At 67.6% G+C, this 56,182-nt stretch carries 55 protein-coding genes, 1 tRNA gene and 1 pseudogene (1 of these 57 cut by a window edge); 36 read left to right on the plus strand and 21 right to left on the minus strand.

Annotated features, from left to right (window positions below; translation table 11 throughout):
- Positions 1 to 232 precede the first annotated feature (232 nt).
- The 8 genes from CXY82_RS03800 to CXY82_RS18360 form a co-directional block, all read right to left on the minus strand.
- The gene (locus CXY82_RS03800; protein WP_104169753.1) at positions 233 to 1,075 is read right to left on the minus strand and encodes an SDR family NAD(P)-dependent oxidoreductase; all 843 of its coding nucleotides are present in this window, start codon (positions 1,073 to 1,075) and stop codon (positions 233 to 235) included.
- Between the two features lie 15 nt (positions 1,076 to 1,090).
- Positions 1,091 to 1,474: a Fe-S oxidoreductase gene (locus CXY82_RS03805; protein ID WP_104169754.1), complete on the minus strand. Its 384-nt coding sequence runs from the start codon at positions 1,472 to 1,474 to the stop codon at positions 1,091 to 1,093.
- 125 nt (positions 1,475 to 1,599) lie between these two features.
- Positions 1,600 to 3,072, minus strand: a complete 1,473-nt coding sequence (locus CXY82_RS03810; RefSeq protein WP_104169755.1) for an NAD(P)/FAD-dependent oxidoreductase — start codon at positions 3,070 to 3,072, stop codon at positions 1,600 to 1,602.
- Between the two features lie 67 nt (positions 3,073 to 3,139).
- The gene (locus CXY82_RS03815; protein ID WP_233191189.1) at positions 3,140 to 3,946 is read right to left on the minus strand and encodes a crotonase/enoyl-CoA hydratase family protein; all 807 of its coding nucleotides are present in this window, start codon (positions 3,944 to 3,946) and stop codon (positions 3,140 to 3,142) included.
- Positions 3,947 to 3,990: 44 nt separating this feature from the next.
- On the minus strand, positions 3,991 to 4,836 hold the full coding sequence (locus tag CXY82_RS03820) for an arginase family protein (RefSeq protein WP_104169756.1): 846 nt from the start codon (positions 4,834 to 4,836) through the stop codon (positions 3,991 to 3,993).
- 73 nt (positions 4,837 to 4,909) lie between these two features.
- A complete protein-coding gene (locus CXY82_RS03825; RefSeq protein WP_104169757.1) occupies positions 4,910 to 5,557 on the minus strand; it encodes an NADPH-dependent F420 reductase in 648 nt (215 codons plus the stop codon).
- Between the two features lie 67 nt (positions 5,558 to 5,624).
- Positions 5,625 to 6,356, minus strand: a complete 732-nt coding sequence (locus CXY82_RS03830) for a PspA/IM30 family protein (RefSeq protein WP_104169758.1) — start codon at positions 6,354 to 6,356, stop codon at positions 5,625 to 5,627.
- Between the two features lie 151 nt (positions 6,357 to 6,507).
- A complete protein-coding gene (locus CXY82_RS18360) occupies positions 6,508 to 8,577 on the minus strand; it encodes a TPM domain-containing protein (RefSeq protein WP_104169799.1) in 2,070 nt (689 codons plus the stop codon).
- Between the two features lie 328 nt (positions 8,578 to 8,905).
- Between CXY82_RS18360 and CXY82_RS03845 the strand changes: the two genes are divergently transcribed.
- From CXY82_RS03845 to CXY82_RS03865, 6 genes are all read left to right on the plus strand, one after another.
- Positions 8,906 to 9,754, plus strand: coding sequence for an aldo/keto reductase (locus tag CXY82_RS03845; RefSeq protein ID WP_104169760.1), 849 nt, complete (start codon positions 8,906 to 8,908; stop codon positions 9,752 to 9,754).
- Positions 9,755 to 9,789: 35 nt separating this feature from the next.
- Positions 9,790 to 10,362 (plus strand): GNAT family N-acetyltransferase, encoded by a 573-nt coding sequence (locus CXY82_RS03850; protein WP_104169761.1) that lies wholly within the window; start codon positions 9,790 to 9,792, stop codon positions 10,360 to 10,362.
- A gap of 76 nt (positions 10,363 to 10,438) precedes the next feature.
- The gene (locus tag CXY82_RS03855) at positions 10,439 to 11,770 is read left to right on the plus strand and encodes a M20/M25/M40 family metallo-hydrolase (RefSeq protein WP_104169762.1); all 1,332 of its coding nucleotides are present in this window, start codon (positions 10,439 to 10,441) and stop codon (positions 11,768 to 11,770) included.
- Positions 11,771 to 11,793: 23 nt separating this feature from the next.
- Entirely contained in the window at positions 11,794 to 12,237 is a 444-nt protein-coding gene (locus tag CXY82_RS03860; protein ID WP_104169763.1) for a DUF1294 domain-containing protein, read from the plus strand.
- Positions 12,238 to 12,375: 138 nt separating this feature from the next.
- A complete protein-coding gene (locus CXY82_RS17240) occupies positions 12,376 to 12,534 on the plus strand; it encodes a hypothetical protein (protein WP_158251997.1) in 159 nt (52 codons plus the stop codon).
- Entirely contained in the window at positions 12,531 to 12,887 is a 357-nt protein-coding gene (locus tag CXY82_RS03865; RefSeq protein WP_166786635.1) for a GntR family transcriptional regulator, read from the plus strand. Before CXY82_RS17240 ends, CXY82_RS03865 begins: the two co-directional genes overlap by 4 nt.
- A 60-nt stretch (positions 12,888 to 12,947) precedes the next feature.
- Here CXY82_RS03865 and CXY82_RS03870 read toward each other — a convergent pair whose 3' ends face one another.
- Positions 12,948 to 13,301 carry an AAA family ATPase gene (locus tag CXY82_RS03870; protein WP_174843669.1) on the minus strand — a complete coding sequence of 118 codons (354 nt, stop codon included), beginning with the start codon at positions 13,299 to 13,301 and terminating at the stop codon, positions 12,948 to 12,950.
- 149 nt (positions 13,302 to 13,450) lie between these two features.
- On the opposite strand from CXY82_RS03870, the pseudogene CXY82_RS03875 reads away from it, so the two are divergent.
- Positions 13,451 to 13,618, plus strand: a pseudogene (locus tag CXY82_RS03875) (alpha/beta hydrolase); the annotation flags it as partial.
- A gap of 94 nt (positions 13,619 to 13,712) precedes the next feature.
- Here the strand turns inward: CXY82_RS03875 and CXY82_RS03880 are convergent.
- Positions 13,713 to 14,621: a hypothetical protein gene (locus CXY82_RS03880; RefSeq protein WP_104169764.1), complete on the minus strand. Its 909-nt coding sequence runs from the start codon at positions 14,619 to 14,621 to the stop codon at positions 13,713 to 13,715.
- 499 nt (positions 14,622 to 15,120) lie between these two features.
- Positions 15,121 to 15,354: a GYD domain-containing protein gene (locus CXY82_RS03890; RefSeq protein ID WP_104169766.1), complete on the minus strand. Its 234-nt coding sequence runs from the start codon at positions 15,352 to 15,354 to the stop codon at positions 15,121 to 15,123.
- Positions 15,355 to 15,673: 319 nt separating this feature from the next.
- Between CXY82_RS03890 and CXY82_RS03895 the strand changes: the two genes are divergently transcribed.
- Entirely contained in the window at positions 15,674 to 17,242 is a 1,569-nt protein-coding gene (locus CXY82_RS03895; RefSeq protein WP_158252123.1) for a DUF222 domain-containing protein, read from the plus strand.
- 767 nt (positions 17,243 to 18,009) lie between these two features.
- Here the strand turns inward: CXY82_RS03895 and CXY82_RS03900 are convergent.
- Both CXY82_RS03900 and CXY82_RS16985 read right to left on the minus strand, forming a co-directional pair.
- Positions 18,010 to 18,081, minus strand: a tRNA-Arg gene (locus CXY82_RS03900).
- Positions 18,082 to 18,249: 168 nt separating this feature from the next.
- Complete coding sequence (locus CXY82_RS16985; RefSeq protein ID WP_146067613.1) at positions 18,250 to 18,903, minus strand: iron ABC transporter ATP-binding protein; 654 nt, start codon at positions 18,901 to 18,903, stop codon at positions 18,250 to 18,252.
- Between the two features lie 53 nt (positions 18,904 to 18,956).
- On the opposite strand from CXY82_RS16985, the gene argS reads away from it, so the two are divergent.
- The 10 genes from argS (at position 18,957) to pdxH (ending at position 31,817) form a co-directional block, all read left to right on the plus strand.
- Entirely contained in the window at positions 18,957 to 20,633 is a 1,677-nt protein-coding gene (gene argS, locus CXY82_RS03910; RefSeq protein WP_104169769.1) for an arginine--tRNA ligase, read from the plus strand.
- Between the two features lie 2 nt (positions 20,634 to 20,635).
- Entirely contained in the window at positions 20,636 to 21,415 is a 780-nt protein-coding gene (locus CXY82_RS03915) for a DUF2993 domain-containing protein (protein ID WP_104169770.1), read from the plus strand.
- A gap of 131 nt (positions 21,416 to 21,546) precedes the next feature.
- Positions 21,547 to 21,834: a hypothetical protein gene (locus CXY82_RS03920; protein WP_104169771.1), complete on the plus strand. Its 288-nt coding sequence runs from the start codon at positions 21,547 to 21,549 to the stop codon at positions 21,832 to 21,834.
- 207 nt (positions 21,835 to 22,041) lie between these two features.
- Positions 22,042 to 23,502, plus strand: coding sequence for a diaminopimelate decarboxylase (gene lysA / locus CXY82_RS03925; RefSeq protein ID WP_104169772.1), 1,461 nt, complete (start codon positions 22,042 to 22,044; stop codon positions 23,500 to 23,502).
- Positions 23,499 to 24,836, plus strand: coding sequence for a homoserine dehydrogenase (locus CXY82_RS03930; protein ID WP_104169773.1), 1,338 nt, complete (start codon positions 23,499 to 23,501; stop codon positions 24,834 to 24,836). Before lysA ends, CXY82_RS03930 begins: the two co-directional genes overlap by 4 nt.
- Complete coding sequence (gene thrC, locus CXY82_RS03935) at positions 24,836 to 25,957, plus strand: threonine synthase (protein ID WP_104169774.1); 1,122 nt, start codon at positions 24,836 to 24,838, stop codon at positions 25,955 to 25,957. Before CXY82_RS03930 ends, thrC begins: the two co-directional genes overlap by 1 nt.
- Positions 25,954 to 26,907 carry a homoserine kinase gene (gene thrB, locus CXY82_RS03940; protein WP_104169775.1) on the plus strand — a complete coding sequence of 318 codons (954 nt, stop codon included), beginning with the start codon at positions 25,954 to 25,956 and terminating at the stop codon, positions 26,905 to 26,907. The genes thrC and thrB overlap by 4 nt, the downstream gene beginning before the upstream one ends.
- A gap of 545 nt (positions 26,908 to 27,452) precedes the next feature.
- Entirely contained in the window at positions 27,453 to 29,990 is a 2,538-nt protein-coding gene (gene rho / locus CXY82_RS03945; protein ID WP_370443677.1) for a transcription termination factor Rho, read from the plus strand.
- The gene (prfA, locus tag CXY82_RS03950; protein WP_104169777.1) at positions 29,990 to 31,069 is read left to right on the plus strand and encodes a peptide chain release factor 1; all 1,080 of its coding nucleotides are present in this window, start codon (positions 29,990 to 29,992) and stop codon (positions 31,067 to 31,069) included. The genes rho and prfA overlap by 1 nt, the downstream gene beginning before the upstream one ends.
- A 106-nt stretch (positions 31,070 to 31,175) precedes the next feature.
- Positions 31,176 to 31,817, plus strand: coding sequence for a pyridoxamine 5'-phosphate oxidase (pdxH, locus tag CXY82_RS03955; protein WP_233199191.1), 642 nt, complete (start codon positions 31,176 to 31,178; stop codon positions 31,815 to 31,817).
- Between the two features lie 49 nt (positions 31,818 to 31,866).
- Here pdxH and CXY82_RS03960 read toward each other — a convergent pair whose 3' ends face one another.
- The 3 genes from CXY82_RS03960 to cysK are packed head-to-tail and all read right to left on the minus strand — an operon-like array spanning position 31,867 to position 34,437.
- The gene (locus tag CXY82_RS03960; protein ID WP_104169778.1) at positions 31,867 to 32,877 is read right to left on the minus strand and encodes an isopenicillin N synthase family oxygenase; all 1,011 of its coding nucleotides are present in this window, start codon (positions 32,875 to 32,877) and stop codon (positions 31,867 to 31,869) included.
- 13 nt (positions 32,878 to 32,890) lie between these two features.
- A complete protein-coding gene (gene epsC / locus CXY82_RS03965; protein ID WP_104169779.1) occupies positions 32,891 to 33,469 on the minus strand; it encodes a serine O-acetyltransferase EpsC in 579 nt (192 codons plus the stop codon).
- Between the two features lie 29 nt (positions 33,470 to 33,498).
- Positions 33,499 to 34,437: a cysteine synthase A gene (cysK, locus tag CXY82_RS03970; RefSeq protein ID WP_104169780.1), complete on the minus strand. Its 939-nt coding sequence runs from the start codon at positions 34,435 to 34,437 to the stop codon at positions 33,499 to 33,501.
- Between the two features lie 140 nt (positions 34,438 to 34,577).
- On the opposite strand from cysK, the gene prmC reads away from it, so the two are divergent.
- The 14 genes from prmC (at position 34,578) to CXY82_RS04040 (ending at position 46,887) form a co-directional block, all read left to right on the plus strand.
- Positions 34,578 to 35,459 (plus strand): peptide chain release factor N(5)-glutamine methyltransferase, encoded by an 882-nt coding sequence (gene prmC, locus CXY82_RS03975; protein ID WP_233199192.1) that lies wholly within the window; start codon positions 34,578 to 34,580, stop codon positions 35,457 to 35,459.
- Positions 35,460 to 35,499: 40 nt separating this feature from the next.
- Positions 35,500 to 36,303, plus strand: coding sequence for an L-threonylcarbamoyladenylate synthase (locus CXY82_RS03980; protein WP_104169781.1), 804 nt, complete (start codon positions 35,500 to 35,502; stop codon positions 36,301 to 36,303).
- A 2-nt stretch (positions 36,304 to 36,305) separates the two neighbouring features.
- The gene (locus CXY82_RS03985) at positions 36,306 to 37,529 is read left to right on the plus strand and encodes an MraY family glycosyltransferase (protein WP_104169782.1); all 1,224 of its coding nucleotides are present in this window, start codon (positions 36,306 to 36,308) and stop codon (positions 37,527 to 37,529) included.
- Positions 37,526 to 38,011: a hypothetical protein gene (locus CXY82_RS03990; protein WP_104169783.1), complete on the plus strand. Its 486-nt coding sequence runs from the start codon at positions 37,526 to 37,528 to the stop codon at positions 38,009 to 38,011. Before CXY82_RS03985 ends, CXY82_RS03990 begins: the two co-directional genes overlap by 4 nt.
- Positions 38,012 to 38,190: 179 nt before the next feature.
- Positions 38,191 to 38,973 carry a F0F1 ATP synthase subunit A gene (gene atpB / locus CXY82_RS03995; protein WP_104169784.1) on the plus strand — a complete coding sequence of 261 codons (783 nt, stop codon included), beginning with the start codon at positions 38,191 to 38,193 and terminating at the stop codon, positions 38,971 to 38,973.
- 51 nt (positions 38,974 to 39,024) lie between these two features.
- Positions 39,025 to 39,255: an ATP synthase F0 subunit C gene (gene atpE / locus CXY82_RS04000; protein WP_174720104.1), complete on the plus strand. Its 231-nt coding sequence runs from the start codon at positions 39,025 to 39,027 to the stop codon at positions 39,253 to 39,255.
- A gap of 11 nt (positions 39,256 to 39,266) precedes the next feature.
- Positions 39,267 to 39,809: a F0F1 ATP synthase subunit B gene (locus tag CXY82_RS04005; RefSeq protein WP_104169785.1), complete on the plus strand. Its 543-nt coding sequence runs from the start codon at positions 39,267 to 39,269 to the stop codon at positions 39,807 to 39,809.
- Complete coding sequence (locus tag CXY82_RS04010; RefSeq protein ID WP_104169786.1) at positions 39,809 to 40,606, plus strand: F0F1 ATP synthase subunit delta; 798 nt, start codon at positions 39,809 to 39,811, stop codon at positions 40,604 to 40,606. The genes CXY82_RS04005 and CXY82_RS04010 overlap by 1 nt, the downstream gene beginning before the upstream one ends.
- A gap of 86 nt (positions 40,607 to 40,692) precedes the next feature.
- Positions 40,693 to 42,330, plus strand: coding sequence for a F0F1 ATP synthase subunit alpha (atpA, locus tag CXY82_RS04015; RefSeq protein WP_104099721.1), 1,638 nt, complete (start codon positions 40,693 to 40,695; stop codon positions 42,328 to 42,330).
- A gap of 102 nt (positions 42,331 to 42,432) precedes the next feature.
- Positions 42,433 to 43,335: a F0F1 ATP synthase subunit gamma gene (locus CXY82_RS04020; RefSeq protein WP_104169787.1), complete on the plus strand. Its 903-nt coding sequence runs from the start codon at positions 42,433 to 42,435 to the stop codon at positions 43,333 to 43,335.
- Between the two features lie 18 nt (positions 43,336 to 43,353).
- Positions 43,354 to 44,817: a F0F1 ATP synthase subunit beta gene (gene atpD / locus CXY82_RS04025; RefSeq protein ID WP_104099706.1), complete on the plus strand. Its 1,464-nt coding sequence runs from the start codon at positions 43,354 to 43,356 to the stop codon at positions 44,815 to 44,817.
- A 2-nt stretch (positions 44,818 to 44,819) separates the two neighbouring features.
- Entirely contained in the window at positions 44,820 to 45,086 is a 267-nt protein-coding gene (locus tag CXY82_RS04030; protein WP_104169788.1) for a F0F1 ATP synthase subunit epsilon, read from the plus strand.
- A 5-nt stretch (positions 45,087 to 45,091) separates the two neighbouring features.
- On the plus strand, positions 45,092 to 45,862 hold the full coding sequence (locus CXY82_RS04035) for a YaaA family protein (RefSeq protein ID WP_104169789.1): 771 nt from the start codon (positions 45,092 to 45,094) through the stop codon (positions 45,860 to 45,862).
- A gap of 44 nt (positions 45,863 to 45,906) precedes the next feature.
- Positions 45,907 to 46,887, plus strand: a complete 981-nt coding sequence (locus tag CXY82_RS04040; protein WP_104169790.1) for a malate dehydrogenase — start codon at positions 45,907 to 45,909, stop codon at positions 46,885 to 46,887.
- A gap of 484 nt (positions 46,888 to 47,371) precedes the next feature.
- On the opposite strand, the gene CXY82_RS04045 is transcribed toward CXY82_RS04040, so the two are convergent.
- The 3 genes from CXY82_RS04045 to CXY82_RS04055 form a co-directional block, all read right to left on the minus strand.
- Positions 47,372 to 47,992 carry a DNA-3-methyladenine glycosylase I gene (locus CXY82_RS04045; RefSeq protein ID WP_104169791.1) on the minus strand — a complete coding sequence of 207 codons (621 nt, stop codon included), beginning with the start codon at positions 47,990 to 47,992 and terminating at the stop codon, positions 47,372 to 47,374.
- A complete protein-coding gene (locus CXY82_RS04050; RefSeq protein WP_104169792.1) occupies positions 47,989 to 48,489 on the minus strand; it encodes a methylated-DNA--[protein]-cysteine S-methyltransferase in 501 nt (166 codons plus the stop codon). The genes CXY82_RS04045 and CXY82_RS04050 overlap by 4 nt, the downstream gene beginning before the upstream one ends.
- A 96-nt stretch (positions 48,490 to 48,585) precedes the next feature.
- Positions 48,586 to 49,704, minus strand: a complete 1,119-nt coding sequence (locus CXY82_RS04055) for a N(5)-(carboxyethyl)ornithine synthase (RefSeq protein ID WP_199180878.1) — start codon at positions 49,702 to 49,704, stop codon at positions 48,586 to 48,588.
- 83 nt (positions 49,705 to 49,787) lie between these two features.
- Here CXY82_RS04055 and CXY82_RS04060 point away from each other — a divergent pair, with 83 nt between their 5' ends.
- The 4 genes from CXY82_RS04060 (at position 49,788) to CXY82_RS04075 (ending at position 55,114) form a co-directional block, all read left to right on the plus strand.
- Positions 49,788 to 50,750, plus strand: coding sequence for an aldo/keto reductase (locus tag CXY82_RS04060; RefSeq protein ID WP_104169794.1), 963 nt, complete (start codon positions 49,788 to 49,790; stop codon positions 50,748 to 50,750).
- A gap of 70 nt (positions 50,751 to 50,820) precedes the next feature.
- Entirely contained in the window at positions 50,821 to 51,411 is a 591-nt protein-coding gene (locus CXY82_RS04065) for a TetR/AcrR family transcriptional regulator (RefSeq protein ID WP_104169795.1), read from the plus strand.
- An 8-nt stretch (positions 51,412 to 51,419) separates the two neighbouring features.
- Entirely contained in the window at positions 51,420 to 53,153 is a 1,734-nt protein-coding gene (locus CXY82_RS04070; RefSeq protein WP_104169796.1) for an ABC transporter ATP-binding protein, read from the plus strand.
- Positions 53,150 to 55,114, plus strand: coding sequence for an ABC transporter ATP-binding protein (locus CXY82_RS04075; protein ID WP_104169797.1), 1,965 nt, complete (start codon positions 53,150 to 53,152; stop codon positions 55,112 to 55,114). The genes CXY82_RS04070 and CXY82_RS04075 overlap by 4 nt, the downstream gene beginning before the upstream one ends.
- Positions 55,115 to 55,241: 127 nt before the next feature.
- On the opposite strand, the gene CXY82_RS04080 is transcribed toward CXY82_RS04075, so the two are convergent.
- Both CXY82_RS04080 and CXY82_RS04085 read right to left on the minus strand, forming a co-directional pair.
- Positions 55,242 to 55,634 carry a TraR/DksA C4-type zinc finger protein gene (locus CXY82_RS04080; protein WP_104169798.1) on the minus strand — a complete coding sequence of 131 codons (393 nt, stop codon included), beginning with the start codon at positions 55,632 to 55,634 and terminating at the stop codon, positions 55,242 to 55,244.
- Between the two features lie 183 nt (positions 55,635 to 55,817).
- On the minus strand, positions 55,818 to 56,182 hold part of the coding region annotated (locus CXY82_RS04085; RefSeq protein ID WP_104169803.1) for a molybdopterin-dependent oxidoreductase (this coding region is incomplete at its 5' end). The annotated region continues 1,134 nt past the right edge of the window; 365 of 1,499 annotated nt are visible.

The following is a 56,182-nucleotide window of genomic DNA, read 5'->3' on the forward strand; positions in this document are numbered from 1 at the left end:
GTCAGAAACCTAGACAGGAAGCGGCGTGCGGCCGTTAAGGCGCTCCGAAACACCCACGGATAGAGCAGGGGAGCCAAAATTTTGGCCGAATCGGCCCAAAACAGCGCGAGAACCGTTTCGAAGCAAAATCTCCGTCGAATTCGTTCGACACCGGAAGCCTCGCCCAAAAACCCTCGCCCCGGAAGCCTCGTGCAGAAGTCTCGTCCAGGAGGCTCCGGCCAGGAGGATCCGGCTAGGAGGCCAGAGGCGCCGAGTGCGCGGCGACCAGCGCGGAACTCTGCTCCCAGAGGGCGGCGGCCAGCTGGGAGTCGTAGGCCTGCTTGTTCGCCTTCTGGATGCGGCGTTTCTCGTAGTACTCGCCCGATGCCCAGTCGGTGCCCGGCGTCGCGGTGGCCAGCCAGACCAGGGTGTCGGCTCCCTGTTCAGCGCCGAGCAGCAGGCGTTTGAGCGGAGTCTGGTAAATGAGGCGCATGAGGGTCGTCGACCCGGTGGAGAAGCTCGTTGCCACCACGCCGGGGTGGAAGGCTGCAGTGGCGAGTCCCTCGTCGCTGTAGCGGCGGTGGAGTTCCCTGGTGAAGAGGATGTTCGCAAGCTTGCCGTCGCCGTACGCCTTGTTCGCGGAATACTTCGTCTCGCCCTGCAGATCGTCGAGGTCGATCTTGCCGAAGAGCTGGTTGGCGGCGCTGGACGTGTTGATCACCCGGGCCCGACTGGCGACGAGTCGGTCCATCAACAGCGTGGTGAGCAGAAAGGGAGCCAGGTGGTTGACCTGGAAGGTCTTCTCATAGCCGTCAACGGTGGTTACGCGGTCGCCCATGATGCCGCCGGCGTTGTTGGCGAGCACGTCGATGCGCGGATAGTGTTCCTGCAGCTCGGCGGCAAGGGTGCGCACCTCGTCGAGGCAGGCGAAGTCGGCCACGAGGAATTCGGCACCCAGTGCCTCGGCGACCGCGGCGGTCTTGGCTGGCGAGCGGCCCACGATCACGACTCGGTCGCCGGACTGGCTGAGGGCGCGGGCGGCGGCGGCGCCGATCCCGTCGCTGGCGCCGGTGATCACGATGGTGCGTGCGGTCATTCTGGGTCCTCCGGGTTATTTGACATAGCCGCCCTTTTTGAGGCCGGCCTCGATCTCGAAGCGGTTCTGCAGCGGATTGCGGCCGGCCGCCAGGTAGAGCAGCGGGAAAACCATCCCGAAGCGCTGCCACTGGTGTTTGTGCACGGCCTCGTGTTCGAGGATGGCCATCGACACGTTCTGGTTGGTCAGGTAGCAGCCCCCGACACAGGCTCCGCCGCGTCCGAATGCCCAGGCGGGCATCCCGCGAAAAACGATGAGGCCGCCTCGGCGCTCGACCTTGCCCGTGCTCCAGATGGAACCCCAGATCACGCCGACCGTGGTGGCGTAGAGGTAGCCGGCCCGGCTGATGGGGGAGTCGAAGAAGATGCGGCGCACTCCTCCAGCGTAGGTGGCCCCCACGATGGAAGCCTGGGTTTCCCTTGATCGATTCACGGCGGAGGTGGCGCGGGGCAGGTGGTGGAAGGTGGCGCGGGTTGGAAAGTGCGCCAGCCTCCACCGGGTGCGCCGCGAGGGCGAAAGCGCGGCTACGGGCGACCGTACTCCTCGAGCAGCCGCAGCCAGACCTCGCTCAGGGTGGGGTAGCTCGGCACCGCGTGCCACAGCCTGCGGATCGGCACCTCGCCGACCACGGCGATGGTCGCCGCGTGCAGCAGCTCCGCGACATCCGGCCCCACGAAGGTGACCCCGATCAGAACCTCACGGTCGAGGTCCACGATCGCGCGCGCCGACCCGGTGTAGCCGTCGGCGTGCACGGATGCCCCGGCCACCTGGCCCAAGTTGTAGTCCAGTACCCGGGTGCGGAACCCGGCCTTCTCGGCAGCAGCCTGGGTCAGTCCCACAGATGCCACTTCGGGGTCGGTGAAGGTGACCTGCGGCACGGCGGCATGGTCGGCTGTGGCGACGTGCGATCCCCACGGGGCGTCGTCGACGGGCCTGCCGGCGGCCCGGGCCACGATCACGTCACCGGCCGCGCGGGCCTGGTACTTGCCCTGGTGGGTGAGGAGGACCCGGTGGTTGATGTCGCCGACGGCATACAGCCAGTCCCCGGTCAGGTCCGGCGCGGTGCCCCGCACTAGCAGGGTGTCGTCGACCTCGAGCCAGTCGCCCGGTGTGAGGCCCACGGTCTCGAGCCCGACATCCGCGCTGCGGGGAACCCGACCGGTGGCCACGAGTACCTCGGTCGCGGTGACCCCGCTGCCGTTGGAGAGGGTGAGGGTCACGTCGCCGTCGGCGGTGCGGGCCGCCCCGGTGGTCGACACCCCGGTCAGCACGGTGACGCCCGCCCCCCGGAGGGCCGCGAGCACGAGTTCACCGGCGAAGGGCTCCTGACCGCCGAGCAAATCGCTCCGAACGATCATCGTGACCTCGGCGCCGAGCCCGGCGTAGGCGGTGGCCATCTCGGCGGCGACCACGCCGCCGCCGATGATCGCCAGACTGTCCGGGATTCCGGGGGCGCTGGTGGCCTCGCGGCTGGTCCACGGCGACACGGCTGCCAAACCGGGAATATCGGGCAGCAGCGCCGCCGACCCGGTGCTGACGACCACGGCGTGCGCCGCGACCAGCACGGTCGTGGTGCCGTCGTCAGCGGTCACGGTCACCTCCCGCACGCCGGTGAGGCGGGCGTGGCCGCGCACCAGGGTGATCCCGGTCTTCTCCAGCCAGCGCACCTGGCCCTCGTCGGACCAATTGCTCGTGAAGGAGTCGCGGCGGCGCAGAACGGCCGCGATGTCCAGGTCGCCGGTCACGGCCTCGGCCGCACCGCCGACGCGCCGGGCTGCGGCGAGGGCCGCTCCGCTGCGCAGGAGCGCCTTCGACGGCATGCAGGCCCAGTAGGAGCACTCGCCGCCGACCAGCTCGGCCTCGACGATCACGGTGCGGAGGCCTGCCTGCGTCGTGCGGTCGGCGGCGTTCTCACCCGCCGAGCCGGCGCCGATCACGATGACGTCGTAGCTCTTGGCGGAAGGGTCAGGTGGGGTGGTGCTGGCGGCGGCAGACATCCGTCTCTCCTTAGGTCAGTGGTGCAGATGAGTGGTGCTGTAGTTCCGATGAGGTGGTGCTGCCAGCCTAACGACCCACGAAAGTAGCCGGCCGGCGGCTGACGAATGCCTCCATGCCGATGCGGGAATCTTCGGTCGCGGCCAGGCGGGCCAGGGCCGGCTGTAGCCCCGCCTCGGCGGCCGCGGCACCCTCCCGCGCGGCCGTGCGGGCGTTGGCCAGCGTGGCCTGCACGGCCAGCGGGGCCTGGGCGGCGATCCGCTCGGCCAATTCCAGCGCGCGCTCGAACTGGGTGCCGTCCGGCACGACTTCCTGCACGAGCCCGATGCGGTGGGCCTCGCGGGCGTCGAACATGTCGCCGGTGAGCATCCAGCGCATGGCGTTGCCCCAGCCGGCCGCGCGCGGGAAGCGGATGGTCGCGCCGCCGAACGGCAGGATGCCGCGCGCCACCTCGATCTGGCCGAAGCGGGTGGACTCTGACGCCACGGAGATGTCGCTCGCGAGCATCAGCTCGATGCCGAGGGTGAGGCAGGTGCCCTGCACGGCCATCACCACGGGCTTGGACACGCTTGGCCCGTCGACCTGCCACGGATGGATGCCGCCGGGCGGCACCATGTCGAGGCCGTCGGGGCCAAGCCGGGGGCCGATGTCGGCCAGGTCGAGGCCGGCGGTGAAGTGGTCGCCGACCGCGTAGACGAGGCCGACCCGCAGCTCAGGGTCGCGGTCGAGTTCACCGTAGGCGAGGGCCAACTGCGTCAGCAGCGCCAGATCGGCGGCGTTGCGCTTCTCCGGGCGGTTGAACCCGATCAGCAGCACGTGCCCGCGCCTCTCGGTGATGATCCTCGACGGATCGGAAACGGAGTGCTGCTCGTTCACGGATGCCTCCCTTGGCCTCGTGACGCTGGCGCGTCGGTCCCATGCTATGGCTGAGCAGGGCGGGTCAGCGCGCCGATGATGCGCAGGATGCTCGGCAGGTCGTCGGTGGCGGCCTCCGGCGAGGCCGGGGCGAAGCCGGCGATGGTGGCGCCGGCCAGTTCGAATTCGGCGCGCAGGGCGGTGATCAGCCGGTTCAGGGTGTCGACGCTCAGCCCGAACGGGTAGAGGTCGGCCAGGCCGGCCAGCGCCGACGGGTCGAGCACGTCCAGGTCGAGGTGTAGGTAGAAGGTGCCCACGCCCGTGGCGCGCAGGGCCGCGACGAGCGCGTCGGGAGGGTCGAGGTCCTCGACCGGGAGACTCACTATTCCGCGGTCCTGGATCAGGGCGTCCTCGGCCGGGTCGATGGCGCGCGCGCCGCCGATCACGACGCGTTCCAGAGGAACGCGCTCACCCGGGTCGAGGGTCAGGCCGTCGGCACCCTCGCCGGTGATGGCGCGCAGCACCATCCCCGTGAAACCTCCGGACGGTGAGGTGTCGGGGGTGTGCAGGTCGGGGTGGGCGTCGAGCCAGACCACGGCCAGGTCATCAGGATGCTGCCGCGACGCATGCTCGACGGCCGCCAGGGACACCCCGTTGTCGCCGCCGATCGTGATTACCGGGCCAGCGCCGCCGCGCAGTGCAGCCGTGAGGCGTTCGCGCACCATCATCAGGGTGGAGAAGCGGTCGATGCCGGTGTCGAGAGAATCGCCGGCCTCGACCGGCACCGGCACTTCACGGGTGACGGAGGAGGGAAGATCACCTCGGATCGCCTCCGCCCCGTCACTCAGGCGCATCGCGCGCGGAGAAACCGAACCCTGCCACTGTGGCACGACAACGAAGGAGGGAGCCATACTTCAGTATGCTCCCAGAGCTTCCCCGCGCGCGGGATTTTCGTGCTGGATCGGGCCGATCTACGCGCAGCGCTTATTGGTCGCGGTAGCGCGCAGCGGCGTCCGTCGCGCCCCGCAACTCGGCCGCGTTCAAGCGCGGGCCGTAGCCGGGGGTGTCCCGCTGGATGCGCCAGCCCTCGCTGAGCGCGCCGACGTTGACGGTGTCGTAGCCGAAGCGGTCCAGCAGCGCGGTCACGGTAGCGGCGGCGGAGGCGTCGTCGCTGGCGATGACCAGGGCGCGCCGGTTGACGGACCCGGCCGGCTGACCGTGCTCGGTGAGATCGGCGGCATAGATGTGGTTGAACGCCTTTACGATCGTGGACTCCGGCAGGCGATCGCGGAGCAGCTCGGCCGTGGTGGTGCTCTCGTCGTCGAGTGCGGCGATGTCGCCGTCGCGCTGCGGGTAGTAGTTGTTCGTATCGATCACGAGCTTGCCGGCCAGCTCCGTCGTGGGCAGGGTGTGGATCTGGTTCAGCGGGATGGTCACGACCACGAGGTCGCCGGCCGCGGCGGCCTCGGCGGGAGTCGCGGCGCGGGAGTGCGGGCCGAGCTCGTCGATCAGGTCAGTGAGGGTTTCGGGGCCGCGCGAATTGCTCACGACCACGTCGTATCCGTTGGCCACGCCGAGTCGTGCGAGCTGACTGCCGATGTTGCCGGCGCCGATGATTCCAAGAGTTGTCATGCTAGGAACAACGCCGGGCGCCGACGGGATGTTCCCGTCGGCGCCCGGTTGCGCTGGAGGCTGAAGGCTACTGCGTGATGGAGCCGGCGCCGCCGGATTTGAGCGCGGCGAGGCGGGCGTCGACCTCGGTGAGCTCGCCGAGGTCCTCGAGGCTCTCGAACTGGGCGTCCAGGCTCGACTCGGCCAGCTCGCTGGCGCCCCGAACGCGGGCCTCCTCGCGGCGGATCTTGTCCTCGAAGCGGCTGACCTCGCTGGTGGGGTCCATCAGGTCGATGCTCTTGACGGCATCCATCACCTTGGTCTGCGCCTCGGCGGTCTTCGACCGGGCGATCAGTTCGCTGCGCTTGGCGGAGAGCTGGTTCAGCTTCTCCTTCATCTTGTTGAGGCCGTCCTTGAGCTGGGCCACGACGGCCGTCTGCGAGGCAATCTGAGGCTCGGCCAGCTTCGCCTCTTTCTCCGACTGCATCTGACGGCCGAGGGCGACCTTGGCGAGGTTGTCGAAACGGTCGGCATCGGCCGCGTTTCCGGCGGTGCGCAGCTGGTCGGCCTTGCGGCTCGCGGCCAGGGCCTTGCCACCCCACTCGGTCGCGGCCTCGACGTCTTCCCGGTAGTCGTCCTCGAGCAGGCGCAGATTGCCGATCGTCTCGGCGATCGCGCTCTCCGCGTCGGCGATGCTGTTGGTGTAGTCGCGAACCATCTGGTCGAGCATCTTCTGCGGGTCCTCGGCGGAGTCCAGAAGCGCGTTGATGTTCGCTTTCGCCAACTGGGAGATACGGCCAAAGATGGACTGTTTCGTCATTGTGCGGTGTCCTTTCGAGTTCCGGAGCATCGGCTGACCTCCAGTGTGTCGGTTTGTGCTGGTCAAGACGTGTGGGCCGCCGTGCGGGCTGCGACGGCTGCGACGGCTGAAACGGCTGAAACGGCTGAAACGGCTGCGACGGCGCCGGTTTCTAGAACCGCCCGCCCCCGCCCCGGCGTGAGCGGGAACCGGCACCGCCGAAGCCGCCGGGTATGCCGAAGCCGCCGCCGCGCCGGCCGCCGCCACCGAACATGCCACCCCCGCCACCCCCGCCGCCGGAGAGGATTGTGTTGATCAGGATGCCGCCGAGCACGGCCCCCATGACCCCGTTCCCGCCGCTGCCGCCGGCTCGGTAGCCGGGACCGTGGCCGCCCGGAACCTGGCCGGCGAACCCGTCGACGTCGTTCCGGGCGCCGACGATGGCGGCCGCGGCCAGGGAGTTGGCCCGTTGCGAGGCGGCGAGAGCGGCACCCGGGTCGGTGGCAGCCAGCGATTCGGCCTCCACGAGAACCCTGCCGGCCTCGGCGACCCGGGTGCGCGCCTCCGCGCCCACCGCCCCGCGCCGGGCGCTGATGAAGTCTTCCGCGGCCGACACCTGCCCGCGCGCGGCGAGCAGGTTCTGGTTGAGGGCGGCCCTGGCGCGCTGGACCTGCGCCTCGGCGTCCCGCACGCCCTGCAGCGCGGCATCCATCGCGGTGCTGGCGGCGTCGAGCATCGCCATCACCTCGAGCGGGTTGATCCGGCCGGCCGCGGAGCGAGCGCGCACCTCGGCGAGGGTCTGTTCGGTCTGGCTGATCACTCCCGGCAGCGCGGCGGCGGCCTCGGTCGACGTGGACAGGCCGCGCGCGGTCACCAGATCGGTCTGCAGCTCGGCGACCGTGGCCGCCATCTGCCGGGTCGCGCCGGCGAGGTCGGTGCCCAGGCGGTCCACGGCGTCCAGGAGCAACCGCGCCTGGTCGACCGATACCTCGGCCGCACGGATGTCCACGGCCGCGGCCGCCGTATCGCCGGCACCCAGCCGGGTGGTGGCCCGGGCCAGAGCGGTCTCCGTGAAGGCGAGACGCTCGCGGGCCTCGGCCGGGTTGTCGGCAACCGTGCCGAGCGCCACGTCGGTGTACCGGGCGGCCAGGGCCGCCAGGCTCTCCTCGCTGCCGGCGAGCCGGGCCCGCACGGCCTCGGCGCCCTGGGACACGGCAGCGGCGACCTCCGGCGCGTTCTTCTCCAGCTGGCGCAGTTCGTCGAAGTCGTCGGCCTGCGCATCGAGGGTGAGGTTGGCCTGGCTGCAGAGGTCGATGATCGCGGCGTACCAGGCGCGGGCCTGCTCTTCGGAGTCGGGCTCGGCGTCGTCGAGCTTCTGCTGCAGGGTGAACGCCTGGCTGAGCTGCTTCTGCGCCGTTTCGAGCGCGGCCCGGAAGGCGGTGGTGACCTCCGTGCCATACTGGGCGATCGCGAAGCCGAGCTCCTGCTCACTGGAACGGATCGCGTCGTCGGTCTGCACGAGGGTGCTCGAGGCTCGCCGCTTGAGCTCGGGCGTCGGCAGGGCCTGCAGCCCGGTCGGCGCTCCGGCTCCGGCTGGCAGGGCACGCCCCCGCCCGCGTCGGGCGAGCAGGATGACCGCTCCGGCGACCAGAAGCACCAGCACGGCGATGACCACGAACACGACGATGAGGAACCCGCCGGCACCGCCGCCGGGGCTTTCGTCCCCGGGGGTGATCTCGCCGGCCGAGACCGGCTCGCCCCGCAGAGCCGCGGAGAAACCCTCGGCTGCGGCGATCGCGGCGCCGGCCCAGTCGTTTTGGCGCAGAGCCGGCTCGATGGCGACGGTCTCGATCTCCTGGAGCTGGGCATCCGTCAGGGCGGAGTCGGGGGCCACGGAAAGTTGGTACTGGCGGTCATCCGTCGCTACGGCCAGCAGCACGTCGTTGGTGCCGAAGCCGTTGTTGTCAGCCGTCTGGTCGGCCCACTGCTCGCGGTCCTCGACCCCGGTGAAACTGTCGACATAGGCCACGAAGAGGTCGGCCCCGGTCTCGGAATAGAGCTCGTCGAACGCGGCCGTGACCTCGTCGGCGCGGGCGGTGACGGCGTCGACCGTGTCGACGATGTGGCTGGCGCCGAAGTCGACCGGGTTTTGCGCCCAAGCCGCCGTGGGCGCCGACGCGCTGGACATCGCAAAGCTCAGAACCGCCGCAACCGCGACCGGAATCAACCACCGTGACCGCATGGACCCCATCCTCACACCACCATCGACACTCGGGCGTTCCCAGATTGAGCATAGGACGGCGACACAGGCCCGTCCACCGCCCAGGCAGGAGTATCACTGTTGCCCACTGTCACGGCGGCCGGCTGGCTGGGCATCTGCCGCGGGCTGCAGATCATCGACGACCCCCCGATGGTCAGGTCGAGGTCGTCGAGCACCTCGCCGGCGCCCGCCGGGTCTCGAGCCTGTCGATCGGCCCTGAACGGGAATTCGCTTCACCGTGCGCCGTTTAGGTCAGGGTGGGGCGCGCAGTCTTCTCCGTGCGCCTCGTCGACAGAAGGAGCTCTACGACATGACCGCAGCACCGACGACATCCATTCCCCGCATCATTCTCAACAACGGAGAGACGATCCCGCAGCTCGGGTTCGGCGTGTACCAAATTGAGCCGGCCGACACCAGGCGGTCGACGCTCGCCGCCCTCGAGGTGGGCTACCGCCACATCGACACCGCCGAGATGTACGGCAACGAGCAGGGCGTCGGCGAGGCCGTGCGCGAATCCGGCCTGGATCGGACTGACGTCTTCGTCACGAGCAAGCTCAACAACGGCTTCCATTCCCGAACTGATGCCCTGGCCGCCTTCGAGCAGACGCTCGAGACCCTCGGCTTCGACTACCTCGACCTCTTCCTGATCCACTGGCCGCTGCCGGCCGTCGGCGACTTCGTCGAGACCTGGAAGGCGTTGGAGGAGATGCACGCCTCCGGGCGGGTGAAGACCATCGGCGTCTCCAACTTCCAGCCGCAGCACCTGCGGCGCCTCCTCGACGAGACCGGCACAGTGCCGGCCGTCAACCAGATCGAGGTGCACCCGTACCTGACCCAGGACAACGTGCGCGCGTTCAACACGCAGCACGGCATCGTGACCGAAGCGTGGTCGCCCATCGCACAGGGCAGGGTGCTCGGCGACCCCGTGATCACGGCCATCGCCGGCCGCCTGGGCCGCTCTGCCGCTCAGGTTACCCTGCGCTGGCACCTGCAGCGTGGCGACATCGTGTTCCCGAAGTCCGTCACCCGCAGCCGGGTCGAGGAGAACTTCGCGCTCTTCGACTTCGAATTGACTGCCGACGACCTGGCTGCGATCACAGCGTTGAACCGCGACGAGCGCACCGGCCCCGACCCGGACGAGTTCAACTGGATTCCCTGACCACCCGCAGGGGTCCGGGTCACTAGTCTGGACGGATGCCGCTCGAGACCCGCACCGCCCGCCTCCTGCTGCGCCGTTGGCGTGAGTCAGACCTGGCGCCGTTCGCCGCGATGGGGGAGGACCCGGAGGTGATGCGGTACTTCCCGTCTCGGCTGACCCGGACCCAGAGCGACGCGCTCGCCGGCCGGGCCGACCGGCTCTTCGAGACGCACGGCTACGGGCTCTGGGCGCTCGAGAAACAGTCGACGGGTGACTTCATCGGCTTCACCGGGCTCGCTCCCGTGCCCGCGTTCATCCCCGGACCCGGCGGGCTCGAGGTCGGCTGGCGGCTGGCCCGCTCCTTCTGGGGCCAGGGCTACGCCACCGAAGCCGCCCGGGCGGCCCTCGATGTCGCTTTTGGGCGGCTCGAGCTCGAACAGGTGCAGGCGATCACGGCGGTCATCAACGAACCGTCGCGGGCCGTGATGGAACGACTCGGGATGACCGCGACCGCCGAGTTCCAGCATCCGAAGATTCCCGTCGGCTCACCGCTCCGGGTGCACATCCGCTACGCGGTTTCCCGGGCGGCCGCCGCCCAGGCGTGCGCCGCGGCCGATCTCACCCGGTAGAGTTCAGGCACTTTACAAAAGGACTGGCCGCCACCATGGAATCGACTGTCGCGCACCATATCCGTCCAGCGTGCGCATGAGCGACCATGAAGCCCTGACCCGCCAGACGGTGGACCTGCTGCGCGACCTCATCCGCAACGCCTGCGTCAACGACGGCACTCCCGATTCGGGCGGCGAGATTCGCAGCGTGCGTACGCTCGAGGGGTTCTTCTCCGGGTCGGGACTCGACCTCGAGGTGGTCGAACCGCATCCGGGCCGCGCCTCCCTGATCGCTCGCATCCGGGGCACCGATCCCACGGCGCCCACGCTCGCCCTGGTCGGCCACCTCGACGTGGTGCCGGTCGACGACGGCGGCTGGAGCCGCGACCCCTTCGGCGCCGAGATCATCGACGGCGAGATCTGGGGACGCGGCGCCCTCGACATGCTCTACCTGACCGCCAGTTACGCGGTCGTCACCCGGGCCATTGCGACCGGACCGTTCCGGCCGCGCGGCGACCTCATCTTCGCCGCGGTTGCCGACGAGGAAGACGGCAGCCACTTCGGCGTGGAATGGCTCACCGAGCACCGGCTCGATCTGATCGACGCGGACGCCGTGCTCACCGAGTCCGGCGGGGCCATGATCGGGCCGCGGCCGCTGATCTCGACGGCCGTCGGCGAAAAAGGTATCGCCGGTCGGCGCCTTTCCGTGCGCGGCACCCCCGGCCATGGGTCGGCCCCGTGGGGCGCGCGCAACGCCGCGGTGATCGCGGCGGATGCCGTGGGGCGCCTGGCCCGCTACCGCGCTCCGGTGCAGATCACCGCCGACTGGCGCCGATATGTGCAGGCCCTCGAACTGGAACCCGACCTTGCCGCCCGCCTGCTCGACCCGCACCGCATCGACGGCGCCCTGAACGAGCTCGGCAGCCTGGCCGGGTTCGCGCACGCATCCACCCACACCACCATCTCGCCCAACATCGTGCGGGCCGGGGTGAAGGACAACGTCATCCCCGCGCTCGCCACGATCACCCTCGATATCCGGGTGCTGCCCGACCTGTCAGCCGCCGACGTCGACGCCTACCTGCGGGAGGCGCTCGGCGACCTGGCCGACGAGGTCACGATCGAGGGCGACGAATTCGCCGCGGCCACCCGGTCCGCGGTCGACACGCCGCTGTTCCACTCGCTCGGCAAGGCCGTGCGCCGGGCCTACCCCGACGCCGACCTGCTCCCGGTGCTCAGCGTCGGCGGCTCCGATGCGCGGTTCTACCGCCGCCGCGGCGTCCCTGCCTACGGTTTCGCGCTGCTCGGCCGGCACTGGGACTACGGCACCTTCCGGCAGCTGTTCCACGGCAACGACGAGCGCATCGACATCGGCTCGATCGCGTTGACGGTCGCGGCCCTCGACACCGTCGTTCGCGACTTCCTCGACTGAGCTGCTGCCGCGAGGAGACACAGATGAGACAGACCAGGCCCAGGCGGCAGTCCCCACGCACGAGGCAGACCGGCACGCGGCGACGGATGCCCGCCCGCACCGGTTCGGGAGCCGTCGCCTACCTCGCCATCGTCACCTTCACGTCGATCTACCTCGTCGTCGACGCCTACCGACCGGTCTCGATCTGGGTGGCCGCGTTCTACCTGGCCGTCAGCCTCGCCTGCTTCGTCGCCTACGCCGTGGACAAGTCCGCAGCGGTCGCCGCGCGCTGGCGGGTGCCGGAGAACACCCTGCTGCTGCTCGGATTCGCCGGCGGCTGGCCGGGCGCGATCGTGGCGCAGCAGGTGCTGCGGCACAAAACCAAGAAGGCCGGTTTTCGGCAGGCGTTCTGGGGCACGGTGGCCCTGAATGTGCTGGCTTTCGTCGTGATCTTCTCGCCGCTACTGCCGGACATGCTGGCCCGCTGAACCGAGCCGAGCCGGGGCGAACTCGACCGGACGGGGTGAATTCGGCGGTCAACCGTGTATCCGACGTCGGGATCCCTGTTGTGTGCTTATGATTGTATTGATAGGCTGACACAAAACGAAGAACATAACGGGGTTTCGATGCTCGGTGACGTGTGGTCCGACATGATCTTCGATTCGCTTCGCTCGGCCGCGATCCTGGATCTGGTCGCCGCCGCATCCGTTCTCACCTCGTCACGGCGGCACTTTCGGCGAACCCTCCACGCGGATGCCGGTTCGCGCCCGGTCGGCCCGCAGTGATTCTCCGCATCGACCCGCGTTCGGCGACGCCGCCGTTCGACCAGCTGCGCGTGCAGGTCATTGCGCACATCCGGAGCGGGGACATGGTCGCGGGAACACGCCTGCCCACGGTGCGCAGGCTCGCCGCTGACCTGGTGCTCGCGCCGAACACCGTGGCGCGTGCCTACAAGGAACTCGAGGCTGGGGGGTTCATCGAGACCCGCGGCAGGGCCGGTTCCTTCGTCAAGGCCGCACCGGACTCGGTCGAACAGCAGGCGCTCGGCGCGGCAAAGACCTATGTCGAACGGCTGCGGGAGCTGGGGGTCAGCCCGGCCGACACGGTGGCGTACGTCACCACGTTCCTGCAGAACTGAGGCCCGGCCGATGGTGAGAGCGGGTGCCGGTCGCGGCCGGTGGCCATCGGTTGCCCCGGGTCAGAACAGGTGCCGCAGGTAGCGCTCCGGGGCCTCCAGGAAAGAGCGCCAGTCGCGCACCAGGTCAAGGTCTTCCCAGGCGCACGGGCGGTAACCCCAGGGCCCGACCTCGTAGATGGCGGCGCCCGGGAGCGACGCCAGGATCGGGGAGTGCGTCGAGAGGATGACCTGGGATCCGCCCGCGTCCAGGATGTCCTGCAGGTGGCGGATCAGGGCGAGAGAACCGGTGAAGGAGAGGGCCGACTCCGGCTCGTCGAGGATCCACAAGCCCGGGTAGCGGGACCGTGCCGCGACGAGGTGGAGGAAGGATTCGCCGTGCGAGCGCTCGTGGAACACGGGCTCGCTGACAGGCATCCGTCGTCACGTAATCGCGGAGATTTTCGGGAAACGCCGGTTCGGGGGCCAGCCTGAGCGGCGTGTCGCGAAAATCTCCGAGGTTAGTGCTGCGGGCGCACCGGATGTCCCCCGGCAGCCCATGCCTCCGCACCGCTCCTGCGAGATCGTCCGCGCTGCTCACCGAGTGGATCGCCGCCGGGTATCCGTTTGTGGCGGAGCTGGCCCGCCTGCACGACGTCGAGTACGTGGACCTGCCCACCGGGCACTGGCTCCAGTTCACCGGGCCGGCAGAGCTCGGCACCGCGATTCTGGCGGGGGTAGAGCGCACCGCCTGATCGCGCGGAGCGGGCGGCCAAGACGGAAAGTCCAGCTCATCAAACCGAAGGTCCATGCATCCGAGAAATCGCGCTCCCGACCGGGCCGGTGCCGTCAGCCGCCAATCCAGGCGTCCACGCTGATGTCGAACCCGGCAGCGCTGCAGGCCGCGCTGACACGGGCCAGAGCCTGCCCCCACTCTGTCGACAGCGGATCGATTTGCTCGCTGGCCGACGACGGCAGCAGGCCCTTCAGGGCCTCCACCTGGTCCGCCACCGCGGAGCCGGGCACGGTGTCCACGCGGGCGCTCAGCCGCGCAACGAGCCGTGCGGCTCCCTCGAACTCCTGCTGGGTTGAGGGCACTGCGAGCAGCGAACCGTACGCATTGTGCATCAGCGTCACAACGTCACTCACTTGGCCGCAGGTGTCCTCCGCGTTCACGGGATCCGCAGAAAGCGATGCGGTGACGAGCGAGGCATTCGTTAGAGTGCCGACGACGAAACCGACACCCAGTGCGACAAGGATGCCGAGAACCAGGAGAGCGTTGCGGTCGCGTCCCCTGGCGGGCAGCGCAGTCTCGTCGAGTACCTCCTCGAAAAACGGTTGAAGCGAACCCTCGGACGTCCCCTCGTGCATCGTCCGGGGACCAGTCTTCCTCGGTGCCGTCGACTCACCGGGGGAGCGGGGCGGCTGGGTGTTGACCGCGAATTCGGCCGCACGGATCGCGGCGGCGATCGCGGCACGGGCGGCGGCCACCGTGGCCTGCAGCTCCCGCAGTGCGGCGGTGGCCTTCGGATCGCCGACGGAGTCGCCGTTCGCCGAGAAGACGCGCTTCTGGAGGTCGCGCAGCTGGTTTGCCGGGGACGGTGAGCCATCCGGTGCCGCCTCGGCGGGGTGAGTCGCCCACCACAGGGCGTTGAGCACGTTCTTCTCTCCCGAGTAAGCGACCCGAACCGCCGCGAGGTAGGCCGGATCGCGCTGGGCCAGCGAGTACGCGTCTTTGGAGCCGTGGTCACGCACCACTGAGAGCCCCCGATCGTCGATTCGGTCAGCATGGCACAGAGCCCGGTCGTTCCCGCACTGTTTCCCTTTCCGCTTCGCGTGCCGATTCCCTTTCCGCGTCGCGTACCGATTCCCTTTCCGCGTCGCCGCCAGTCGGCGTCGCGCCGGAGCTGCGCCGCTGCGCGCCTTGCGTGCCACGCGCGCAACGGCGCACGATGCGCGCGAGACGGTTGCCGCGGCACCGGCCCGCACGGACGCCGCAGACTGGAGTAATGGAAGAGTTCGCCCTCGACGGTGACGGCCCGGTGTGTCCGGCGTGCGGGGCCGAAATGACCCCCGACGGTGTGGACACCGCTCAGGGGCTCGCGTCCTGTCACCGATGTCCGCGCTGCAGACTGGTCGTCGTCGTTCCGGGCAACTGGGCGGAGTAAGTGTCAGCCGATGGCCATCCGGCTCGGGGCGTCACCGCATCCGAGTGCCCATGGATGCTGCGCTAGAGCGGGAGAACGCCGCTGCAGACCTACTGGCCGGGAGCCCGATACGCCGGCGTTTTCTTGGCGGCGTCGGACGGCTCCGGAACCTCGATGACCCCCAGAACGTCGGTCTCCCCGAAGGCGTAGTAGAAACTCTCGACCGACCCACCCACCGATTTGAGGGCTGCGACCAGCGCCTCCCGACGGCCGGTGCCGCCTTCGCGCATGAGGCCCCTGATACCTTCGCCCACGTAGTTCGCTTCAAACAGATACGTGCTCATGGTCAGTCCCGTCCTGTGATGTGCAGGACGCGGACATCCGGAGCAATGCCCGAGACCTGTGTGCGGCAACCCGCCGAGGCACGGCAACGACGCTCGGTCCCCGAAGTGGGGCTGCGACACATGGTAGGCCCGGCTTTTCCCGGGGACAACGGGGCGGCCGCCCAGCCTCAGAGAGCTCCCGACCCGGTGGTCGAGCTGGGCGAGACCCGAAGCGATACCTCCAAGATCGATGAACAGGACTTCGAATCTCAACCTCCAAAAATCCTCAACCATCCGACAAACTCTCGACTATGTGTACGCAATGAGGTATCCTCGTAACATGACCAACCTCGCGGAAGACCTCAGGCAGGCGGCCGATGCCGTGGCCCTGCTGGGCTCGTCATGCGCTGACTTCTCGGCCCTTCCTGATGCCGAGGTGTTGGCCGGTCAGAAGCGAATCGCTTCGATCCGCCGTCTCGTCGATACCTATGCCGCCTGGATGGCGGCGACCATCGCCGAGCGTTCCCGACCGGAGCTCGGGCACTCGGGCCTGGCGGCGCAGCAGGGGTACCTCTCGCCGGAGGCCCTGATCCAGAACTCGACCGGCTCGTCCAAGGGCGACGCCTACAAGCTGGTCGCAGTCGGCACCATGATGGCCGATGCCGAGGCGGCCGACAAGCTCGTCGAGGCGGCGCTCTCCTCGCCCGACAGGGATGCCGCCGAGGTCGCCGAATTCGAGGCGAAGGTGCCGTGGCAGGCACCGATCGCCCGGGCCGTCACCGCCGGAACCCTCTCCGTCGACGCGGCCGAGTCGATCCGCGCGGGGCTGGGCCAGATCGACGCCTCGGTCACCGCCGAGAAGCTCGCGGTGGCGCTGGAGGCGCTCCTGGCGGAGGCGTCGTCACTGAATGCCGATCAGGTGTTCAAATGGGCGAGACGGATGCGCGACCGGCTTGACGAGGCCGGCATCGCCGCCCGGGAGAAGCAGGCCTCCGACGACCGCTACCTGCGGGTCTACCGGCTGGGCAACGGCAACGTACGACTCAGCGGGCTGTTTGCCCCCGAAGACGGCGAGTTCGTGCTCTCCACGTTCGACTCGATCACGGGCCCGCGCCGCGGCGGGGTGCGATTCGTGGATGCAGAGCGGGCGGCCTGGGCCAAGAAGATGCAAGACGACCCCCGCACGACCGAACAGATCGCCGCTGACTCCATGGTGCAGCTGCTCAAAATCGCCGGCGAGGCCGACCCGGGCCGGGTCTTCGGCGGGCGCCGACCCTCGGTGCGCGTGATCGTGACCGAGAAGGCGCTCAAGCCGGAAGCAGACGCGCAGGAAGCAGAGGCGCGGCAGTCGGCCGCACCGGCCGGCCACGGGCAGATCGAGGGCAACCCGGTCCCGATCTCGCAGGAGACCATCGACCGGCTGCTCTGCGACACCGGGACCCGCGGCATCAAATTCGACGACAACGGCCAGATCATCAGCGTCGGCCGCGACGAACGACTCTTCACCGAGAAACAGCGCGCCGCAATGGCAGTCCGTGACGGCGGATGTCTCTGGGTCGACTGTGAGAAACCGCCAGCGTGGGCAGAAGCGCACNACGATCAGCCGCACCGGAACGCAGTACTGGCTTGGGCCACCGGTCGAGGTAGATCCGGAGCAGACGCTGGTGGCACTGCCGAGCAAGCGGGCAGCGCTGTAGCTCTTGGTCTCGACGGGCTCGACCCGCGTCGCGGGAATCTCCGGACGGGCCGTCACCGGGTTTCGAGGGAGGGGCGGGGCAGTTGCTCCCAAACCGGCACAGGCGATCGACCGCGACGCGGGATGAGCGTGGGTTCCGCGACTTCTGAGGGAGCGGTCCGTGGTTCCCGAGCGAGCGTTCCGGGACTCCCGTGTCTTCTCGTCACAGGCTGAGCAGCAACTCTCTCCCGAACGAATTCGACGAAGATTCTGCCCGAAACTGCCCCAGGAAACCCAAAAATGTGGTTTCAGACCAGAATCTCCGTCGAACCGGTCCACCACCGGGCCCGGAGCTTCAGAGGCGGTAGCGGTATTCTCCGCGTTGCACGCGATTCCGGAGGGGCCGGGGCACAGCAACCTCGCTGCCTCCGGATTCGAACGGGGGGAAGGTCTTGGTGGCAGCCCTTCCCCGGCCATCGTCTGTAAGTACCGCGGTCTCGAGTCGTTGCGGTGGGGCTCCGACGACGTGCTCCCAGACCCGACCGACCGCCGCGGGCGCCGACGTCCACGTGATCCCGTCGCGCTCCTCAGCTGATCTGCGTACCCATCGGATGGCGGCGGTCCCGCCCCGGTGTGGCTCAATGGTCATCGCTGACCTGTCGGTAGCGCGGGTGACCGGTGCGACCACGGCATAGCGACGCCGAGCCTCGTCGGCGAGGGCTTCATGCCGCACACCTACCGGGTCACGCATCCGCGCCCTGTTGAGTTCCCCGGTCCGCGCATCGAGTTCGCCTTGCGCGATGGTTTCCGCACTGAGCCGGTAGGCACTGAGCCGGTAGGCCGGCAGCGGGGTGCCGGGATCCGGGCGTAGCCGAGCGGCAGGGCATCAGAGTCGGCGGCGAGGAACTGTGGGCCAGTGTGGGCAAACGGCGTAACAAAGCCTTCAGATCTTGTCACCGATTAGCCCGCGACCCGAGTGTTCGCACGAACTCTGACTGTTGTGCCCCCAGGCAGATTCGAACTGCCGCCCCTGCCTCCGGAGGGCAGTGCTCTATCCCCTGAGCTATGGGGGCCAGGGAAAACACTAGGTTATCAGCATCCGGGCAGGCGATGTTCCGCATCGAGTTCGACGGATGCGGTCGAGCCCGCCCGGCACACCACCCGAACTCGACCGGAAAGGCCGAATTCGGCAGGTTCGGGCAGGTTCAGGTGGGTTCCGCCGCGCGGTCCGCCCGGGCGTGTTACTGCAGGTTCGCGATCGCCGCGGAAACGAGTGACTCGGCGTCGCCCGGCTCGACGAACTCGCTCGAGCCCACCGTGATCCAGTAGGTGGAGGTGAAGACCTGAGCCACACCAGTGCCGCCGGCAGCCGAAAAATAGCCCTCGACGGCGGGCGGCGTGCCATACGTGGGAACGATCTGGCTGGAGCTGATGGCATCGTTCTTCAGCTGCGACAGCAGCACGTCGTTGGGCTGGGTCACCGAGACCTCGATCGTTCCGTCGCTGGATTGATTGAGCAGTCCGCAATTCAGCCCCTGGTACTCTGCCGCCGTCTGACCCGCGGCGATGGTCGGCTCGAAACCGGGGGCGGTGCCGTAGCTCGGGTTGAAGGCGTAGACGTCGTCGAGGGTGAGCACCTGGTCGCAGGTAAATGTGACCGGGGTGCCTGCTGCCGTGGGGGTGGGCGTCGGCGTCGCGGTGGGCCCCGGTGTCTGCGTCGCGTCCGACGTCGACCCGGGAGTAGATGATGGCGACGCTGCCGACGGGCTGCTTTCCGGGGTGGAACCCGAACCGCAGGCAGCCAGCGCCACGACGGCGACCGTGCCGGTGGCAAGGAGAAGGGTGGTGCGCAGGAGCCGTCCGCGCGGGAGTCTGGGCGAGAGGGAGTGAGTCACGCTTGACCTTACCAAGAGGGTTGTCTGTGACCGGGCCGGTAAGCTTGCTTGTCGTGACTCCCGCTGAGCTTTCCCAATCCCTGCTCGACCTCATCCTCCAGTTGAGCGAGCGTCGACGCGAGGCCGGAATCGACGTGACCGACGTCAACCTGACCGGGGCGGATGTCACCCTCGAGCGTCCGAGAAACCGCGACCACGGTGATTGGGCCTCCAGCATCGCGATGAAGATCGCCAAGCCACTCGGCTCCAACCCGCGCGAGGTGGCCGCCGAACTGGCTGCCGGCCTGGAACAGCTTCCCGACGTGGCCTCGGTGGACGTCGCCGGACCCGGCTTCATCAACATCCGTCTCGAGGCCGCCGCCGCCGGCGCACTCGCCAAGACCATCGTCGATGCGGGCCCCGCTTACGGCACCGGGCACCTCTACGACGGCCTCAAGATCAACCTCGAATTCGTGTCCGCCAATCCCACCGGCCCCATCCACATGGGCGGCGTGCGCTGGGCGGCCGTGGGTGACAGCCTGGCCCGGGTGCTGCAGGCGGAGGGCGCCGACGTCACCCGCGAGTACTACTTCAACGACCACGGCTCGCAGATCGACCGCTTCGCCCGCAGCGTGCTCGCCGGCTATCTGGGCGAGCCCACCCCCGAAGACGGTTACGGCGGCGCCTACATCGGAGACATCGCCGACCAGGTCGTGGCCAGCCACGAAGGCGACATCGCGGTGCTGGCCCGCGATGAGCAGCAGGAAGTCTTCCGCAGCGTCGGCGTCGATTTGATGTTCACCGAGATCAAGGAGAAGCTGCACGGCTTCGGCGTGGACTTCGACGTGTACTTCCACGAAGACTCCCTGCACGAGTCCGGCGCCGTCAACCGGGCCATCGAACGGCTGCGCGAACAGGGCCACATCTTCGAAGAAGACGGGGCCATTTGGCTGCGCACGACCACGTTCGGCGATGACCGCGACCGCGTCATCATCCGTTCCAACGGCGAACCGGCCTACATCTCCGGCGACCTCGGCTACTACCTCGACAAGCGTGAGCGCGGTTTCGACCAGAACTTGATCATGCTCGGCGCCGACCACCATGGCTATGTCGGCCGCATGATGGCCATGGTCGAGGCGTTCGGCGACGTGCCCGGCGTGAACCTGCAGATCCTGATCGGACAGATGGTCAACCTGCTGCGCAACGGCGAACCGGTGCGCATGAGCAAACGGAACGGAACGATCGTCACCCTCGACGACCTCGTCGACGCCGTCGGCGTGGACGCCGGCCGCTACTCCCTGGTGCGGTCCAGCAGCGACACCCAGCTCGACATCGACCTCGACCTGCTCGGCAAGCGCACCAACGAGAACCCGGTCTTCTACGTGCAGTATGCGCATGCCCGTACCTGCTCAGTCGCCCGCAACGCGGCCACCGCGGGGGTGGAACGCACCGCATTCGCCCCAGAGCTGCTCACCCACGACAGCGAATCGGCCCTGCTCGGCGTGTTGCAGGAATACCCGCGCGTCGTCGCGCAGGCCGCCGAACTGCGCGAGCCCCACCGTATCGCCCGCTACATCGAAGAGGTTGCCGGCTACTACCACCGCTGGTACGACAGCTGCCGGGTGATCCCGCTCGGCGACGAACCGATCACCGACCTGCACCGCACCCGGCTCTGGCTCAACGACGCCACCGGCCAGGTCATCCGCAACGGCCTCGGCCTGCTCGGCGTCTCCGCACCGGAACGCATGTAGGCATGGACGCGTCCGCCAGGAAATCCCGTCGTCGCGGGCTCGGGGCGTTCATCGTCGCGGGTCTGGTCGTGGTCGGGCTCGTCGCTGCTTTCTTCTTCGTCGACGGGGGACTGCGCAGCTACGCCGAGGGCCAGATCGAGCAGGAGATCGCCTCGAACCTGCCCGACACCGTGACCGGGGACGTGGCCGTCTCCATCGGAGGCCTGTCGGTCATCGCGCAGTACCTCGGCGGCAGCTTCGACCGGGTGGCCCTGGAATCAGGCACCCTGACCGTGGACGGCGTGCCGGCATCCGTGCACGTCGTGGCGACGGATGTCCCGCTCGACCAATCCCAGCCCGTCGGCGACGTGCGCGGCATCATCGACCTCGAACCCGACTCCCTCAACACCCTGCTGAGCCAGGCTCTGCCGAGCAATGTCCCCGACGCCGGCGTCGAACTCGGGAAGGACGAGATCAGCTACAGCGGCAGCCTGGAGGTGCTCGGCTTTCCGATCGGCTACCGCGCCTCGGCGACGCCGAGCGTGGGCGCCGACGCACTGCTGCTCACGCCGAGCGGTGCCAGCGTCACCTCAGGCGGCGGCAGCATCGACGCCGGCAACCTGCTATCTCGTGTTCTGGGTGAGGAACCGCTCCGCATCTGCGTGGCCCAGTACCTCCCCGAGGGGGTCACCCTCGCCGGAGTGAACGTGACCGCGGATCGAGCGCGACTCACGCTGCAGTCGAGCTCGTTGACGCTGAGCCGTCAGTCGTTGACCACCCTCGGCGGCTGCGGAGCGGGCTGAGCCGTGAGCGGCACGCCGCGCCGCTCGCGGACCGTTCGAACCGTGACCAAACCGGGGCCTGACACGGTGACCGCGGGGTCGTAGGCTGAAAGGAACCGCCGGTCGCGCATTCGCTTGTTCGAGGAGGCTCCATGACTGTCCTGCGCATTCAGCACCCAGTGCCCGACTATGACCGCTGGAAACGCGCCTTCGACCTGGACCCGGCCGACCGCCGCGGATCGGGGGTGATCCGCTACACGATCCTCCGCTCGGTGACTGTTCCGAACTTCGTCATGGTCGACCTGGAATTGGGCTCGGTCCGGGAGGCGGAGAAGATGCTCCTCAAGATGCGGCGCATCTGGACTAGCAGCGGCTCGTCGGTCATGAGCGACCCGGAGGCGTGGATCGTCGACGTGGCCGAAACCGCCGCGCTGGTCTGATCGCGGCCCGCCCCGCTGCCCAGCCCGCGCAGCCCGCCACGCAGCGGGACGTAACGCGATTCGGCGCGCACCGGCGGCGTTCGCTACACTCGGGACAGGTCCCCGGTCGCAGCCGACGGCATCCGTTCACTGGCTTCAGGGACCAATCCGGGTTCGCTCGCCACTCAGTGAGACACCCACTCGACATTTCCCGTGAGGTTTTCACCCGTGGCCACCAACCCGCTCGCCCCCGACTGGCTTTGCCTGCCCGACGACGCCAATGCGCTCGCCGATGGCCTCTGGCCGGCCACCATCGACCGCACCCCGCAGGGGGAACTCCTCATCGGCGGCTGCACCGCCTCCGCCCTGGCCGCCGAATTCGGCACTCCTCTTTATCTGGTCGACGAAACGGATGCCCGCGCCCGCGCGGCCTCGCTCCGCGCCGCCTTCGAGGCCGAGTTCGCCCGCATCGGCACGAGCGTGCACATCTACTACGCCGGCAAGGCGTTCCTGTCCACCGAGATCGCCCGTTGGATGCTGGCCGAAGGTCTCAACATCGACGTCTGCAGCGGCGGCGAACTCGCCGTGGCGCTGGCGGCCGGCAGCCCGCCGAACCGGCTCGGCTATCACGGCAACAACAAATCCCTGGCCGAGATCGACGAGGCCTGCCGCGTCGGCGTCGGCACCATCGTGATCGACAGCCTGGTCGAAATCGGGCGCGTCGCCGCGGCCGCCGCCCGGCACGGCATCGTGCAGGCCGTTCGGCTGCGCGTGAACAGCGGCGTGCACGCGCACACCCACGCATTCCTCGCCACGGCGCACGAAGACCAGAAGTTCGGCGTGACGCTCGATGACGCCGCGGCGCTGGTGGGCCTCATCCGGGCCGAGCCGAGCCTGGACTTCCGCGGCCTGCACTGCCACATCGGCTCGCAGATCTTCGGCGCCGACGGCTTCGCCGAATCCGCGTCGCGCCTCCTCGCCGTGCACGCCGCCCTGCTCGCAGGCGGCCCCGTCCCCGAGCTGAACCTCGGCGGCGGCTTCGGCATCGCCTACACCCTGGCCGACACCCCCACCCCGATCGGCGAGCTCGCGGCCATCCTGGCCGACATCGTCGCCGCGCAGTGCAGCGCCCTCGGCATCCCGGTGCCCGTGGTCGCCTTCGAGCCGGGACGTTACATCATCGGCCCGGCCGGAATCACCCTCTACGAGGTCGGAACCACCAAGTCCGTCGACGTGGCCGGCAACCCGCGCCTCTATGTCAGTGTCGACGGAGGCATGAGCGACAACGCCCGCCCCGCCCTCTACGGCGCCGACTACACCGTGCGGCTCGCCGGCCGCGTGTCGGCGGCCGACCCGGTGCTGGTGCGCCTCGCCGGCAAGCACTGCGAGAGCGGCGACATCGTCGTCGACGCTGACTATCTCCCCGGCGACGTGGCCCCGGGCGACCTGGTGGCCGTCGCGGCCACCGGCGCCTACTGCTGGTCGCTGTCGAACAACTACAACTTCCTCGGCCGGCCGGCCGTGGTCGCGGTGGCCGACGGCATCCCGCGGATGCTGGTGCGCGGCGAGACTATCGCCGACCTGCTCGCCCGCGACACCGGGGTCTCGGGCTCGACCGGCTCGACCACCGGCTCGACCACCGGCTCGACCACCGGCTCGACCGATCTACCGAAGGAACCCGCCCGATGATCGAATACCGCAATCTGCGCGTCGCACTGCTGGGAGGCGGCTCCGTCGGCGCCCAGGTCGCCCGGCTGCTGCTCGAAAACAGTGAAGAACTCGCCAACCGGGTGGGTGCCAGCCTCGAGCTCGTCGGCATCCTGGTGCGCGACGTCGACGCCGAGCGCACCGTCGACCTGCCCCGCGAGCTGTTCACCACCGACGCCGAGACCCTGATCCTCGGCGCCGACGTCGTCATCGAGTTGATGGGCGGCATCGAGCCCGCACGCTCATACATTCTGATGGCGATCAACTCGGGGGCGGATGTCGTCACCGCCAACAAGGCGTTGCTGGCCACCCACGGGCCCGAACTCTTCGCCGCCGCCGACCAGGTCGGCGCACAGCTCAAGTACGAGGCGGCCGTGGCCGGTGCGATCCCGATCGTTCGGCCGCTCGGCGAGAGTCTCGGCGGCGACCAGGTCAACCGCATCCTCGGCATCGTGAACGGCACCACCAACTTCATCCTCGACCGGATGGACACTGAGGGGGACACCCTCGAGGCGGCTCTCGCCCTGGCCACCGACCTCGGCTACGCCGAGGCCGACCCGACCGCCGACATCGGCGGGTACGACGCGGCGCAGAAGGCGGCCATTCTGGCCAGCCTCGCCTTCCACACGACCGTGCCGCTCGCATCCGTCTACCGCGAGGGCATCACCGCCATCACGCCCGCGCAGATCGACTCAGCCCGTAAGGCCGGCTACGTCGTGAAGCTGCTCGCCATCTGCGAACGCCTCGTCGACGCCGAAAGCGGCCAGCAGGGCGTCTCCGCCCGGGTCTACCCGGCCATGGTTCACCGCAGCCACCCGCTCGCCTCCGTGCACGGCGCCAACAACGCGGTCTTTGTCGAAGCGGAGTCGGCCGGCAGCTTGATGTTCTACGGCGCCGGCGCCGGGGGAGTGGAGACGGCGTCCGCCGTGCTCGGCGACCTGGTGTCACTGGCCCGCCGCCACATCGCCGGTGGCCCCGGCGTTCCCGCGTCCCAGCACGCCGACCTGCCGGTCTTCGACATCGGCCAGATCGTCACGCGCTACGCCGTCACCCTGGAAGTCACCGACGAACCCGGCGTTCTCGCCACGCTCGCCAGCGTGTTCAGCGACCACGGCGTGTCCCTGGCACTGGTCGAGCAGTCGATGACGCCGGCCCAGCCGGGCACCGCGAGTCGCTCCGCCGTCTCCGCCACGGCTACCCTAGTTATCGGAACGCACGAGGCTACGGAGGCTGCCCTGGCGGCCACCGTGACAGACCTCGCCGCGAACAGATTTGTCACCAATGTCGCATCCGTTTTGAGAGTTGAAGGAGCCTGATGTCCAGCGAACGAGAGACTCTGCCGAAACCAGTCGTGAAGACGGCTTCCCGGCAGTGGCGCGGCGTGCTGCGCGAGTACGCGGACCGCCTCAACATCACGGATGCGACGCCCATCATCACTCTCGGCGAGGGGGGCACCCCGCTGATTCCGGCTCCGGCGCTCTCCGTTCGCACGGGCGCGAAGGTCTTGATCAAGTACGAGGGCATGAACCCGACCGGTTCCTTCAAGGACCGCGGCATGACCATGGCCATCTCCAAGGCCGTCGAAGACGGTGCCAAGGCCGTCATCTGCGCGTCCACCGGCAACACCTCTGCGTCGGCCGCCGCCTACGCGACCCACGCCGGAATCCAGGCCGTCGTGCTGGTGCCCGAGGGCAAGATCGCCATGGGCAAGCTCAGCCAGGCCATCGCACACAACGCGCAGCTGCTGCAGGTGCAGGGCAATTTCGACGACTGCCTCGACATCGCCCGCGACCTCTCCGCGAATTACCCCGTGCACCTGGTCAATTCGGTCAACCCCGACCGGATCGAAGGCCAGAAAACGGCCGCCTTCGAGGTCGTCGAGGTGCTGGAAGACGCGCCGGACATCCACATCGTCCCCGTCGGCAATGCTGGCAACTACACCGCCTACACACGCGGGTACACCGAAGAGCTCGAGCGCGGCGCCACTACGAAGCTGCCGCGCATGTTCGGGTTCCAGGCTGCTGGCAGCGCCCCGATCGTGCTCGGCCACCGCGTCGACCACCCGGAGACCATCGCCAGCGCCATCCGCATCGGCAACCCGGCATCCTGGGACCTCGCCCTCGCCGCGCGTACCCTGACCGACGGCTACTTCGGCGCGATCAGCGACGATAAGATCCTCGAGGCCTACCGCATCCTGTCGGCCGAGGTCGGCATCTTCGTCGAGCCGGCCTCTGCGATCAGCGTCGCCGGCCTGCTCGAACGCGCCGAAGCCGGACTCATCCCGGCCGGCTCCACCGTGGTACTCACGGTCACCGGCCACGGTCTGAAGGACCCGCAGTGGGCGCTCCGCACCGCGGACGGCTCCGACGTCAAGCCGACCATCGTGCCTGTCGACACCGCCGAAATCGCCAGCGTCCTCGGGCTGGTCCAGAAATGACCATCGCCGAGGCCCTCTCCGGCAAGTCGGTGCTCTCGGGCCGTTCCGTCACCGTGCAGGTGCCGGCGACCACGGCCAACCTCGGCCCCGGTTTCGACACCCTGGGTCTGGCCCTGGCACACCACGACCACCTCCAGGTCTCCGTTCGCGATGAGCCGGGCGTCACGGTCGAGGTGCACGGCGTCGGAGAAGGCGTGGTGCCCACCGATGAGACCAACCTCGTCGTGCGCGCCCTCATCCACGCCTTCGCCGCCTACGGCCAGGAACTGCCCGGACTGAACCTCATTGCCCACAACGAGATCCCGCACGGCCGCGGCATGGGCTCGTCCGGCGCCGCCATCGTCGCCGGGATCATGGCCGCGAAGGGCCTGCTCGAGGGCATCGTCGACATCGACGCGGAGGCGCTCCTGGCCCTCGCGACTGAGATGGAGGGGCACCCCGACAACGTGGCGCCCGCCCTGTTCGGTGGTCTCACGATCGCGTGGATGACACCCGACGGACCGCGCCACAAGAAGCTGATGGTGCACCGCGGCGTCAAGCCGCTCGTGTTCGTTCCGGAGCACGCCATGTCCACGGCGCTCGCCCGCAGCCTGCAGCCCGAGAGCGTGCCGCACGAAGACGCCGTCTTCAACCTGTCGCGCTCGGCCCTGCTGATCGCGGCCCTGATCCAGAGCCCCGAACTGCTCCTCGCGGCCACCGAGGACAAACTGCACCAGAGCTACCGTGCCGCCGCCATGCCGGAGACCAACCGGCTGATCACCCTGCTCCGGGAGCACGGCTTCGCCGCCGTCGTCTCCGGCGCCGGCCCATCGATCCTGGTGCTGGCCAGTGACCCAGGGCAGCGACTCGTCGCGGCCGAGCTCGTCGCCGCCGAGTCCGAAACGCCCTGGCAGGCGCTGATGCTGGCCGTCGACGTGCTGGGTGCAACCGTCACCCGCACCGAGCGTTAGAGAAGCGAGTCCGAATCGATCGGTTGTGTCGCTCCCGGTCGGTCAGTCGACTGCACCGCCCGGGCAGTGTTCCTCGAAGGCGCAGCGCCCGATCCGGTGGTGAACCAATTCGACGGAGATTCTCGTTCACAACTGCCTTTTCGGAGTTTTCAGGGCCGATTCGGGCAGAATCTCCGTCGAATTCGTTCGGGACGCGGGCCGGAGCACCGAGCCGGTTGGACCCGGCAGCGGTGACTCATCGCTGACGGCTGTGAGGACTCACTCATGTCAAGGAGTATCTGAAAGCCAAGGACACGCCGTATCCGGTCGGTCCTCGGCGTTCTTACGTTCTGCTACAGTAAAAGTGCAACCGATGGAACCGCGTAACGCCCGGCTCTCTTCTCCGGTGCATTCCCTGTAACTCACTGCTATCGCATCATCTATGCGTAGCTGTGTGTGTTCACTTCAATCCACATCACTTTGGGATTGGACCACCCGCAGCGCGTGAGACGCTGCAACAGCTTCCCTGGCCAGCACGCATGACGCCAGGGGAAAGGACATTTTTCGTGACTGACGTCAACCTCCTCACCCCCGGTGCGGATTCCTCGCACCTCACCACCCTTCGCGTCGCCGAGCTTCTGGCTCTGGCGCTCGAGCTGGGTATCCCGGGTGCATCAAAGCTTCGCAAGGGAGAGCTCGTAGGAGCAATCACCGCCGAGCAGGCCAAGAGCGCATCCTCGGGTGTCTCCGCCGACACCACGGCCGCCGACACCACGGCCGCCGTTCCCGTCGAAGAGGCGATTCCCGCGGCCGACGCCGCGACCGACGCGGCCTCGACCACCGACGTTGCTGCCAACGTCACCGTTGCCGCGCCGCGCAAGCGCGTGTCCCGCCGCGCCTCCACCGCGACCACGGCTCCCGCCGTGGCGCACGTCAACGCTGACGGCGACCTGGGCATCGGCATGATCGTTCCGGATGACGCCGCGACCCTCCGCCGCACCACTGCCCCCACCACCTATGCCGGCGCCTTGCCGGAGTCACCCGTGACCGAGACCGTAGCCCCGGCCACGAAGCCGGTCCGCCAGGCTCGCAAACGTGCCACGTCGGTCACCGTGAAGGCAGCGGCCGAAGCCGCCGCCGCCCCCATCGTGGACACCGAGGCCCCCACCGTTGAGACTGAAACAATCACCGAGGCTGCTGCCCCGCTTGAGGCGGTCGCCGAGACCGCAGTCGTGGCCGAGGAGATCCCCGAGATCACCGAGGCGGCACCCGAGACCACCGGTTCCGGCCGGTCGCGTCGCGGTAGCTCACGCGGTGGCCGCAACGGCGGCGCCCGCAACAGCATCGACGCGCGCAACAACGCCGACGAATTCGCCACGGAGACAGGAACCCAGTCCGGCACCGAGACCGGAACCGAGCAGCACGCCCCGGTCGAGACCGTCGTCACCGATCAGGCCGAATCGACCGAGCGCGGCGACCACGCCGATCAGGGCGAACTGTCCGAGCAGACGGAACAGCCCCGACAGGGCCGCAACCGCAACCGCAGCCGCGGGGGCGACCGCACGCAGGGCGCCGAGCGTAGCGCCGAGCGCGGTGAGGAGACCGCCCGTCAGCAACGCCAGACCGGCAACCGCGGCCAGGGCCAGAGCCAGGACCATCAGAATCAGGACCGCAACCAGGGTCAGGATCGCAACCAGGGTCAGGACCGCCATGCCCAGCAGAGCCAGGATCGCGCCCAGGACCGCCAGGACCGCCAGGAGCGTCAGGGTCAGGACCGCCAGGACCGCAACCAGGGCCAAGAGCGTCAGGGTCAGGAGCGCAACGCCGGTCCCGACCGCGCCGGACTCGAAGACGACCTGAACGGCCGTAGCAACCGCAACCGTTTCCGTGACCGCAAGCGTCGCGGCGTCACCACCGGCGACGACTTCGAGCCGGAGCTGAACGACGACGACGTGCTGATCCCCGTCGCCGGCATCCTCGACATCCTCGACAACTACGCGTTCGTGCGCACCTCCGGCTACCTGCCGGGTGCGAGCGACGTCTACGTCTCGCTCGGCCAGGTCAAGAAGTACAACCTGCGCAAGGGCGACGCCGTCGTCGGCTCCATCCGCCAGCCGCACGAAGGCGATCAGAGCGGACGCCAGAAGTACAACGCGATCGTCAAGGTCGACTCCATAAATGGCCTGACCGTCGAAGAGGCCGCGAACCGCGTCGAGTTCCAGAAGCTCACCCCGCTGTACCCGACGGAGCGGCTGCGCCTCGAAACCGAGCCGGGCAAGCTGACGCAGCGGATCATCGACCTGGTTGCCCCGATCGGCAAAGGACAGCGCGGCCTGATTGTCGCACCGCCTAAGGCCGGCAAGACCATCGTCATGCAGCAGATCGCAAACGCCATTGCCACGAACAACCCCGAGGTCCACCTCATGGTCGTCCTGGTCGATGAGCGTCCCGAAGAGGTCACCGACATGCAGCGCACGGTGAAGGGTGAGGTCATTGCCTCCACCTTCGACCGTCCCGCCGAAGACCACACCACGGTCGCCGAGCTCGCTATCGAGCGCGCCAAGCGTCTCGTCGAACTGGGCCACGACGTCGTCGTGCTGCTCGACTCGATCACCCGCCTGGGCCGCGCCTACAATCTGACGGCCCCGCCGTCGGGCCGGATCCTCTCCGGCGGCGTCGACGCGTCCGCGCTGTACCCGCCGAAGCGTTTCTTCGGCGCGGCGCGCAACATTGAGAACGGTGGCTCGCTCACCATCCTCGCCTCCGCCCTGGTGGAGACCGGATCCAAGATGGACGAGGTTATCTTCGAGGAGTTCAAGGGCACGGGCAACATGGAGCTCCGCCTGTCGCGCCACTTGGCCGACAAGCGCATCTTCCCCGCGGTGGATGTCAACGCATCCGGCACCCGGCGTGAAGAAATGCTGATGAGCGCGGACGAAGTCAAGATCACTTGGAAACTGCGACGCGCCCTCGCCGGGCTAGAACAGCAGCAGGCACTGGAGGTCATCCTCGGTCGTCTGAAGGAGACCACGTCCAACGTCGAGTTCCTGATGCAGGTTCAGAAGTCGATGCCGACCCTCGGTGGGTCAGACAAGGATCACTGATGTTCGAGTCTGTCCTGACTCTGCTGGCTGAGCACGATGAGCTCCAGTCTCAGCTGGCGGATCCCGAGTTGCACGCGAACCCGGCCCGATCGAAGAAGGTCAACCGTCGTTATGCCGAGCTCAGCCGCATCATCGCGGCCTGGCACGAGTGGAAAGAGATCGGCGAGAACCTCGATGCCGCGCGGGAACTCGCGGACGAGGACGCCGACTTCGCCGCGGAGATCCCCGGTCTGGTGGAGCAGCTGGAAAACGCGGCCGAAAAGCTGCGGCGCCTGCTGATTCCGCGCGACCCGCTCGACGCCCGCGACGTGATCATGGAGATCAAGATGGGGGAGGGCGGTGCGGAATCCGCACTATTCGCCGCCGACCTGCTCCGCATGTACCTGCACTATGCGGAGTCGAAGCGCTGGAAAACCGAGATCATCGAGCAGACCACGAGCGACCTCGGCGGCATCAAAGACATCCAGCTCGCCATCAAGGGCAACGTGAGCGACCCTGCCGAGGGCGTCTGGGCGCACCTCAAGTACGAGGGGGGCGTGCACCGCGTTCAGCGAGTGCCGGCCACCGAGTCGCAGGGACGCATCCACACCTCCGCCGCCGGCGTGCTCGTCTTCCCTGAGGTCGACGAGCCCGAAGAGATCGAGATCAGTGCGAACGACCTCAAGATCGACGTGTACCGGTCGAGCGGCCCCGGCGGCCAGTCCGTGAACACGACCGACTCCGCCGTGCGCATCACCCACCTTCCGACCGGCATCGTCGTGGCCATGCAGAACGAGAAGAGCCAGCTGCAGAACAAGGAAGCCGGCATGCGCGTTCTGCGTGCCCGCGTTCTTGCCCGGCAGCAGGAAGAAATCGACGCCGCCGCCTCCCTCGTGCGCAAGGGCCAGATCCGCACCATGGACCGGTCCGAGCGCATCCGCACGTACAACTTCCCGGAGAACCGGATTGCGGACCACCGCACCGGCTACAAGGCCTACAACCTGGACACGGTCATGAACGGCGCCCTCGACGCCGTGATCGACTCCTGCATCACGGCCGACGAAGCCACCCGGCTGGCCGAGATCGGTGATCACGACTGACCAACCCCGCACGCAGCGGTTGCCCAGCCGCCGGTCTCTCGTAGTCTGGAGAGAACGGCGGCGGGGCTTTTCGCATCCACCGTTCGACAACGAGGCGAGGATGCTGATGGAATCCCTGACGAGTCACACCGACTACGGCGCTGTGGGCCTGACCGAGGCGCAGGTGAACTCTGACCCGATGCTCGAGTTCGCGACCTGGTTGGCGGCCGCTGAGGGGGCCGGGCTGTATGAGCCGAACGCCATGGTCGTCGGCAGCATCGACCCCGACGGGCGGCCGAGCAGCCGCACGGTTCTGCTCAAGGGGCTCGACGGAAGCGGGTTCGAGTTCGTCACCAACTACGACTCGCGCAAGGGGCGCGCGCTTCGGAAGAATTCCGGTGTGACGCTGCTATTCCCCTGGTACCCGATGCAGCGCCAGGTGATCGTCTACGGCACTGCCCGCGCCACGGATGCCGCCGTCAGCGACGCCTATTTCGCGCGTCGTCCGCGGCCCGCCCGCATCGCCGCCCTGGCCAGTGAGCAATCGGAACCGATCGTGAGCCGCGAACTGCTCGAAGAGCAGGTGCGCGCGGTCGAGCGGCGTTACCCCGACGACATGGAGATCCCGCGGCCCACCGACTGGGGCGGGTTCCGGGTCATTCCGCACGCGATCGAGTTCTGGCAGGGCCGCACGTCCCGGCTGCACGACCGCTTGCGTTTCACGGCACTGGAGGGCGGCGGCTGGGCGCTGGAGCGCCTCCAGCCGTAGCGCCACTAGGCAGCGACGATCGCTGCGCCGGCAGCGGCGGCTGCGGTGGCTACTCGGCGAGGTCGGAGTAGTGGATGGCCGCCACGTCCGGGTGCGCGCGCAGTCGGCTCTTCAGGGCGTTCTCCCCGTAGGTGGAGAAGATCGGGTTGTTCGGGTCGGCCGTGACCCCGGGCGCCTCGAGGGAGTCCGGCAGGCTGAGCAGCGGGATGGTCGCGTCGAGCGCGGGGCCGAAGAAGAACGGAATCGAGACCCGGTCGTCTCCGATCAGAGGCGAGATCACCCGGTGCACGGTGGCCTTGAGGTAGCCGTTCGTGGCCACCTCCAGCAGCTCGCCGATGTTGACCACGAAGGCGCCGTCGAGCGGGGGAGCGTCGATCCAGTCGCCATCCTTCTCCACCTGCAGGCCACCCTTGCCGGGTTCGACAAACAGGAGGGTCAGCACCCCGGAGTCCTTGTGCGCGCCGACGCCCTGCCGGGGAGTGGGATCGGATTTGCCGGGGTAGCGCACGATCTTGATCAGGGTGAACGGCTTCTCGGCGAAGGCCGCGTCGAACACGTTCTCGTCGGCACCGAGCGACAGCGCCCAGGCCTGCATCAGGTGGAGGGCGACCGCGGTGAGCTCTTCGCGCCAGAGGGTCATCACTTCTCGTAGCGCGGGGAGAGTGGACGGCCACTGGTTCGGTCCCTCGAGACGCCGGTAGTCGGCATCCGTGGGCCGCGGAAGTGCCGGGCGCTCCGGCCCGATGTCAATCTGCTCGCGCCAGTCAACCGTACCCTGGGTGAGCTCGCCGCCCACGCGGGTGTAGCCGCGGAAGTGCGGGCTCCTCAGATTCTCGATCGCCATCTTGTCGGCTTCGGGGAGGGCGAAGAAGGCTCGGGCGGTGCGCATGACCCGATCCGTGAGGTCCGCGGGCACGCCGTGACCGGTCAGGTAGAAGAACCCGAAGGAGTGGGTGGCCTCGCGCAGATCGGCCCGAAAAGCCTCCGCCTCCGCATCGCCCCGGTCAAGCCGCGAGAGGTCGAGTACGGGGAGGGTGAGGGCGGCGGTATCGGTGGTCATTGGTCTCTGTCCCTCAGTCGTCGCCGGGCAGCAGCCCGCGGGCGGATTCGATGGTATCGGTCTTGGCCGGCTGCACGATGGCCGGGATCCCCAGCAGCAGCGACTTGGGTGGGGCATCCCGGGTCACCACCGCGTTGGCGCCGATGGTACTCCAGGCGCCGATGACGATGGGCCCGAGCACCTTGGCGCCGGCGCCGATCGTCACCCCGTCGTGCAGGGTTGGGTGCCGCTTCTCCCCCCGGGCCACCCCGTGCCGGGTCTTCCCGCCGAGGGTGACCCCGTGGTAGACCATCACGTCATCGCCGATGTCCGAGGTCTCCCCGATCACCACGCCCATGCCGTGGTCGATGAACAGCCTCCGGCCGATGCGGGCGCCGGGGTGGATCTCGATCCCGGTCAGGAACCGGGTGAACTGCGACAGGAGCCGGGCCGGGAGCCGCAATCCGGCCTCCCACAGCCGGTGGGACACTCGATACGACCACACGGCGTGCAGACCGCTGTACGCCAGGAACACCTCGATGTTGCTGCGGGCGGCCGGGTCGTGGGCGCGCGCCATCGCCAGGTCCTCACGGATGCTCGAAAAGACACCCATTCGCTGCGTCGCCGGCCCGGTTTCGCCGACTAGTCCAGCAGGTCCTCGTAGAGCACCGTGGAGAGGTACCGTTCGCCGAAACTCGGCATGATGACCACGATGGTCTTGCCGGCGTTCTCGGGGCGCTTGGCCTGTTCGATTGCCACCCAGACAGCCGATCCACCGGAAATGCCGGAGAGGATGCCCTCATCTGTTGCCAGCGCGCGCGCCGTGGACACGGAGTCGGCAAGCGTGACGTCGGTGATCTCGTCGTAGACGTGCGTGTCGAGAACGTTCGGTATGAAGTTGGCGCCGAGACCCTGGATCTTGTGCGGTCCGGGCTTGCCGCCGGTGAGGATGGGGGAGTCGATCGGCTCGACGCCTACGATGCGTACGGATGGCTTGCGTTCCTTGAGCAGCTGGCCGGTGCCCGTGATGGTCCCTCCGGTGCCGATTCCGGCGACGAGGATGTCGACGGCTCCCGCGGTGTCGTCCCAGATCTCGACGCCGGTGGTCGCGTAGTGGATGGCCGGGTTGGCCGGGTTGTCGAACTGGCGGGCCAAAATCGCCCCGGGGGTGGCGGCCGCGATTTCCTCGGCCTTCGTGACCGCGCCGCGCATGCCGTCGGAGCCCGGCGTCAGCACGATCCGGGCGCCGTAGGCGCGCAGCAGCTGGCGGCGTTCGCGGCTCATGGTCTCCGGCATCGCCAGGATGACCGTGTACCCGCGGGCGGCGCCCACCATGGCGAGGGCGATCCCGGTGTTGCCGCTGGTGCCCTCGACAATGGTTCCACCCGGAGCCAGCTCGCCCGAGGCCTCGGCCGCATCGACGATCGCGATCCCGATCCGGTCCTTCACACTGCCCGAGGGGTTGTAGAACTCCAGTTTCACCAGCACGGTCGCGTCGAGGCCGGCGGTGAGTCGGTTTAGCTTGACCAGAGGGGTCTTGCCGACTGCAGCAGTGATATCGGAGTAAATCTGTGCGGGCATCGGTGGTCGCCTTTCGATCGGGGTCAGGAACCTCGCCCAGCCTACGGCTCCGGCATTGGGCGTGTGCGTGCGTTACATTTCAATACGTGACAACTCCGCACGGCCACCATTCCATTCCCATCAGCTCAATTCCTACCGACATTGTTCCCACCGACATTGCCGAATTGCGCACCCGGGCCATCGACTCCCTTTCCCAGGCGGGGATCAGCGACCCCGACGTCGACGCCGATCTCCTGATCGGTCACGTTCTCGCCCAGAGCCGCGGCCAGGTGCAGGCCGCCGCCATCCTGCGCACCGCCCTGGGCGCCACGGATGCCGCGGCCATCCGTGAACTCGTTCGTCGCCGCTGCCTGCGCGAGCCGCTGCAGCACATCACCGGGCGGGCACCCTTCCGCTCCCTCGACCTGTTCGTCGGACCGGGCGTGTTCGTTCCCCGCCCCGAGACGGAGCAGGTGGCGCAGTTCGCCATCGACGCGCTCCGGGCACTGCCCGACGCGGAGCCGATCGGGGTGGACCTCGGCACCGGCAGCGGCGCGATAGCCCTTTCCCTGGCGGTCGAGGTGCCGAACGCGCGCATCTGGGCGGTCGAGAACTCGCCGGAGGCCTTCCCCTGGACCTCCCGCAACTTCGAGCAGGTAGCCGCGCCGAATGCCACGCTGGTGTTCGGCGACCTGCTCGACGCGCTCACCGAACTCGACGGAACCGTGGCCGTGGTCATCTCCAACCCGCCCTACATTCCGACGGATGCGATCCCGCGCGACCCCGAGGTACGCCTCTTCGACCCGGCCCGCGCCCTGTTCGGCGGCCCCGACGGGCTCGACGTGGTGCGGCACGTCTCCCGCACGGCCCTGCGCCTCCTGCGTCCTGGCGGCCAGATCGTGATCGAGCACGGTGAGCTGCAGGGGGCGCAGATCCGTGCCCTCCTGGCCGCCGACGGCTGGCGCGTCCCGGCCACTCACCGCGACTACACCACCCGCGACCGCGCCACCACGGCCCTCGCCCCCGTTCCCGCCGATCGGTGAGCGCGGTTCCCTCTGGGCGGCTGCAGTAGAATCAGGCACAATGACTCGCATCTATGACTGCTCGGTTGACACGGAATACGCGGCCGGCATGAGGCTCGCGCGCTCGGCCATCGGCCGCGGCGCGCTCGTTGTCATCCCCACCGACACGGTCTACGGCATCGCCGCGGACGCCTTCGACCCGGAGGCGGTGCAGCGCCTTCTCGACGCCAAGGGCCGCGACCGTTCCTCGCCGCCGCCCGTGCTGATCCCCGGAATTCCCACCCTCGACGCCCTGGCCCAGAACATTCCGCAACCGGTGCGCGAGCTCGTCGCCGCGTTCTGGCCCGGTGGTCTGACGGTGGTGCTGAACGCCCAGCCGTCGCTCGCCTGGGACCTCGGTGACACCCGCGGCACGGTGGCCCTGCGGATGCCGAGCAACCCGGTTGCCCTCGACCTCCTCTCCGAGACGGGACCCTTGGCCGTGTCATCCGCCAACACCAGCGGCCGGCCCTCCGCGATCGACGCGGAAGGCGCCGAAGAGATGCTCGGCGGCAGCGTGGCCGTCTACCTCGACGGCGGAACGGCCGGACTCGGCTACGAACCCATCGGCGACCGGCCGGGGGATACCTCGTCGACCATCGTGGATGCCTCCGGCTTCGACTCCAACGGTGGCAAGGTCGTCATCGTGCGGAACGGCGTGATCTCACGGGAGGCCATCGAAGCCGTCATCGGAGAGGCGCTCGCGCCGATCGGGTTCGGCGCGCCCGCGGACAAGCCCGCTGCCGAAACCACCACCGAGCCGGCCACCGAGCCCGCCACCGAAGTGAGGGCCGAACCGGTCGATCCTGCGGCAGACGCACGCTAGCCATGACCGTCTTCGTCCTGCTCAGCCTGGTCTCGGCCCTGGTGACCTTCGGGTTCTCAGTTCTTGTACTCAAGCTCAGTCACCGCTACCGCCTCTACCCGAAGATCCGCGAGCGCGATGTGCACACGCGGCCGACGCCCCGCCTCGGCGGAATCGCGATCTTCGTCGGCATCGTCGCCGCCTTCGGTGTGGCCTACCTGGTTGCGGCCCGCTTCGCGCCGCTGCGACTAATCTTCAGTGACCCCCAGCAGATCCTCGCCATCCTGGGTGCAGCCCTGCTGATCGTGCTGCTGGGAGTGGCTGACGACCTCTGGGACCTCGACTGGATGACCAAACTGGCCGGGCAGTTCATCGCTGCCGGCCTCATCGCCTGGCAGGGCGTGCAGGTGTTGTCGCTGCCGATCGGCGGGCTGACCGTCGGGTCGTCCTGGATGTCGATCCTGATCACCGTGATCGTGATCGTGATCGTGATGAACATGATCAACTTCATCGACGGGCTCGACGGACTCGTGGCCGGCGTCGCGCTCATCGCGAACGGCGTGTTCTTCCTCTATAGCTACCTGCTGGCCCGGGACACCTCCCCGAGCAACTACTTCAACCTCGCCTCACTGATCGCTGCCGTCCTGGTGGGTGCCTGCATCGGCTTCCTGCCGCTCAACTGGCGGCCGGCGAAACTGTTCATGGGTGATGCGGGCGCCCTCCTGGTGGGTCTGCTGATGGCCACGTCCGCGATCGCGATCACGGGCCAGGTCGACCCGACCGCCGTGAACCGGTCGCAGCTCTTCCCGGCGTTCATCCCGATCATCCTGCCCGTCGCCATCCTGATCATTCCGCTTCTCGACTTCGGTCTGGCGGTGTTCCGGCGCGTCCGGGCCGGCAAATCACCCTTCAGCGCCGACCGCAAGCACCTGCACCACCGGCTACTGGACATGGGCCATTCGCACCTGCATGCCGTTTTGATCTTCTACGGCTGGACCGCGGCGGCATCCGTCGGTTGCCTGCTCTACTTTCTGCTCCCGGTGTATTTCGGGCTGCCCACCTGGTATGCCACAATTTTCCTGATCGTCGCGCTGCTGATCTGCACCCTCGTCACGCTGTCTCCGTTGAGTCGGCGCAAGGCCGTCGAGTCCGCCAGCCAGCTCGCCCGAACGGCCGAACACAGAGAAGAAATCGCCCGACTCGACCGCCTCGATGAGGCGTCGGCGACGGTGGAGGAGAACGTATGAACGCACCCGATCCCACCAGCTTGCCCACCACGCTCCGAGCGGTGCCATCGAACGCCAGGGGGGTCCTGACCGCAGTCCTTCGATACACAGGCTTCCTCGCGATTGCCATCGCGATCGTCGGCGGCGGACTCGGCTACCTTTTCGCGTCAACCGAAGGCCTCATCAGTGCCTTCATCGGCACCGCGCTTGCCGTGCTGTTCGCTTCGATCACTGCCGTGAGCATCATCGGGGCCATGCGGTTCGACATTGCCGCTTTTTTCGGCATCGTGATGGGGGCATGGCTGCTGAAAATCGTCGTGTTCATCGTGATACTCGCTCTGCTTCGTGATGCTTCCTTCGTGCAGACGACAGTTCTGTTCATCACCGTCATTGCCGGAGCCATCGGCACCATGATCGTCGACGTCCTGGTGGTCTTCCGCTCCCATCTGGGCTACGTGAGTGACGCCGTGCTCCCGAAAAACTCCGACCACCCCAGGTCCTGACCGGAACAGGGGCGGTCGATTAGTCGCCGTGAGCGAAAGTTGATAGAGTCAAAAAACTGTCACAGGCCGCAGTGTGATCCACTGTGCCAAAGACCACACTTGACCATTGTCGCCGTTGTGCATCCGCACAGAAACAGGAGATAGCGCTGTTGTATTACGCTGCGAACTTACTGGTTCCCATGGCTACCGGCGATGAGTTTCAGGCTCCGGGCATCAGTGAGTTCCTTGGTCTCCCCGCGTTGTTCTTTGAGGGCACGCCCTTCGAGATTAACCGGATCATCCTGGTCCGCATCCTCGCCATAGCCGTGATGCTCCTGCTCTTCTGGCTCGCCCTGCGCAAACCATCCCGGGTCCCTGGCCGCGGTCAGAGCATCGCCGAGCTTGTACTGGGTTTTGTCCAGGTGCAGATCGCCGATCAGATCCTCGGCAAGGAGATGGGTCGCCGTTACCTGCCCCTGTTAGCCGGCATGTTCTTCGGCATCCTTGCGATGAACGTCACGGGCGTAATCCCGGCCCTGAATATCTCGGGCACGGCACTCATCGGCATGCCCCTGCTGCTCGGTCTCGTCGCCTACGTCGTGTTCATCTACGCGGGTATCAAGCAGCTCGGCGCCGCCAAGTTCTTCAAGAACTCGCTCTTCCCGGCCGGTGTGCCGTGGCCGATCTACATCTTGCTCGCCCCGATCGAGTTCATCAATATCTTTATCGTGCGGCCGATCTCGCTCGCTTTGCGACTCCTGCTCAACATGATGGTCGGGCACCTCCTGCTCGTGCTGTGCTTCGGGGCGACGAGCTTCTTCATCTTCACTGCAGGTGGCTGGTTGGGGCTCTTCGGAATCGGGACGCTGGCGTTCGGGTTCATCTTCACTTTCGTCGAGTTCGCCGTGTTCATCCTCCAGGCGTACATTTTCACCCTCTTGACCGCGGTGTACGTCCAACAGGCCGTGGCTGAAGAGCACTGACACACACAACTGCGTCGACCGACGTCGTTTTCGATTGAAAGGACACACATAGTGGAATCCACCATTCTTGCCGAGATCACCGGCAATATCGCCACCGTAGGCTACGGTCTTGCCGCGATCGGCCCGGGTATCGGCATCGGTATCGTCGCCGGAAAGACCGTTGAAGCCATGGCTCGCCAGCCCGAACTCGCAGGCCGTCTCCAGGTCACAATGTTCCTCGGCATCGCGTTCACGGAGCTCCTTGCATTCATCGGTGTAGCCGTCTTCTTCATCTTCGTCTAGGGATCGCCACCATGCCTGAGCTTGTTCTGGCAGCAGAAGCGGAAACGAATCCGTTCCTTCCTGCCATCTACGACATCACCTGGTCGGCTGTTGTCTTCCTGGTCGTCATGGTCTTCTTCGTGCGCTTCGCGATCCCGCGTTTCCGCCAGATCCTCGACGATCGTGCGGAGGCCATTGAGGGCAACATCGCCAAGGCAGACGATGCCCAGCGCAAGGCCGAAGCTGTTCTCGAGCAGTACACGACCCAGCTGGCCGAGGCGAGGGCCGAGGCCGGCAGGATCCGCGACGCCGCCCGCGTCGACGGACAGACGATCGTGAACGAGCTCAAGGAGCAGGCCGTCATCGTCGCCGCTCGGGTAACCGCGACGGCGAAGGCTCAGATCGTGGCCGAACGTCAGGCCGCAGTGATTTCCCTGCGCAGCGAAGTCGGCACACTGGCCATCGACCTGGCCTCCGGCGTCATCGGCGAAAGCCTGACCGACGACGAAAAGGCCAGCGGCATCGTCGACCGATTCCTGGCTGACCTCGAGGCCTCGGAGAAAGTGGTCCGGTAATGGGTAGCGCCACCAGGGAAGCCTTAGTCTCAACACGGGCGGTTCTGTCCCGTCCCGGGGGAACGAACGACCTCGCGACCGGCGTCAATTTGTTGAACTCCGGTCGTGTGATTGGCCACACGTCACAGCTCCGGTCGGCTTTGGTCGACCCGTCAGCGGATGCGGCGGCGAAGGCCACCCTCGTGAGCGCAATCTTCTCGGGCGCAATGACGCCGACCGCGCTGGAGCTGCTTCAAGCCGCCTCCGCCGCACGCTGGTCGAACCACACCGATCTTCTGGCCGGCATCGAAGACCTCGGCCTGCGGGTGATCGCGTCTTCGGCCACGGTCCCCGGGCAGGTCGCGGAGGAACTGTTCGCGTTCGGCAAGACCGTGTCGTCCAACGGCGAGCTCGAACTCGCCCTCGCCTCCAAGCTCGGCACCACAGCGGCCAAGGTGAGTGTTGTTGACGCCCTCCTGGCCGGCAAGGTCTCCGAACAGACGCTCGCGATTGTTCGGCACCTGGTGCAGCAGCCCCGCGGCCGCCGCATTGGGGAATTGCTGCGCTACGCCGCATCCATCGTCGCGGACCAGTCGAACAGCTCGATCGCCACGATCACGTCGGCCGGCGCGCTGGCTCCGGAGCAGGTTGATCGCCTTCGAGCCAGCCTCACGGTGCGCTATGGGCGTCGGCTCACGATCAACGAGGTTGTCGACCCCGAAATTGTCGGGGGCGTCCGCGTTCAAATCGGTGACGACGTCATCGATGGCAGCATTGCCACCCGTCTTAAAGATCTGAGAATCCAGCTCGCTGGCTGACCGCTTCAGTCAGTACCACACACCTCGGGACGGCAGCGTCTCGTGCACGACAGAACCTGTACACCCAGTACAGAAAAGGGAAGATGATGGCAGAACTAACGATCAGCCCCGATGAGATCCGTGACGCTCTCCAGGACTTCGTGAAGTCCTACGAGCCGAACAAGACCGCGACGACCGAGGTTGGCTACGTCACCACGGCCGGCGACGGCATCGCGCACGTCGAGGGCCTTCCCAGCGTGATGGCGAACGAGCTCATCACGTTCGCGGACGGCACCCTCGGCCTCGCCCAGAACCTGGACGAAGACGAGATCGGCGTCGTCGTTCTCGGCGAGTTCGCCGGAATCGTCGAGGGCATGGAGGTGCACCGCACTGGTGAGGTCCTCTCCGTACCCGTCGGCGACGGCTACCTCGGCCGCGTCGTCGACCCGCTGGGGGCGCCCATCGACGGGCTCGGCGAGATCAAGAGCGAAGGCCGCCGCGCGCTGGAGCTACAGGCACCCGGCGTGATGGACCGCAAGTCGGTTCACGAGCCCATGCAGACCGGAATCAAGGCCATCGACGCCATGATCCCGATCGGCCGTGGCCAGCGTCAGCTGATCATCGGTGACCGCCAGACCGGCAAAACCGCGATCGCGATTGACACGATCATCAACCAGAAGGCCAACTGGGCGACGGGCGACGTGAACAAGCAGGTTCGTTGCATCTACGTCGCCATCGGTCAGAAGGGTTCCACGATCGCCGCCGTCAAGGGTGCGCTCGAGGATGCCGGAGTCATGGAGTTCACGACCATCGTCGCGTCCCCGGCCTCCGACCCGGCCGGCTTCAAGTACCTCGCCCCGTACACCGGCTCGGCCATCGGTCAGCACTGGATGTACGCCGGCAAGCACGTCCTCGTCATCTTCGACGACCTGTCCAAGCAGGCCGAGGCCTATCGTGCGGTGTCGCTGCTTCTGCGCCGCCCGCCGGGACGTGAGGCGTACCCCGGTGACGTGTTCTACCTGCACTCCCGTCTGCTCGAGCGTTGCGCCAAGCTGTCCGACGCCCTCGGTTCCGGATCGATGACCGGCTTGCCGATCATCGAGACCAAGGCGAACGATGTCTCTGCCTACATCCCGACCAACGTGATCTCGATCACCGACGGCCAGATCTTCCTGCAGTCCGACCTGTTCAACGCCAACCAGCGTCCCGCGGTCGACGTGGGCATCTCGGTCTCCCGAGTCGGCGGTGACGCTCAGGTCAAGTCGATCAAGAAGGTCTCCGGCACTCTGAAGCTCGAGCTGGCGCAATACCGGTCGCTCGAGGCCTTCGCGATGTTCGCCTCCGACCTCGACGCGACGAGCCGTCGCCAGCTCGGTCGTGGCGCACGCCTGACCGAGCTGCTCAAGCAGCCGCAGTACTCGCCGTACCCCGTCGAAGACCAGGTCGTCTCGATCTGGGCCGGCACGAACGGCAAGTTCGACGAGGTGCCCGTGGCCGACGTCCTGCGCTTCGAGCGTGGCCTGCTCGACCACCTGGGCCGCACCACGAGCGTACTCACGACACTGCGCGACACCAACGTTCTCGACGACGCGACCATCGCGACGCTCGAGATCGAGGTCGACAAGTTCAAGCAGGGATTCCAGACGGGCGAGGGCAAGCCGCTCGCCTCGGTGGGCAAGGAAGTCTTCGAGGCGATTCCCGCTGACAAGGTCAACCAGGAAAAGATCGTCAAGCACCGCCGCTAAGTGACATCGGCCGCGCTCCCGACTCGTCGAGCCGCGGGGCGCGGCCGGCATCACTCGATCGCCCGCACCAATTCAGCACTGACAAGGAAGCACAGGAGACACATGGGAGCGCAACTTCGGGTCTACCGGCAGAAGATCAAGTCTGCCCAGACGACTAAGAAGATCACTCGGGCCATGGAGTTGATCTCTGCCTCGCGCATTCAAAAGGCCAAGGCTCGCGTCGCCGCGTCAACCCCGTTCGCTCGTGCCGTCACGCAGGCGGTGTCCGCGGTAGCGACGTACTCGAATGTCGCCCACGTGCTCACGACCGAACCGGAGAAGATCGAGCGCGCTGCGGTCGTCATCTTCGCCTCCGACCGTGGTCTCGCGGGGGCGTTCAGCTCGCAGGTGCTGCGTGAGGCCGAATCGCTCAGCGAGCTGCTGCGCAGCCAGGGTAAGGACATCGTCTACTTCCTGGTGGGTCGCAAGGCCGCGGCGTACTTCAATTTCCGCCGCCGCGTCTCCGAGCGCATTTGGACCGGTTCCACCGATCAGCCGCAGTACGAGACCGCATGCGATATCAGCGACGCGCTGCTCGAGGCCTTCCTCCGCGAAGCGGACGACGGTGGCGTCGACGAGATTCACGTCGTCTACAACCGGTTCGTCAGCATGGTCACCCAGCTTCCTCAGGTTGTCCGGCTGCTTCCCCTCGAGGTCGTCGATGGCGTTGAGGAGCCTGGTGATAACCAGGTCCTGCCACTCTACGAGTTCGAACCGGACGTTGAAACGGTGCTGGACTCGCTCCTGCCCGTCTACATCGAGAGCCGTATCTTCAACTCCATGCTGCAGTCCGCCGCAGCCGAGCACGCCGCACGTCAGAAGGCCATGTCATCGGCCTCCGACAATGCGGACAAGCTGATCAAGGACTACACCCGGCTGTCCAACAACGCCCGGCAGACCGAGATCACGTCGCAGATTTCCGAGATCGTGGGTGGAGCCGACGCGCTCTCATCCGCCAAGCACTAAACCAGAGAAGAGAGAGCTATGACTGACACCGCAACCGCGCCAGTCCATGCACCGGTCGAGACCGTGGCCGTGGGCCGGATCGCCCGGGTCACGGGCCCGGTCGTCGACATCGAGTTCCCGCACGACTCGATTCCGGGCATGTACAACGCACTGAAGACCACCATCGTCATCGGTGATGTGTCGACCGTGATCACGCTGGAGGTTGCCCAGCACTTGGGCGACGACCTCATTCGCGCCATCGCGCTGAACCCGACCGACGGTCTGGTTCGTGGCCAGGAGGTCCGGGACACCGGCTCGCCCATCACGGTTCCCGTCGGGGACGTCACCAAGGGGCGCGTGTTCAACGCCATTGGCGAGGTGCTCAATGCGGAGCCCGGCGAGAAGATCGAAATCACTGAGCGCTGGCCCATCCACCGCAAGCCGCCGCCCTTCGACCAGCTGGAATCCAAGACGCAGCTGTTCGAGACCGGCATCAAGGTCATTGACCTGCTCACCCCGTACGTCTTGGGTGGAAAGATTGGCCTGTTCGGTGGTGCCGGCGTCGGCAAGACCGTTTTGATCCAGGAAATGATCCAGCGTGTCGCGCAGGACCACGGTGGAGTGTCCGTGTTCGCCGGTGTCGGTGAGCGCACCCGTGAGGGCAACGATCTCATCCACGAGATGGAAGAGGCGGGCGTATTCGACAAGACCGCCCTCGTGTTCGGCCAGATGGACGAGCCGCCGGGGACGCGTCTGCGCGTCGCCCTCTCCGCGCTCACCATGGCCGAGTACTTCCGCGATGTTGCCAAGCAGGATGTGTTGCTCTTCATCGACAACATCTTCCGGTTCACTCAGGCCGGCTCTGAGGTGTCGACCCTTTTGGGCCGCATGCCCAGCGCTGTGGGCTACCAGCCGACCCTGGCCGACGAGATGGGCATCCTGCAGGAGCGCATCACGTCGACCCGTGGCCACTCGATCACGTCGCTCCAGGCCATCTACGTGCCTGCTGACGACTACACCGACCCGGCCCCGGCGACCACGTTCGCCCACCTCGACGCCACCACCGAGCTGTCGCGTGAGATCGCTTCGAAGGGCCTCTACCCGGCCGTCGACCCGCTCACCTCGAGCAGCCGTATCCTCGACCCCCGCTACCTGGGTGCCGATCACTACAACACGGCCGTTCGCGTCAAGGCGATTCTGCAGAAGAACAAGGAACTGCAGGAGATCATCGCGATCCTCGGTGTCGACGAGCTTTCCGAGGAAGACAAGGTCACCGTCTCCCGCGCACGCCGCATCCAGCAGTTCCTGTCGCAGAACACCTACATGGCCAAGAAATTCACGGGCGTCGAGGGGTCCACGGTATCGCTTAAGGACACCATCGAATCCTTTACGGCGATTGCCAATGGTGACTTCGACCACGTGGCCGAGCAGGCATTCTTCAACGTCGGAGGCATCGCCGACGTCGAAGAGAAGTGGGCGAAAATCCAGAAGGAGAACGACTAGTCATGGCCGATTCTTCGCTCAAGGTCAGCGTCGTCGGGGCGGACCACGAGGTGTGGTCCGGCGAGGCGAGCATGGTTGTCGCCCGCACCGTCGAAGGCCAGATCGGAATCCTCCCCGGGCACGAGCCCATGCTGGCCATCCTGGCCAGCGGTGAGGTGCGCGTGACCCTGGGCGGCGGCGAGAAAATCGTCGCCGAGGCGGCGGACGGCTTCCTGTCGGTCGCCAACAATGTGGTCACGATCGTCGCTCGCAAGGCAGAACTCGTTTAGTCAGTGTGCTGATCCTTCTGCCGCCGTCCGAGACGAAACGTCACGGGGGCATCGAATTACCGCTTGACCTGCAGAGCCTCACGTACCCGTCGCTTGGACCCAAGCGGCGGGTACTTGTGCGTGCGCTGCAGTCGCTTGCGAAGCATCCGGATGCGATGATGTCGGCCCTAAGACTGGGTCGCACGCAGTCCGCGGAGGTGGAGCGCAATCGCGTGCTGTCCTCCGCCGCCACAATGCCGGCCATCGACCGGTACACCGGCGTCGTCTATGACGCCCTCGACGCCGCCAGCCTCTCCCCGCTGGAACGCGACTGGGCAGGCCGGAACGTCCTCGTGCATTCCGCCCTGTTCGGGCCGGTCGGCGCTCTCGATCTCCTCCCGGCCTACCGGCTGTCCTGCGATTCCAGGCTGCCGGAGCTGCCGCTGAAGAAGCACTGGGCGGGCGCTGTGGGTTGCGTTCTGGCGGGGTCAGCGGGGCTCCTGCTGGATCTCCGCTCGAACGGGTACGTGGCGCTCGGCCCCGCGCCGGTGCGGCCCGACGCGGTGTTTCTGCGCGTGGTCACGGAGACGGCGGACGGCCAGACGCGAGCCGTGAACCACTTCAACAAGACGGCCAAGGGGAACTTCACCCGGGCTCTGATCCGGCACGGTCGGTCCTTCGACACCGCCGTAGAGCTGCTCGACTGGGCACCGGGGGCAGGCTTCGATTTGCGCCCGGGAGCGGTCCGGGAACTGAATCTGGTCGTCGCCGCCGAGGTTGCCGCAACCCTAGGCTGACGCGGGCACATTCCGGCCCTAGGCTGGCTTTCGTGTCCACACCAATGAATGTCACCGTCACCGGCGCCGGCGGACAGATCGGCTATTCGCTGCTCTTCCGGATCGCGTCCGGAGACCTCCTCGGTCCGAGCGTTCCCGTCAACCTGACCCTGATGGAGATCCCCTCGGGGCGCGCAGCAGCCGAGGGCACCGCCCTCGAACTGCAGGACTGCGCGTTCCCTCTCCTGCGCTCCGTGACGGTCACCGAAGACCCCGTGCGCGCCTTCGACGGCGTCAACATCGCCCTCCTGGTCGGATCCCGCCCTAGAGCCGTCGGCATGGAGCGCGTCGCGCTGCTCGAAAGCAACGGCCGCATCTTCGGTCCGGTGGGGGCCGCCCTCAACGCGGGCGCGGCATCCGACGTGCGCGTGCTGGTCGTGGGCAACCCCGTCAACACCAACGCCCTGGTGACCAGTGCCTTCGCCCCCGACATCCCCGCCGACCGGTTCACCGCCATGACGCGACTGGACCACAACCGCGGCATCGCTCAGCTGGCAAGCCGGCTGCAGGTGCACGTCGCCGAACTCGACGGTCTCACCATCTGGGGCAACCACTCCGCCAGCCAGTACCCGGATGTCTTCCACGCCACCGCCGGGGGATGTCCGGTCTCCGAGCTGGTGGCGCAGGACTGGCTCGTCGACGACTTCATCCCCCGGGTGGCGAACCGAGGCTACGAAATCATTCAGGCCCGCGGGGCATCGTCCGCGGCCTCCGCGGCCAGCGCAGCCATCGACCACGTTTACGACTGGGTCAACGGGACCGGTGAGCGGTGGACCTCGGCGGGCGTCAGCTCCGACGGCTCTTACGGCGTCCCGGAGGGGCTCGTATGTTCCTTCCCGGTTCGGGCTGTCGACGGCCGCTGGCAGATCGTGCCGGACCTGGCTATCAACGCGTTCTCGCGGGCGAGGATCGACGCGTCCGTCGCGGAGCTGATCGAGGAGCGCGAGGCCGTACGGGCACTCGGCCTGCTGCCGTCCCTCCGATAGACGCGCGAGTCCTGATGGCTGGGGGGCGATGAGGATTCGCGGATGGGGGGCTTCGAAGCGGTTGTTTTCGATGCACACGTCGGAGAGCCGTGACCGCGAGAGGGAGGGGGATGAACGTGCGCTCCGACCGCCGTATGTCTGAGTCCGAGGCCTCGCGGCGACTCCGTCCCGAACGAATTCGACGGAGATTCGGCCCGAATATCCCCTAAATCCCAGAAATGTGCTCATTTTCGGCAGAATCTCCGTCGAATTGGTTCGACACCGGACACGGCGCTCCGCCTGTGATGAACGGCGTCCACACGGTGCAGTCAGGGCTGAAGTGCGGGGGCGACAGAACCAATCGTTCAGGACTTACTCGCCTCGAGGAGCACCTCACGCACAACAGTGCCGGTCGGGCAGCCCGCGTTCGGGCAGCCCGTGGTCGGGCAGCGCGGCGGCTGGCAGGGCGGCGGTCGGCATAGCGTCAGCCGTCGGCGTTGTGGGGTCAGGCGTCGTTCGACCGATGGCATCCACTCAGGTGGTCGTCGACGAGGCCAGCCGACTGCATCAGGGCGTACATGGTGGTGGGGCCGACGAACGTGTAGCCCCGGGTGCGCAACTCCCGGCTCAGTGCCATCGATTGCATTGTGGTCGCCGGGACCTCGCCGAGCTCCCGCAGCCGGGGGCCGCGGGGTTCGGGCGCGAAGCTCCAGATCAGCTCGGTCAGGCTCTCGCCGAGGTCTCGGGTGACCCGGGCGTTCCGGATGGTGGCCTCGATCTTGCCGCGGTGCCGGATGATGCTCGCATCCGCGAGGAGCCGGGCGACGTCGACGTCGTCCATCACGGCCACGCGGTCGACGTCGAAGTCGTAAAAGGCGGCCCGGAAGGCTGGCCGACGTCGCAGGATGGTGATCCAGGACAGGCCGGCCTGGAACCCCTCGAGGCACAGCTTCTCGAACAGCAGCCTCTCGTCCCGGAGCGGACGCCCCCACTCTTCGTCGTGGTAGCGCTGGTATTCGGGGTCGCCGCCGACCCAGCCGCAGCGGATGAGCCCGTCATCGCCGAGCTTCAGTGAGGCGGATGTCGTGGCCTCGGCTGGCAGCGCGCTGGTCGCCGGGGTGCTCATGAGCGGTGCTCGATGCCCTCGTGGTCGAGGAGCCAGACCTTGGTGGGCACTCCGCTGCCGCCGCTGTAGCCGGTGATGCGACGGTCGGCGGCGAGCACCCGGTGGCAGCCGATCAGGATCGGAACGGGGTTCGCCCCGACGGCGCCGCCCACGGCCCGGCCGGACCCCGGCTTGCCCAGCGATCGTCCCAGCTCGCCGTACGAGGTCGCCTCGCCGAAGCCGAGCTCGGACAGTCGCTGCCAGACGCCCTGCTGGAACGCAGTGCCCCCGCTCGGCGCCACGGGCAGGTCGAAAACCGTGCGGGTGCCGCCGAAGTACTCCGCCAATTGGTGCGCGGCCCGGTCGAGCAGGGGCGACGGGGCTTCCGGGGTCTCGTCGAGGGGCAGCTGTCCGTCGCGTTCGATGGAGAGGGAGAGGATGCGCTCGGCGTCACTCGTGAGTTCCAGCCGCCCTATGGGGCTGGGCAGCCGGATCAGGAAGGTTCCGATGGTCGTCATGCCTCGACTGTAGTCGGCGGCGCCCTGCGCACAGCGCGGGTTTCGGACCTGGCGTGGGAAGAGCGCCGGGCTGGGCTGGGGAGGAGCCGGCCGGCTTCAGGCGAGCCGGGTGTGGGGATACTCGGGGGACCGGTGCTGGAATGCCAGGATGTCGGGATTCCGGATGATCCCCTCGTGGATCTCGATGGCCCGCCGAAGGGTCTCGTTGGCGGTCCAAGCGGCATCGCCCGTAAGGACCTCGCGCAGGTACGGCAACAGCGCCTCGCTGATCTCCCAGGTGGCGGAGTTCCAGAGGTACGACGGGCTGTGGTCGACCGCGTAGTAGGTGACGTTGGTGCCGACCCGGAAGGTCGGTTCGTCGAACGTCGTCGATTTCGCCCAACTGAAACCCATGCCGGTGTCGCAGGACACGTCGATGATCAGCGACCCCGGGGCCACCATCGGGAGGTCATCGTCGCTCAGGAAGATGAGCGGGGCATTTGGGTCCTGCAGCACGCAGTTCACGATGACGTCGTGGCCGGCGAGAAACTCGGGCAGCGGCACCCGTTCGTTTCCCGGCAGGGCGAAGTTCCCGTTCGTGCCGTCGCCGTGGTCGAGCTGCACGATCTGGGCGGAGTGGATCGGGGAGCTGACCGCGGTCACGTCGCGATTGGTCAGCACCGTGACATCGTAGACACCGAGGGCGTTGAGCGCCGTCACGGCGCCCCGGGCGGTGGCCCCGAAGCCGATCACCGCGGCACGCTGCTTGCGGCCGTAGTCACCCGTCGAACCGATCAGGGACAGGGCGTGCAGCACGGAGCAATACCCGGCGAGCTCGTTGTTCTTGTGCAGCACGTGCAGGTGGAACTCGCCGCCTCCGGTCCAGTGGTTCATCGCCTCGAACGCGATCAGGGTCAGCCGCTTGTCGATGGCAAGCTGGGTGAGTTTCTCATCCTGCACGCAGTGCGGCCAGCCCCAGAGCACCTGTCCGTCGCGCAGTGCCGCGACATCCGCCAGCAGAGGCTTGGCGAGCAGGATGACGTCGCACTCCCGGATGAGGTCCGCGCGCGAGCAAAGCCCTCCCACGAGCGGGGCCAGCTGCTCGTCCGACACGCCGAACTGCTCGCCGTAGCCGCGCTCGAGAAACATTCGCTCCCGGAGGTCCGGATCGATCCGTTCGACATGTGACGGATGAATGGGCAAGCGCCGTTCATTCGGCTTACCGGAACGCGACATGACGCCGAGCGTGAAACGACTCACTGGTACCCCTTTGTAGTTGAGTCCTGTCTAGCACAGGCCGGCGAGCCTAATGTGGAGGGATGGAGCAGATGGAGTACCGCAGACTGGGCAATTCGGGGCTCATGGTGTCCACGATCGGGTTGGGCTGCAACAACTTCGGACGCGCCGGAACCGCGACGGAGGGCCAGGCCGGAACCACCGCCGTCGTCAACGCGGCCGTCGACGCCGGGATCACCCTGTTGGACACGGCCGACATCTACGGCGCGGAACGCGGCCTCAGCGAGACCCTGATGGGTTACGCGCTGCGGGGCAAGCGCGACCAGATCGTGCTCGCCTCGAAGTTCGGCATGGACATGAACGGTCGGAACGGACCCGACTGGGGCGCCCGCGGCTCACGTCGCTACATTCGACTGGCCGTCGAGGCGTCCCTCCGGCGCCTGCAGACCGACTGGATCGACCTCTACCAACTGCACCAGCCTGACCCGAACACCCCGATCGAAGAGACCCTGCAGACCCTCGACGACCTCATCCGCGAGGGAAAGGTGCGCTATATCGGCCACTCCAACCTGGCCGGCTGGCAGATCGCCGAGGCGGAGTTCACCGCCCGGCTGACGGGGCATCCGCGGTTCGTTTCGGCGCAAAACGAGTACAGCCTGCTGGTGCGTGACGCCGAAGACGAGGTGCTGCCGGCCGTCAACGCCTACGGGCTCGGCTTCCTGCCGTTCTTCCCCCTCTACAACGGGCTCTTCACAGGCAAGTTCTCCCGTGCGGGCGGCCCCGCCGACAGCCGCATCATGATGGTCCGGCCGCACCTGGCCCGGAACGCGCCTTGGGACGTCATCGAAAAGTACGAAGCGTTCTGCGACCAGCGCGGCGTGACCATGCTCGCCGCCACCTTCGCCTGGCTGCTGGCCCAGCCGGGGCTCACCAGCATCATCGCCGGAGCAACCCGCCCGGAACAGATCTTGCAGAACGCCACCGAGGGCAGCGCGTGGAGGCCGTCGCCCGAGGACGTGGCCTGGATCTCGGACCTCTTCGCCTGAACCGTCCTCTCTGGAACCTGAACCCCGATTCCACCTTGTGAGTGAGTGCTCACTCATATAAGCTGGGGGGATGTCCGTCAAATCTGCGCGCGCGAAAGCCCTGTCCGTCGAGGACCGGCAGTCGATGATCCTCGACGCGGTCACGCCGCTGCTGATCGAGCACGGCCAGACCGTCACCACTCGACAGATCGCCCAGTGCGCCGGGATCGCCGAGGGCACCATCTTCCGAGCCTTCGACAGCAAGGACAACCTGCTCCGGGCGGCCATGGACCGTCAGCTCGACCCCGAGCCGTTCCGTCTCGAACTTGCCGCGCTCGACCGTGAGCTCCCGCTCGAGGAACGGGTGCGCGCCATGGTCTCCCTGCTGCGCCGCCGCTTCGCGCAGGTCTTCGCGCTGATGACGGCGGTGGGCTCGATGGGCAGACCCCACACCCACGACGTCGCGCACGAGTTCACCGTGCTGCTCGCCGACGTGCTCGCGCCTGACCTCCTGCGCCTCACGGTTGCCCCGGAGCGGTCAGGGCAGGTCATCCGGATGATCGCGCTTGCGGCATCCGTGCCCCACATAACGGCCGGCCCCGACTTCGACGACGATGAGCTCACCGCCCTCATCCTCTACGGCATCATCGGCTTCCCGACGCCGCCGAACGCCCCCTGCTAGGAGATCCGATGCTCTGGAAACTGCTCGTGAAATACCTGCGGCCGTACCGGCGGCTGCTGGCAGCCGTCGTCGTGTTCCAGCTGGCCCAGTCGATCGCCTCGCTCTATCTGCCCACCCTCAACGCCGACATCATCGATGAGGGCGTCGCCACGGGAGACACCGTGTACATCCTGCGCATCGGTGGTCTGATGCTGCTGATCACCCTGTTCCAGATCGTGTGCGCGATCGTCGCCGTCTACTTCGGCGCGAAGGCCGCCATGGGGCTCGGACGCGACCTGCGCGGCGCCGTCTTCACCCGAGTCGACGAGTTCTCCGAGCAGGAGGTCACCCGGTTCGGCGCCCCGTCGCTGATCACCCGGTCGACCAACGACGTGCAGCAGGTGCAGATGCTCGTGCTGATGACCGCCACCATGATGGTCACCGCACCGATCCTGTCCATCGGCGGCGTGATCATGGCCATCCGGCAGGACGTGCAGCTATCCTGGTTGATCGCCGTGAGCGTGCCCGTGCTGTTGATCGCGGTCGGGCTGATCATCGCGCGGATGGTGCCGCTGTTCCGCCTGATGCAGACCCGCATCGACACGGTGAACCGGGTGCTGCGGGAACAGCTCACGGGCATCCGCGTCATCCGGGCGTTCGTGCGCGAAGACGTCGAGTCCGTGCGGTTCGGCAAGGCGAACACGGATGTCACCGACACCGCCCTTCAGGCCGGCCGCCTGATGGCCCTGATGTTTCCGGTCGTCATGCTCGTCCTGAACGTCTCCAGCGTGGCCGTGATCTGGTTCGGGGCGTTCCGGATCGAGGACGGGTCCATGCAGGTCGGCACCCTGGTTGCCTTCCTCAGCTACCTGATGCAGATCCTGATGGCCGTGATGATGGCCACGTTCATGGCCGTGATGATCCCGCGGGCGACCGTGTCGGCCGACCGGATCGGCGAAGTGCTCGAGACCGAGTCCAGCGTGCGCCCGCCGCGCCACCCCGTCGTCGACAGTATCGGCCGCGGAGAGGTGGAACTCGTGGACGTGGGCTTCGCCTACCCCGGCGCCGAGCAGCCGGTGCTCTCCGACGTGAGCTTTACCGTGCATCAGGGGCAGACCACCGCGATCATCGGCAGCACCGGATCGGGCAAGACCACCCTGGTCAACCTGCTGCCTCGCCTCTTCGACGCCACCAACGGCAGCGTGCGGGTCGACGGGGTGGACGTGCGCGAGCTCCACCCTGACCTGCTCTGGGGCAGCATCGGGCTGGTGCCGCAGAAGCCGTATCTGTTCTCCGGCACCGTGCGCAGCAACCTTCTCTACGGCAAGCCCGACGCCACTGAGGCGGAACTCTGGGAGGCACTGACCATCGCGCAGGCCCGCAACTTCGTGGCGGAGATGCCGGACGGCCTCGATGCCCCGATCGCGCAGGGCGGCATGAATGTGTCCGGCGGGCAGCGGCAGCGCCTGGCCATTGCCCGGGCCCTGGTCAAACGGCCCGAACTCTATATCTTCGACGACTCGTTCTCCTCGCTCGACCTGGCGACGGATGCTCGGCTGCGCCAGGCACTGGCCGTCGGCACGGGCGGCGCCACCATGGTGATCGTCGCCCAGAGGGTGTCGACCATCGTCGGCGCCGATCAGATCCTGGTGATCGAAGGCGGACGCATCGTCGGCCGCGGCACCCACGACGAGCTGCTCGAGTCGAACGAGACCTATCAGGAAATCGTGTCGTCCCAGTTGGCGGCGGAGGAAGCAGTATGAGCCAGACATCCGGGGCCTCGGCCCGCCCGCACGCGCGGGGCCCCGGCCACGGTCCGTTCGGCGGTATGAGCGCCCCCGCCGAGAAGGCCATGAACTTCGGCCCGTCGGCGAAACGGCTGCTCGGCAAGCTGCGCCCCGAGCGTCTGTGGCTCGGTCTGGTCCTGGTTCTCGCCGTCGCGAGTGTCACGTTCTCCGTGCTCGGACCGCGTCTGCTCGGCGAAGGCACGAACCTGATCTTCTCCGGCGTCATCTCCCAGGACCTGCCTGCCGGCCTGAGCCAGGCCCAGGTGATCGACCAGCTGCGCGCCTCCGGCGACACCGGCAAGGCCGACCTGCTCAGCGGGATGACGCTGACGCCCGGCCAGGGAATCGACTTCGCGATGCTCTCCACCGTGCTGCTCTGGGCGATGGCGCTCTACTTGCTGTCCTCGGTGTTCGCCTACGTGCAGGCCTATGTGCTCAACGGCGTCGTGCAGCGTACCGTGTTCCGGCTCCGCAGCGAGATCGAGGCGAAGATCAACCGCCTCCCGCTGCGCTACTTCGACACGGTGCAGCGAGGCGAGCTGCTCAGCCGGGTCACCAACGACGTGGACAACGTCTCACAGAGCCTGCAGCAGTCGCTGAGCCAGGCCGTCACCTCTCTGCTCACCGTGGTGGGCGTCATCGTGATGATGTTCCTGCTCTCGCCTCTCCTGGCCCTGATCGCCCTGGTCACAGTGCCGCTGACCCTGGTCACGACCGTCCTGATCGCCCAGCGCTCGCAGAAGTTGTTCGTCGCACAGTGGACCCACACCGGCGAGCTGAACGGCCAGATCGAGGAGACCTTCACCGGCCACGCCCTGGTCAAGGTGTTCGGCCGCCAGAAGGAGGTCGAGCAACGCTTCCGGGCCAAGAACGACGAGCTCTACGAGGCCAGCTTCGGCGCCCAGTTCGTCAGCGGCCTGATCATGCCGGCGATGACATTCATCGGCAACCTCGTCTACGTCGGGATCGCCGTCGTCGGCGGCCTCCAGGTGGCATCCGGGGCCATGCAGCTCGGCGATGTGCAGGCGTTCATCCAGTATTCCCGCCAATTCACCCACCCGCTGGCCCAACTCGGGTCGATGGCGAACCTGCTGCAGTCCGGCGTCGCCTCCGCCGAGCGGGTCTTCGTCCTGCTCGACGCCGATGAGCAGAGCCCCGACCCGGAGCGCGCCGAGGCACCCACGACCGCCCACGGCCGGCTGGTCTTCGAGAACGCCTCGTTCCGCTACACGGCGGACAAGCCGCTGATCGACAACCTCAGCCTGGCGGCCGAGCCCGGCCAGACCGTGGCCATCGTGGGCCCCACCGGGGCAGGCAAGACCACCCTGGTGAACCTGATGATGCGCTTCTACGAGCTCGACGCCGGCCGGATCACGCTCGATGGCGTGGACGTGCGCCGAATGACCCGCGACGACCTGCGTGGACGCATGGGCATGGTGCTACAGGACACCTGGCTGTTTGGCGGCACGATCCGCGACAACATCGCCTACGGGCGTCCGGATGCCACGGAGAAGGAGATCCTGGACGCGGCGCGCACGACCTACGTGGACCGGTTCGTGCACACGCTGCCCGACGGCTACAACACCGTACTCGACGACGAGGGCAGCAACGTCAGCGCCGGCGAGAAGCAGCTGCTCACCATCGCCCGCGCGTTCCTCGCCAAGCCCAGCGTGCTGATCCTGGACGAGGCGACCAGCTCCGTCGACACGCGCACCGAGGTGCTCGTGCAGAAAGCGATGCGCGCCCTCCGCGCCGACCGCACCAGCTTCGTGATCGCGCACCGGCTCTCCACGATTCGGGACGCCGACCTGATCCTGGTGATGGAGGCCGGCCGGATCGTCGAGCAGGGCACGCACGAGGAACTGCTGGCAACGGATGGCGCGTACCACGCCCTCTACACCGCCCAGTTCGCGGCGGCGGTCGCCGACGAGATCTAGGGGCTGTCTCCGAGACCGAGCCACAGGTGCTCCCTCCGGAACGAATTCGACGGAGATTTTGCCCAAAGCGGCCCCAGAATGACCAAAAACCGCATTGGAGACCAGAATCTCCGTCGAATTGGTTCGGTCAGGCCCGGCGGTGCGCCTCCAACTCGCGCGCGCAGTCGATGCACAGCTCCGCGGACGGCCGGGCCTCGAGTCGTTCCCGGCCGATCGGTTCGCCCCGGCGGGTGCAGAACCCGTAGCTGCCGTCCGCGATGCGCGCCAAGGCCTGGTCGATCGCCGCGGACTGCGCCGCCAGGTCGCTGTGCACACCCGAGATGCGCGACCACTCCATGGTCAGGGTGGGTCCTTCGGGGTCGTGCTCGTCGTCGGCGGTGCCGGCGTTTCTGGCCTCGATCACACCGTCGAGGGTGGTGCCGATCCGGCCGAGCGCGATGTCGAGGTCGCGGCGCTGATGGCGGAGCAGCTTCTCGAAGTGCCGCAGGTCGGCGGGGGTCAGTTTCGTCCGGGTGGGCATAAGCGTCTACTCCGCTGCCGGGGGGCGACGTGAGCCGCCGGCGCGCACTGTCGATCCGTCATTCCGGTGCATGATTCCCGTCCTCTCAAGCTGGGCACGGCAATGCGCCGGCACGCTGCGTGGTTTTCGCTGTTGAAGATACGCCCGCGCCGGCCGGCTGTCGCGGGGCTGCGAGGGGTCGCTTCAGGCGACCATGACCGGGATATCGTGCAGGCCGGTGGCCCCATCGGGGATCACGTCCCGGCGCACGGAAGTCTGCACCAGGCCCGCGGCATCCGTCGCCCGCACCCGCAGGGTGTGCCGCCCGGCCGATGCCGACCAGACCCAGCTCCACTGCCGCCAAGTGTCGGCCGAGATCGCGTCGGCCAGGGTCGCGTCGTTCCAGGCTCCGTCGTCAACTTGCACCTGCACGCCGCGGATGCCCACGTACTGCGACCAGGCCACACCCGCCACGATCACCGGTCCGGCCGCGACGTCGGCGTTACGGCTCGGCACATCGATCCGGGAGGAGAGCTTGACCGGTCCTCGGGCGGTCCAGCCGCGCGTCG

It is taken from the genome of Cryobacterium sp. M23 (genome assembly GCF_002929655.1).
Classification (GTDB): domain Bacteria; phylum Actinomycetota; class Actinomycetes; order Actinomycetales; family Microbacteriaceae; genus Cryobacterium; species Cryobacterium sandaracinum.

Bases quoted from the DNA above. Each gene is read 5' to 3' on its own strand.
- CXY82_RS03990 (WP_104169783.1), top strand. From the start codon at position 37,526: ATGAACGCACCCGATCCCACCAGCTTGCCCACCACGCTCCGAGCGGTG.
- CXY82_RS03820 (WP_104169756.1), bottom strand. From the start codon at position 4,836: ATGGCTCCCTCCTTCGTTGTCGTGCCACAGTGGCAGGGTTCGGTTTCT.
- CXY82_RS03800 (WP_104169753.1), bottom strand. From the start codon at position 1,075: ATGACCGCACGCACCATCGTGATCACCGGCGCCAGCGACGGGATCGGC.
- CXY82_RS04070 (WP_104169796.1), top strand. From the start codon at position 51,420: ATGCTCTGGAAACTGCTCGTGAAATACCTGCGGCCGTACCGGCGGCTG.
- atpB (WP_104169784.1), top strand. From the start codon at position 38,191: ATGGCTACCGGCGATGAGTTTCAGGCTCCGGGCATCAGTGAGTTCCTT.
- CXY82_RS03980 (WP_104169781.1), top strand. From the start codon at position 35,500: ATGACTCGCATCTATGACTGCTCGGTTGACACGGAATACGCGGCCGGC.
- pdxH (WP_233199191.1), top strand. From the start codon at position 31,176: ATGGAATCCCTGACGAGTCACACCGACTACGGCGCTGTGGGCCTGACC.
- CXY82_RS03810 (WP_104169755.1), bottom strand. From the start codon at position 3,072: ATGTCTGCCGCCGCCAGCACCACCCCACCTGACCCTTCCGCCAAGAGC.
- CXY82_RS03890 (WP_104169766.1), bottom strand. From the start codon at position 15,354: ATGAGCACGTATCTGTTTGAAGCGAACTACGTGGGCGAAGGTATCAGG.
- CXY82_RS03830 (WP_104169758.1), bottom strand. From the start codon at position 6,356: ATGACGAAACAGTCCATCTTTGGCCGTATCTCCCAGTTGGCGAAAGCG.
- CXY82_RS04020 (WP_104169787.1), top strand. From the start codon at position 42,433: ATGGGAGCGCAACTTCGGGTCTACCGGCAGAAGATCAAGTCTGCCCAG.
- CXY82_RS04050 (WP_104169792.1), bottom strand. From the start codon at position 48,489: ATGACGACCATCGGAACCTTCCTGATCCGGCTGCCCAGCCCCATAGGG.
- CXY82_RS03985 (WP_104169782.1), top strand. From the start codon at position 36,306: ATGACCGTCTTCGTCCTGCTCAGCCTGGTCTCGGCCCTGGTGACCTTC.
- CXY82_RS17240 (WP_158251997.1), top strand. From the start codon at position 12,376: ATGCTCGGTGACGTGTGGTCCGACATGATCTTCGATTCGCTTCGCTCG.
- CXY82_RS03930 (WP_104169773.1), top strand. From the start codon at position 23,499: ATGATCGAATACCGCAATCTGCGCGTCGCACTGCTGGGAGGCGGCTCC.
- thrB (WP_104169775.1), top strand. From the start codon at position 25,954: ATGACCATCGCCGAGGCCCTCTCCGGCAAGTCGGTGCTCTCGGGCCGT.
- CXY82_RS03845 (WP_104169760.1), top strand. From the start codon at position 8,906: ATGACCGCAGCACCGACGACATCCATTCCCCGCATCATTCTCAACAAC.
- CXY82_RS04080 (WP_104169798.1), bottom strand. From the start codon at position 55,634: ATGCCCACCCGGACGAAACTGACCCCCGCCGACCTGCGGCACTTCGAG.
- atpA (WP_104099721.1), top strand. From the start codon at position 40,693: ATGGCAGAACTAACGATCAGCCCCGATGAGATCCGTGACGCTCTCCAG.
- CXY82_RS04030 (WP_104169788.1), top strand. From the start codon at position 44,820: ATGGCCGATTCTTCGCTCAAGGTCAGCGTCGTCGGGGCGGACCACGAG.
- CXY82_RS03915 (WP_104169770.1), top strand. From the start codon at position 20,636: ATGGACGCGTCCGCCAGGAAATCCCGTCGTCGCGGGCTCGGGGCGTTC.
- CXY82_RS04075 (WP_104169797.1), top strand. From the start codon at position 53,150: ATGAGCCAGACATCCGGGGCCTCGGCCCGCCCGCACGCGCGGGGCCCC.
- prfA (WP_104169777.1), top strand. From the start codon at position 29,990: ATGTTCGAGTCTGTCCTGACTCTGCTGGCTGAGCACGATGAGCTCCAG.
- cysK (WP_104169780.1), bottom strand. From the start codon at position 34,437: ATGCCCGCACAGATTTACTCCGATATCACTGCTGCAGTCGGCAAGACC.
- CXY82_RS04065 (WP_104169795.1), top strand. From the start codon at position 50,821: ATGTCCGTCAAATCTGCGCGCGCGAAAGCCCTGTCCGTCGAGGACCGG.
- atpD (WP_104099706.1), top strand. From the start codon at position 43,354: ATGACTGACACCGCAACCGCGCCAGTCCATGCACCGGTCGAGACCGTG.
- CXY82_RS04005 (WP_104169785.1), top strand. From the start codon at position 39,267: ATGCCTGAGCTTGTTCTGGCAGCAGAAGCGGAAACGAATCCGTTCCTT.
- CXY82_RS03920 (WP_104169771.1), top strand. From the start codon at position 21,547: ATGACTGTCCTGCGCATTCAGCACCCAGTGCCCGACTATGACCGCTGG.
- CXY82_RS04040 (WP_104169790.1), top strand. From the start codon at position 45,907: ATGAATGTCACCGTCACCGGCGCCGGCGGACAGATCGGCTATTCGCTG.
- CXY82_RS04045 (WP_104169791.1), bottom strand. From the start codon at position 47,992: ATGAGCACCCCGGCGACCAGCGCGCTGCCAGCCGAGGCCACGACATCC.
- CXY82_RS03870 (WP_174843669.1), bottom strand. From the start codon at position 13,301: ATGCCTGTCAGCGAGCCCGTGTTCCACGAGCGCTCGCACGGCGAATCC.
- thrC (WP_104169774.1), top strand. From the start codon at position 24,836: ATGTCCAGCGAACGAGAGACTCTGCCGAAACCAGTCGTGAAGACGGCT.
- CXY82_RS03855 (WP_104169762.1), top strand. From the start codon at position 10,439: ATGAGCGACCATGAAGCCCTGACCCGCCAGACGGTGGACCTGCTGCGC.
- CXY82_RS18360 (WP_104169799.1), bottom strand. From the start codon at position 8,577: ATGCGGTCACGGTGGTTGATTCCGGTCGCGGTTGCGGCGGTTCTGAGC.
- epsC (WP_104169779.1), bottom strand. From the start codon at position 33,469: ATGGGTGTCTTTTCGAGCATCCGTGAGGACCTGGCGATGGCGCGCGCC.
- CXY82_RS04055 (WP_199180878.1), bottom strand. From the start codon at position 49,704: ATGTCGCGTTCCGGTAAGCCGAATGAACGGCGCTTGCCCATTCATCCG.
- CXY82_RS03860 (WP_104169763.1), top strand. From the start codon at position 11,794: ATGAGACAGACCAGGCCCAGGCGGCAGTCCCCACGCACGAGGCAGACC.
- CXY82_RS03825 (WP_104169757.1), bottom strand. From the start codon at position 5,557: ATGACAACTCTTGGAATCATCGGCGCCGGCAACATCGGCAGTCAGCTC.
- CXY82_RS03960 (WP_104169778.1), bottom strand. From the start codon at position 32,877: ATGACCACCGATACCGCCGCCCTCACCCTCCCCGTACTCGACCTCTCG.
- CXY82_RS04010 (WP_104169786.1), top strand. From the start codon at position 39,809: ATGGGTAGCGCCACCAGGGAAGCCTTAGTCTCAACACGGGCGGTTCTG.
- CXY82_RS03850 (WP_104169761.1), top strand. From the start codon at position 9,790: ATGCCGCTCGAGACCCGCACCGCCCGCCTCCTGCTGCGCCGTTGGCGT.
- CXY82_RS04060 (WP_104169794.1), top strand. From the start codon at position 49,788: ATGGAGCAGATGGAGTACCGCAGACTGGGCAATTCGGGGCTCATGGTG.